We start from the raw sequence: 53,923 nt of genomic DNA, 5'->3' as shown, positions 1-53,923 counted from the left end.
GTCCGGAGCGCTCGCGGAGGACCGTCACGAAGGGTGCCTCACGCTGTGGCCGACACCTGCACACGTCGACCGCGCACGTACACCTCGGCGATAGCAGGCTCTCGCAGACCCATCAGCAGTGCGAACAGTGTCTGATCGCGTGCGGTGCGATCGTCGTCGGCTCGAATGCCTTGTGTCAGAATCGCTTCCAGTGGTGGCCAACGATCGGGTTCGATAACGAGGAAGTCGGCTTCCTTGCCGTCGTCGAAGTTCCCGAAGCGGTCCTCCATATCGAGCGCGCGGGCACCGGCGAGGGTGCCGGTGAACAACATCTCGGCCGGGTGGATCGCCACACCGGCATCGCCGGGCTCGCTCAGATGCACCTTGAAGGCGTCGGACAGCACCCGGGAGATCAACCATTCGTCGCCGGCGCCAACGTCGCTGCCGGCCGCGACCGTGATCCCGGCGGCGAGCGTACGCTGCCACGGCATGGTTCCGGATCCCAGGAACAGTTGGGACACCGGGCAATGCGCGATCGACGTCCCGGTTTCCGCCATGCGGGCGAGCTCGGTGTCGGTGCAGTGCACCGCGTGTGCCATGATCGTGCGCCGACCCAGCAGGCCCGCACCGCCGACGCGGCTGCCCGGAAGGAACCGGCCGTCGTAGGTGTCGAGGTAGGACTCGACCCCGAAGAGTTTCTTGACGCTGTCGATCTCGCCGTCACCGGGCCGGTTGTTCTCGTTGAGGTGGGTGTGCACGTAGACCCCGCGGTCGCGGACGTCGGCGTAGAGCTCGCCCAGGTTGGCCAGGGTCTCGGTGGTCACCGACAGGGCGAACCGGGGCACGATGGCTGAGTGCAGCAGGGCGGTGTCGGGAGCGCCGGTGTCCGCCGCGTGCCACCGCTCGATCTCGGCTGCGGTGAGCTCGATGGCGTCACGTTCGGAGGTGAGCAGCGGCTCGGCCGACGGGCCGCCCACCGTTTGGATACCCCGCCCGCTGACCAGTCGCAGCCCCGCACGTCGGGTCTCGGCGAACAGGGCGTCCTGAGCGTGCGGAAAGGCGGAGCCGAACACCGTCGCGGCAGTGGTCCCGGCGGCAACCCGACGGGCGCAGAAGTCGCGAGCGATCCGGGTGGCGAAGTCCGGTTCGGCCAGCCGGGCCTCGGCCGGGAAGATGCACGAGTCGAGCCACTCCAGCAGTTGTCCGCCACCGTAGGCGTCGACCGAATAGGTCTGCGGAAAGTGGATGTGGGTGTCGACGAAACCGGGGATGAGGTAGGCGTCGCCGTGGTCACGGATCGTCTCGGTGGCGTCGACCGGTCGGTTGTCGCGCGGCCCGCAATAGGTGATGGTTCCGTCATCGTCGATGACGAGTGCGCCGTCGGGCAGCCAGACCAGCGCGTCGTCGGCGGCGGATGCCCGGGGACGTCCGGCGATATGGAAGATCTGGCCGAGGTGGGTGGTGCTCACCCGGAAACGAAAACACAGGATCGGCTGTTCGGCCGGATGAGCGTGAGGGCTCGTGCAGGTAAGATTCGCTACACCGCGGCCAGACGGATCGCCGGTGACGCCACCTCAGGGGGTATTCATGAAGCGCAGGATGAGCACGGCCTTGGGGGTCACCGCGGCGGTGTTGGGCCTTGGTCTGCTGTGTGCTCCGGCAGCGAGCGCCGCCACCGTCGAGCCACACCAGGCTGCCAGTCCCTTCGGTTCGGCGAGTATCTGTGTCACCATTCCGATCGGGCCGGCGACAGTGAACATCTGCGTCTGACACCGGACGGAGAGCATCGGATGGGATCTGTGATCGGCGAGTTGGTGCCGCTCGCGGTCGGCGTGGCGATCTCTCCCATCCCGATCATCGGTGTCATCGCGATGATGCTCGGACAGCACGCGCGCACCACCAGTGTCGGCTTCGTGCTGGGTTGGCTGGTCGGGATCGTGGCGGCCACGACGATCTTCCTGGTCGTCGGTGGGGCGCTCGATGAAAGATCATCGTCGAGCGGATGGGTGAAACTCGTCCTCGGGGTCATCCTGCTGCTGTACGGGTTTCGGACCTGGCGCAGCCGCGACGCCGAGAGCGCGCAGCCGCGGTGGATGTCTGCGATCGACAAGATGCGCGCTCCGGCGGCCACCGGTCTCGGAGTGGCGCTGGCGGCGGTCAACCCGAAGAACCTGGTGCTGTGTGCATCGGCGGGTGTCACGATTGGCTCCGCGTCACTGGCGTGGGGAGCCGATGCGGCGCTCGTGGCGATCTTCACGGTGCTGGCCGCGACGACGGTGGTGGTTCCCGTCGTCGCGTACCAGTTCGCCGCTGATCACCTGCGCGACCCGATGGACCGGCTCAAGGTGTGGCTGGAGGCCAACAATGCGACGGTCATGGGCGTGCTGATCCTGGTGATGGGTGCAGTGCTGATCGGCAAGGGGATCTCGGGACTCGGCTGACATTTGTGGCCCTGCGGGTTCTCGGGTTCAGGACCGTAAGGACGGTGGTTGTCACTGCTCAGGCGGACGCAGGGAAGACGACGCGGATAGTTTCGCGCCGCCGATCACCTGGGGTAGGTGACGATGGTCTGTCCGGTGCGGGCGTTGCGCCAGGAGATGGTGCGGTCGGTGTGCATGGTCGGTATCCACGGCCCGTCATGTTTACGGTCGTGGTCGGGTCGGCACAGCGGTGCGAGGTTGAACCCCACCGTCCAGCCACCGGCCACCGGGTCGGCATGGCAGAACTTGAGCAGGTGGTCGAGTTCGCATTCCTCGGACGGTCGCCCGCAGTACGGGTAACGGCAGCGCCGGTCGAGTTGAATGATCTCCGCGCGTAGCGCAGCCGACGGTCTATAGGTCAGTGCCCCCGGTGGTGGGGTGGCGAACCCACCGTGCCCGGTGGGGTCGATGGGTGGGGCTGGTGTGCGGTTGCCGAAGATGATCAGTCCGCTGGCGGTACGGATTTCACTCGGTCGGGCGGTGATGGTGGTGGCGTGTGGTGCGATTCGTGCGGCGTGGGCCGGATCGATGGCGCCGTAGCCCATCAGGCGGGTGGGGTCGAGGCCTGTGGGGTCGTGGAGCAGGGTCAGGCCGGGGACGATGAGGTCGGAGTCGGTGTCGGAGTCGGAGTCGGAGTCGCTGTCGGTTTCGACGGAGTCGTCGGCCGGTTCCGCGTCGGCGACGTCGGCGTCGTGCTCGGCAGGTGGTGCGGTGATGAACTCTCGTCGCGGTTTCGGGGAGGGCGCGACATCCTGAGCGGTGTCAACGGCATTGGTTCCGGTGCCGGATTGGCTACTCTCGCCGTTGTTGTCGATGTTCGAGTCGCTATCGCTGTCGCTGTCGACGGCAGTGTCTTCGTCGATGTCGGCGAGGGTGATCGGCTGTTCTTCTGCCGCGTCCGGCCCACCCATGGCGGGTTCGTCGGCGGTCTGGTCGGCTGTGTTGGTGTCATCCGCCGTGGTGGTGTCGACCGACGAGTCGCGGACACTGCTGTCACCGGCACTCGGGGTGGGTGCTGTCGCCGGTGTTGGGTTGTTGGTGCGAGTCTGGCGGGCGGGGCAGGTGTCGTCGCCGCAATGGCAACGCAGCTTGGCGCCGGGGGCTTTGATGATTTCGGCGAACGCGGCCACGCGTTGGGCTTTGATGCTGCGTCCATCGCGGCGGCACACCCGTCGGCTGATCAAGGCGCTGATGCGGTCACGCAGGTGTACGCCGTGTTCGGCGGGGATGCAGGCATCGACGGTCATGTGCCCGAAGGCTTCGTTACCGATCGTCACATCGCCGAACAGATCGGTGATGTCATCGTGGGCCTCGGCGGCTCGGTCGGGGTCGAGGCTGATGATGATGGCGTCGAGATCATCTCGCAGGGCGGTGTCGGTGGTGGGGCGGCTGGCCAGATCGAGCACCACATCGTCGAAATCCCACGGCTCATCCTCGTCGGCATCGACGGCGGCGGGATCGTCGGTGGCGGCAGGGTCGGTGGCGGCAGGGTCGGTCTCGGACGCAGCATCATCGGAGCCGCCATCATCAGTGCCGTCGCCGTCGGAGCCGTCGCCGTCGGTGCGCTCACCATCGGTGCCGGCGTCGAGGTCGGCTGCGGGGTCGTCGAGGTCGAGGGTGAGTTCCTCCTCGACATCCTTGCTGGCGGGTTCGTCGGTGTGGGCGTTGTCGACGAGGTCTGCCAGTCGCTCCCGCAGGTCGCCGGTGGGGCCGGTGGCGGCGCCGCGGATGGCCACACCCAGCCGGTGGGGCCTCAGGTCGCCGGCGCGGAAGGCATCACGGATCTTGGGGTGCTCGTCGAGTAGTTCATCGAGACCGACCCATTCACCGGCTTGACGTCGGGAAATACCCAACTGCAGCGAGATTTCGCCTTTCGCGGCTTTGTCGGCGGCGTTGCGGATTCGGTTCGGAACGAAATCGTTGTATCCGGCCAGGCGCTCGTTGTAGGTGGATTGCCCGATCTGGCGGGCGATCTGCATCGCGATGGCCTGGGCTTGGTTACTCAGCCGTAACAGGTCGCGACCGTACTGCGCCAATTCGTCGAGACTGCTGCTGGCCAGCAGGGCGTCGTCGGCGGCACGGTCGGTGAAGGTGAACACGAAACGCTCCTTTCCGGCGAAGACGGTCTCTGAGGTCTGGATGGGTTGGTGGGGAATCGAACTGCTGTCAGACTATCGGGTGGGTCTGACAACTTCGGGGCGTTGCGGGTGGGTGTGGATGGATCTGGTCGTTGATGTGTTGCTTCAGGATAGCGGTGGGGTGTGACAACTTTTGGTGCGTGAGTGTGGTTGTGTGGGTTGACCCTTCGTGACGTGGCCTTGCAAGCTCGGTCGCTCCTCAGAGATCAGGGGGCGCGGCCTCGCGAGCTCGGTCGCTCCTCAGAGGGCGGGCGTGACGCGTCCTCGTAGGCCGGTCGCTTCTCAGGGGGCGCGGCCTCGCGAGTTCGATCGCTCCTCGGGTCAGGGCTGCGCTTGTTCCTCGGCCGGTCCTCGGTGTCAGGAATCAGGTGAACACGATCGATCTCGAATCCCGATCACGGGGTGACGATGGTGAAATCCGGGTCCGGCGCATCGAGGTAGCCGACCAGTTCCCGGAACCTGTCGATGTCACCCTCCACGGTGGCCGACCGGACCTTGACCGCGTCGTCGAGGTCGACTCCACCGAGCAGGATCCCCATCAGCGTCGACTTGCTCAACGTGAATGTCACATCCGTGGCGTCGGCGGAATCGAGGGGGACGTCGAAGTGCACGAGCAGACCGTTGCGCAGTTCGGTGCGATGGCGACGATCGAGGCCCGTCAGCACCCAGTCGACGACGATGTGGGCGTCCCAACACGCCGGGCCGTCAACGCGGAGACTCACCGCATCGAACAACTGGTCCACCGACATCGCGCCCGCGATGTCCGCCGACGCGGTGGTGGTGGGCGTGCCGACGGGGCTGTTGCGCAATTCGTGGGCACCCATGAGATAGAAATTGCGCCAGGTGCCGTTCTCCGCGCCGTAGCCGAGCTGCTCGAAGGTGTCGGCCTGCAGCTGTTTCGCTTCGTCGTTGGTCGGGTCAGCGAAGATGACATAATTCAACACGGTTGCCGTCCAACGGAAGTCGCCGTCGTCGAAGGTGGCGCGCGCCTTGGTGATGACCTTGTCCACTCCGCCCATGAACTCCACATGACGGCGAGCCGACTCCTCGGGCGGATGCTCCCAGAGGTGCGCTGGGTTGCCGTCGAACCAGCCCATGTAGCGCTGATAGATGGCCTTCACGTTGTGACTCACCGAACCGTAATACCCGTGGGTGTGCCAGGCGTTCTCGAGCGCGGGCGGTAGCACGATGTCCTCGGCGATCTCCAATCCGGTTCTGCCCTGGTTCAACTGTCGCAGTGTCTGATCGTGCAGATAGCCGTACAGGTCTCGTTGCAGCGACAGGAATTCGGTGAGTTGCTCGGTGCCCCAGGTCGGCCAATGATGGGAGGCGAACAGCACATCGGATCGGGCGGCGAACATGGTGATGGCCTCGGTCAGGTACTTCGACCAGACGTGCGGATCGCGTACGAGGGCGCCGCGCAGCGTCAGGAGGTTGTGCAGGGTGTGGGTGGCGTTCTCCGCCATGCACAGTGCCCGCATCTGCGGGAAGTAGAAATTCATCTCCGCGGGCGCCTCGGTGCCCGGTGTCATCTGGAACTCGATGGTCACACCGTCGACGGTCTCGGTCTGCCCGGTGGTGGTGATGTTGAGCGTCGGCAGGATCAGGGTTGCCGTTCCGGTGGACGTCGATTGTCCGAGGCCGGCACCCACGGCGCCCTGCGGCCCACGCGGCAATGCGGCTCCGTACATGTACGCGGCGCGGCGTCCCATTGCCGTTCCGGCATAGACGTTTTCTGCGACCGCGTGCTCGACCATGCCGACCGGCGCGATGATCGCGCACTCCCCGGCGTCGACGGCCTCCTGGCTGATCACACCCTTCACGCCGCCGAAATGGTCGATGTGCGAATGGGTGTAGATGACCGCCTTCACCGGACGTGCGCCCCGATGCTTCCGGTACAGTCGCAATCCCGCTGCGGCGGTCTCGGCCGAGATCAACGGATCGATGATGATCACGCCCTCATCGCCCTCGATCACCGTCATATTCGACAGGTCGAGACCACGCAGCTGATAGATCCGCTCTACAACCTCGAAGAGCCCTTGCTGTGCCACCAGACCCGACTGACGCCACAGACTGGGATTGGCCGTGGGCGGGCAGTCCTCGGTGAGGAAGCCGAATTCGTCGCAATCCCAGGCCGTCGCACCGTCGGCCCGCGAGATCACGGCAGGGTCGAGCTTCGCGATGAGTCCGCGGGCCGCATCGTCGACATCACGCGTGTCGTCGAAGGGCAACGTCTCGCGCGCGTTCGAATTCGCGGCCGCCACTGCTTGACTGGCCTCACGGGGGCTCCCCACGGAGATCACCTCTGTTCTGTGGTTGTCGTGGACACACGGGTTCACACGCACCACGTGTAGCTCGCATCTCTACCATCGCAGAGCAGACGCCGAGTCGTCGGCAAAGTGGCCGACAGGTAAACATCAGTCGGCCTGCGTCCGTCCCCCGACGGTGTGCACCACGACGACCTGCGGATCCCACGGCACCAGGTCGTCGACGGTGTGCTGCAGGTCGTCCACCGGTGGAAGCTGCTGTGGCGCCAGCACGCTGATCGTCACCGCATTTCCGCTCCACGACACATCGGTCACTTCCGCGGTGTCATATCCGGCGTCGGACAACCACTGGTCGGTCGCGGTGGCAATCTGGCGGGACCAGAGCGACGACAAGGAGTTGGCCACCATTGGGATCGCGACCACGATGAGCGCGACGGTCAGCACCACATACGCACGTACACGCGGCCGCTGCGGACCCGCGCCGGCCTGCACGGCGAGTTCGGCGGCCTCGCGACCGTATCGTCCGATGGTCAGGATGATCGTGGCAGTGATGATCATGGCGATCACATTCGACGCGAACAGCACGAACGCGCCCAGCGCCAACGACGGCGCTCCCGAACCGAGACAGACCCCGACCACCCCGAGCGGCGGCACCAACGAGATGGCGATGGCGACGCCGGGCAGGACGTCGCCGACGTCGCGCCGGGTGATTGCGATGGCGCCGACCAGGCCGGTCGCGATGGCCGCCAAGAGGTCCACCAGGGTGGGGGAGGTGCGCCCGAGGACCTGCGAATTGGCCAGCACGTTGGTCGGGTTGGGCAACAGCTGCGCCATGACCGCGCCCAATGCGGTCACCAGCACCACCCCGATGACGATGTAGCCGACACTCGACAAGATCAGTCGTCCACGCGCGGTCACGATCCCGAGCCCGACGCCCAGGATCGGGGTGGACAGCGGTGCGACGATCATCGCGCCGATGACGGTGGCGGTGCTGTCGGCGACCACGCCGGCAACCGCGATGATCCCCGAGAGCGTGAGCATGATCCAGAATGCGGACTGCTTCGAGAGTCGTTCGCCGACCGAAAAATCGAGCCGTTCGGCCAGCTCATCGAGGGTGCGGCGTTGGGAGTCGGGGATGAGTGTGAGCACCGTTGTGGCGCCTTTCTTCTCGACGACACCACCGGGCCTGGTGTGTCTTTCGTCGGTGATCTTAGGCCGCAATCGCCGACAGGCCCCATCAGGCGGCGGAATGTCGCCCGAACGTGACTCCGGCAGTTCGAATTCCCTGGCGTGCGCATCCTCGGCGCTCGGATCGTCGTACTCTTGACGCGTGACGGCGCCCGTATCGAAGCCCGACGACGACGGTGTCGCGCCCGCGCGCGCGGGCCGAGTCCTGACCGCGCTGATCCTCGTGGCGGGGGTCGCCAACATCAATCTCGCGGTCGCCAACGTCGCTTTGCCCGACATCGGCGAGGCACTCGACGCCAGCTCCACGCAACTGAACCTCATCGCGGTCGGCTATTCACTCGGGCTGGCCGCCTCGGTGCTCTACTTCGGTGCCCTCGGCGACAGGTACGGCCGCAAACGCATGCTCGTGTTCGGTATGTCGCTGTCGATCCCGGCCTCGCTGGTGGCCGGATTCGCGCCGTCGTTCGAGGTGTTGTTCGGGGCCCGGGTGGTGGGCGGTATCTCAGCGGGCCTGGCGTTTCCCACCACTCTGGCGGTGATCACCGCCCTGTGGTCGGGCGCTCGGCGCACCAAGGCGATCGCGGCCTGGTCGGCTCTGGGCGCGGCCATCTCGGCGTCCGGCCCGGTGCTGTCGGGGGGACTGCTCGAAGTGTTCAAGTGGAACGCGGTATTCCTCGTCACCCTTCCGTTGGCCGTGATCGCCCTGATCGGCGCCTGGTTCCTCGTTCCCTCCGACAGCGGAGACACCGCCGCCACCGTCGACAACCTCGGCGGTGTCCTGTCGATCGTGCTCGTGGGCGCGACGGTGCTCGCGCTCAACTTCGCCCCGTTGGGTGACAAGGGCACCGCGGTAGTGATCCTCACCGCCATCGCACTCGTCGCTGCGCTGGGCTTCGTGGTGCGCCAACTCCGAGTCCGGGTACCGCTGTTCGACCTGCGGATCGCGCGTCGCCGAACCTTCTGGGTGGCGGCCGTCGGCGGCATCATCATTTTCGGCACCTTGATGGGTGCGATGTTCATCGGGCAGCAGTTCCTGCAGAACGTGTTGGGCTACTCCACGCTGGAGGCGGGCGCGATGATCCTGCCCGCGGCTCTGGCGATGGTGGTGGTGGCCCCACAGTCGGCCAAGCTCGTCGAGGCCCTGGGCTCCCGGTTCACCCTCCTGCTCGGCTACGCGTTCATCGTCGCCGGGTTGGTGGTCGCCTACCTCACCTGGGACGAGGGTGCGTCGGTGTGGGTCGTCATTGCCGCCTACTTCTTGATCGGTGTCGGTGTGGGCTTCGCCGGCACGCCCGCATCGCACTCGTTGACCGGGTCGGTGCCCGTGCAGCGCGCCGGCATGGCATCGAGTATGTCCGACCTCCAGCGTGACCTCGGTGGCGCCATCATGCAGTCGCTGCTCGGGGCCATCCTCACCGCGGGCTACGCGAAGTCGCTGTCGGCCTCGATTGCCGCGTCGCCGCAAGCCGACGAGATCACCGCGCAGAGCGAGGCCGCGCTCACCAAATCCTTCTCCAGCGCCGAGGTATTGGCGTCACGCTACCCGCAATATGCCGACCAGATCATCGCCGCCGCGCGAAATGCCTTCGTGGACGGCGATACTCGTGCCTACGGGGCGGCGATTGCGGTGGTGGTGCTCGGTGCCCTGATCGTTCTGTTCGGCTACCCCGGGCACGCCCGCGAGCGCGAGGCGATGGCGCGCTACGCCGCACAGCAGCGCCTGACGGACTGACCGGCCGCACCGCTTCGGGACCTCCTCTGGGCAGTGTCCGAAATGTGACGATAAGCATTGTCGCGATCGCACAGATCCGCACTTTCTGGGTCACTTGTCCCATCACTACCTGCGGGGTCACACTCGCGCACAGTGAATTTCACTTCGTGAAACAGCTTGACACCGGTGTAAGGCAGACGCTACTTTCCGAGTGGCCCAGATCACATCAGGCGGATCGGGCCACCGAACCGCCGCCGGTGGTCCGGTGCTCAAATCTGGAACTCGAAGCCCTACCGGGTCGAACAGTCGTGCCCGGAACCGGCGGGAAAGGCATGTGAGTATGCGTAGGAGAACTGGCCGCGTCTTCGCGGCCGCCGTGGCAGCGGCGTGTGTATTCTCCGTTGTCTCGTGCAGCAGCGACGATGACAGCGGTTCCGGCAGCACCGGGGTGGCCGAGGGGAGCGGAACCGCGGCCGCCGGTGACCCGATCCGGGTCGGCCTGTTCAATCCCTCGCAGGGGCCCGGCACCCAACCGGGTGTGACCACCGGCAAGGACGCCGCCGTCGAGTACATCAACAACCAGATCGGTGGGATCAACGGTCGGCCCATCGAGGTCATCGACTGCGGGATCGACCAGACCGCGCCGGAGTCCACGATCTCGTGCGCGAACCAGTTCGTCCAAGCAGGTGTCGTCGCCGCGATCGACGGATACAACTCCGAATCCCAGGCAGCGATGCCGATTCTCACCTCGGCCGGCATCCCGATGGTCGGCCAGATCCCGTTCAACACGGCGACCGGCGCCGAGGCGGCCAACCGGGTGTATTTCGGCCCGCCCGCGGCCGCGTTCCTCGTCGGATTCATGCAGTCCCTGAAGGCGGCCGAGAAGGAGTCCCTGACCCTCGCGAATGCCGATCTGCCGCAGGCGCATCAGGTGTTCGACACCCTCATGGTGCCGCTTGGGCAGCAACTGCAGATCGACGTCAAGGGGGTGTACTACCCGCCGGCCGGACCCAACTACACCGCGCTGGCCACCACTCTCGCCGACGGTGACCCCGCGGCTGCCGGCCTGATGACGTCGGCGAACGAGAACAACTGCACCAAGCTGTCGCAGTCGCTGCGGTCGGTCGGCTACCAGGGCACTATGTTCATGGCTGCGTGCACCGAGTTCATCGACACCATGGGTGCCCAGGCCGTGGGCGCGCAAACGTACTCGCCGATCTGGCAGCCGCCGGCGCTCGACTCGGCGCCTGAAGAGGTCAAGGAGAACGTGCAGATCTCCGAGCAGTACGTCGACGAGGCCGGAGGCAGCGGCGGCTTCTACGCCTACGGGATGTTCGCAACGCTCGTCGACTTCGTGAACGGACTGAACACAGCCGGCGTCACCGACTTCACCGGGCCGAGCGTGCTGGCCGGGCTGAAGGGGCTCATCGACTTCCAGAGCTTCGCCGGTCCGACTCTCACCTGCGGCAAGGAGACGACCCCGAACTGCACCACCGAGATGCTGCTGTTCGAGGTCACCGGTGACAACAAGACCGAACCGGTCGGCGGTGGCTACATCACGCCGAACCCGGAGGTCCTCAAGATGATCCCGGGCGCCATCTGAGTCCTCTCACACCGGGTCGGGTGGATGCCCCGGCATCCACCCGACCCGTCTCTTTCCGTGTTCGCGCGCTTCGCCGGCGCACCGATCGATTGGTTCGGTAATGGGGCAATTCCTGCAGTTCGTCTTTCTCGGTCTCTCGACCGGTGCGGTGTACGCCGTTCTCGCATCGTCGCTGGTCGGCGTGTACGCCGCGACCGGTGTCATCAACTTCGCGCAGGGCACGCTCGGGCTGTGGGCGGTCTACACGGTCGCCGCACTGCGTAGCGACGGAGAGCTGGTTCTCCCCATCGGTCACATCCCGATCGGTAGCGCCGACGACCCGGTCTCGATGGGCCCGGCGATCATCATCGGCGTGCTCTCGGCCGTTCTCTGGGCCATCGTTGCGCACTATCTCGTCTTTCGGCCGCTGCGGCATGCGCCGGTGCTGGCGCAGGTGGTGGCGTCGGTCGGTCTGATGCTCTTCATCCAGGCGCTCGTACATCTCCGCTTCGACACCGAAGGTCTGCTGGCCCTGCGGATTCTGCCCGACGACACGATCGAGTTCGCCGGCGCAGTCGTCAACGTCTCCGACCTGATCCTGGCCGGCATCGCGATCGTGATCGCCGCACTGTTCTGGGCATACTTCAAGCTCACCCGGCTCGGTGTGGCGACCCGCGCCGGCGCCGAGGACGAACTCGCCGCGCGGCTCGTCGGATACTCACCTGATCGTCTCGCCGCTGTCGTCTGGGTGATCACCGGCGCCGCAACGGGTCTGATCGCGGTCCTGGCTGCCTTCACGATCGGACTCAGCGTCACCAGCTACACCTTCTACGTGATCCCGGCTCTCGCCGTCGCACTACTCGGTCGACTCACATCCTTCGGAATCGCCTGCGCAGGTGGACTTTTCCTCGGAGCTTTCCAGGCGGTCATCACGTGGTTGACCACCAAGGACTGGTGGCCCGAATGGGCGCAGGCGGGCTTGGGTGATGCCGTACCGTTCGTCCTCATCGTCATCGCGCTGTTCCTGATGGGTGGACGGATTCCCTCCCGCGGTTCACTGGGCGAGGTGAAGATGCCTGCGGTCCGCATCCCACACATCCGTCCCATTCCGACGATCACCGTGCTGGCCGCGGTGACGGCCGCCATCTTCTTCACGGAGGGGACGTGGCGCTTCGGTGTCGTCACCTCGGTGATCTTGTCGCTGATCGCGTTGTCGCTGGTGTTGCTCACCGGCTATCTGGGTCAGATCTCGCTGGCGTCCATGGCTTTTGCCGGCGCCGCCGGGTTCGCGTTGTCGAAGCTGACGGTGAACTGGAATGTGCCCTTCCCGTTCAGCATCCTGTTCGCCGCGCTGATCGCCACCGGCTTGGGCATCCTGGTCGGCGTACCCGCATTGCGTATCCGTGGCGCCCAACTCGCCGTGGTCACCCTGGCCGCGGCGATCGCGATCCAGGGTTTCGTGTTCAACAATCCGGGAATCACCGCCTACGAGGGCAATCTGATCACGGATCCGACGCTGTTCGGAATCGATCTCGGTGTGCGTGACGGCACCAACCTGGTGACCCTGCGGTTCTCGCTGATGGTTCTCGTGGTGGTCACCATCGCCACGCTGGCGGTGATGCGTCTGATGGCCGGGTCCACCGGGCGTGCCTTCCTGGCGGTGCGATCCAACGAGCGAGCCGCGGCCGCGGTCGGGATCAACGTGGCATCGACCAAGTTGCTCGGCTTCGCGCTCTCGGCCTTCCTCGCCGGCGTCGGCGGCTGCCTGATTGGCTACAGCCGAGGCCAGCTGTCGGCGGGATCGTTCACCGTGATGGTCGGTCTGATCCTGCTCGCCATGACCTATGTCGGCGGCATCACGTCGGTGTCCGGTGCATTCATCGCCGGCATCGTCGGACCGCTTGGTGTGGGCTACGTCTTCCTCAACCAGACGTTGGCCCTCGGTGAGTACTACGAGATCATCGCTGCGGCAGGCCTGTTGCTGGCGGCGATCCTCAATCCGGTCGGCATGGCCGGCGCGTTCACCGAGCTCGGCGACAAGTTGCGCCGGCGACATACGCACGCGGACACCCCGGCCGACGACAGCGGCGATGGTGCGGCCGCACCGCTCGTCACCCCTACGACCTCAAAGGCGGGCCTTCATGCCTGACAGCGCGACAACCGTAGCCGCCCCCGACGCCGAGCCGTTGCTGCGCACCCGCGGGCTCTCGGTGCACTACGGCGGTGTCACCGCCAATGCCGACATCGACCTCACCGTCGGAGCGGGGGAGATCGTCGGACTGATCGGCCCCAACGGTGCCGGCAAGACGACCTTCGTCGATGCGGTCACCGGCTTCGCGCGCTCCAGCGGTGAGGTGACCCTGTCCGGGCGGCGCATCGACCGTGCCGGGCCGCACCGTCGGCGCCGCGCGGGTATGGCGCGTACCTGGCAGGCCGGAGAGCTGTTCGCCGACTTGACCGTCGCCCAGAATCTGGCTGTCGCGGTGCAGCGGGTTGGACTACGCGCCATGGTCCTCGACGTGGTGAACGGTTCCCGACCGCCGGCCGGTGTCGTGGAGAAGGCGCTCGACGTCGTCGGCCTGACCGACGTCGCCGATCGCCGACCGGACGAACTGACGCTGGGGCAGCAGAAGCTGGTCGGTGTAGCCCGCGCGCTCGTCGGCGATACCGGGTTGGTCCTGCTCGACGAGCCGGCCGCCGGACTCGACACGCACGAGAGTCGTGAGTTCGGCGGCGAGTTGCGCCGGATCGCCGCGACGGGTGTGGGCATCCTGCTCATCGACCACGACATGTCGCTGGTTCTCGATGTCTGCGACCGGCTGTACGTCCTCGATTTCGGGCGCGTGATAGCGGCCGGGCCGCCGGCGGAGATCACGAACGACCCGGCCGTGGTTGCGGCCTACCTCGGTAGTGCTGAGGTACAGGCCGAGTCGGATTCGGGCGCCGACGATCCGGCACCCGACACATCGGCCGGCACCGTAATGACCCCGGTGGAATCGACCACTACGGACGAGACTACGACAGAATCGACCACTACGGAGGAGACACGATGACAACGCCGACAGTCGCCGACGGCGCGGTCACGGACTCCGCCGCAGCCGCTCCAGTTCTGTCCCTGGATCGAGTCACCGTCGGTCACTACGGCGTACCCGCGGTGCGTGAGCTGACCTTCGAGGTTCGGCCTGGTGAGATCCTTGCGTTGCTGGGGCCCAACGGCGCGGGAAAGACCACGACATTGCTGTCAGCGGTGGGCGCGCTCCCTCTGATGTCGGGTCAGATCACCGCATTGGGTGAACCGATCGATCATCGTGTCGAGCGCAATGCGCGCCGCGGGGTGACGCTGGTGCCCGACAACCGCGGCTTGTTCCACCGTCTGTCCGTCACCGACAATCTGCGGTTGGCGCGACGCAAGGGTGGGCCGCAGGTGGATGTGGTCTTTGAGTACTTTCCCAAGCTGAAGACGTTGCGCGGCCGACGGTGCGGCAACCTGTCCGGCGGTGAGCAGCAGATGCTGGCCCTGGCGAAGGCATTGTTGACGCGGCCGTCCGTGTTGCTCATCGATGAGCTGAGCCTCGGTCTGTCGCCGGTGGCCGTCCAGGATCTGTTGCCGCGGCTGCGCAGCATCGCCGACGAGCAGAGCATGGCAGTGGTGTTGGTCGAACAGCACATCGACCTGGCGCTGGGCATCGCCGACTCGGCCATCGTGATGCACCACGGGCGGGTTGCGTTGGGGGGCTCGGCCGATGACCTGCGGGCCAGTCGGGATAAGGTCGAGGCCGCCTATTTCGGTCGGTTGGGTGGCACGGACACCCCCGGCTGAGGGTGTCGGGGGCAATGGAGTCCACATCGGTCTGGCCACCCGGACCACGAGGTGATATCAGGAGCCCACAGTGAACAAGCCCGGGCGGACGGGCGCATCGCGTCGTCGTTCGCGACCGCGCAGCACCCGCAATCGACCCACCGATGACCAACTGTTGGACGCCGCCCGGGCGGTCATCTCCGAACACGGGGTCGAACGGTCGACGATGGACATGATCGCCGAACGCGGCGGCACCACCCGGGTGACGTTGTACGCACACTTCGGGTCGCGTGATGCACTGGTCGACCGGCTGATCGAACGGGAGTTGGGCAACTTCACCGACTGGATGGCGGCTGCCTACGACGAAAGCGAAGACTGGTCGTACGGCGCCCGGGCGCGACACTCGGTGGAGGCGACCTTCGACTTCGCGCGGAGCAATCCGGAGGGGTTGCGGCTCCTCCTCGGGCACCGGCAGGAGGCCGAGGATCCCGGCCGTCGGCTCTACACGACGCTCGAACCGCGGGTCGCCGCTCGTTTGCGTCAGAACTACGCCGAACGCGGCGCCGAGATCGCGGCGAGCGCCGATACCCTGGCGTCGCTGCTGATCGGGATCAGTCTCGATGTCGCATATCGTGCGTTGATCGTTGATCGCGCCGACATCGACGTCGCCTGCGAGATCGCGGTGTCGGCCACCCTCGGAGTGTTGCGCGCGGTCTCACCCGAGCAACTGCTCGCGTTGGACGCCTCGCTTGCCGAAGGCGTCGTAGACCCGGACTCGGCGACCGGGTCGTCGCGCATCCACATAGAGAACTGACAACCACGGGGGTTGCTACTCACGTGGATGTCAGCTCCCCATGTGGGTGTCGGCGGCCGATCGGATCGGATCAGCCAAACGCGGCGGCCACCTCGGCGGCACGTCGGAGCTGATCCGGATCAGAACTCGTCGGGATCAGCTGGACCTCGTCGGTGCCGATGGCAGCGAACCTCCGTAGTGTCTCGACCAGCTCGTCCTCAGTGCCGGCCCACCCCGTGGTGGGGGCCATGGCGTCGACGAACTCGGTCGGAATCCAGTTCATGTAGTGGCGGAGGTGTCGGTGGATCTGCTCTCGCGGACCGTCACCGGTGCCGAGTGCGAACCAGAACGAGGTCGCCAGATGTGGACGGCGCCGCCCGGCGTCGGCCCACGCGCGACGCGCGACGTCGAACAGTTCGGCCTGTCGATCCAGGTTCAGATCCAGGGTCACCCCGGCCACCCCATCGGCCCATCCGGCGGCGCTGCGAATGGTCTTGGGTCCGGTGGTGCCGACGTGCAGCTCGGGTCCGCCGGACTGCGGCGGCGTGGGACCGACGGGGAGCATCGAGTCGGTGATCTTCTCGCCCGCCCACACCCGGCGCATCGTGGTCACACGGTCGGTCAATCCGCGGATCGTCTGCGTGCCGGTGTCGGCGCCGACCGCGTGATAATCCTCATGCCGTCCGCCGATCCCGAGGCCGACGGTCAGCCGTCCGCCGCACAGCATGTCGCCGGTGGCCAAGGCCTTGGCCAACATCACCGGGTCATGGAGCTGCGGCACCACCACCGTCGTCACGAGCCGTACGCGCTCGGTCCAGGCGGCCAGCGCACCGAGCAGGGTCAGGGTGTCCGGGTTGTCGAAGGCGATGCGCTCTCCGAAGCACAACGATGAAAAGGACCCTCGGTCGATCTCGGTCGCCCACGTCCGCAGGACATCGGCGTCGAGCCCCGGTTCCATCACCGGCAAGGTCATTCCGATCTGCACGACACCGATTCTGACAAATCGTCGGGCTCAGTTGCCGGCGCTCGGGGCAAACGAATCCGGATCGGCGCGCGTCCAGTCGTCGATCCACGACTCGGGTGGGTCGTCGAGTAACTGACCGGGTGTCAACCACTCGTAGATCTCGGCGTAGGAACGTTGCTCGGTGGCCGAGACGCGTTTGCGGAGCAGATGCGGGCCGAGCTCGGCGGGGTCGCGCACCCCGAGAGAAGCCATCAACCGCATCGCTTCGTCGACGGTCGCCTGGTGATATCGAAACGCGCGGTCACTCTTGTCGTCGACGTCGAGCGCGCGGGCGCGACGCCGATCCTGGGTGGCCACGCCCACCGGGCAGTGGTTGGTGTGGCACCGCTGAGATTGGATGCAACCCACGGCCATCATCATCGGTCGTGCGGCATTGGTGTAGTCGGCTCCCTGGATGAGTCTTTTGACGATGTCGTTGCCGGTCGCGACCTTGCCGCTGGCACCGATCCGGATGATGTCGCGCAGCCCGGTCCCGACCAGCGCATTGTGTACCGTCATCAGTCCGTCGGTCAGCGGCAACCCGACGTGGTCCTCGTACTCCAGCGGTGCCGCGGCGGTACCACCTTCGGCGCCGTCGACCACGATGAAATCCGGCGCGATCGACTCCGCGCGCATCGCCTTGCAGATGGCCAGCACGTCGACTCGCGATCCCACGCACAGCTTGAAGCCGATCGGCTTTCCGCCGCTGAGCTCGCGCAGGCGGGCGATGAAGCCGACGAGTTCACGAGGTGTGGAGAACTCCGAGTGACCGGCCGGGCTGACACATTTCTGTCCCTCGGGCACGCCGCGGTAGCGGGCGATCTCTGCGCTGACCTTCGCCGCCGGCAGCACGCCACCGATGCCGGGTTTGGCGCCTTGGCTGAGCTTGATCGAGATGGCTTTGATCTGTTCGGTGGCCGCCTTGTCCGCGAACTGGTCGGGATCGAAGTGTCCCTCGTCGGTGCGGGTGCCGAAGTAGCCGGAGCCGATCTCCCAGATGACGTCGGCACCACCGAGGTGATACGGCGTGAGGCCACCCTCGCCGGTGTCATGGGCGAACTCGCCTCTGCGTGCGCCGTTGTTCAAGGCGCGCAAAGCGTTACCTGATAGTGCGCCAAAGCTCATCGACGAGATGTTGAGCAGCGACATGGCGTACGGTGCGGCGCAGTCCGGGCCGCCGACCGACACCCGGAATGGATGGGGCGGCGGCTCGACCGGCGCGGTGGAATGCACCAGGTATTCGTAACCGGCCCTGTCGATGTCGCGTTCGGTGCCGTAGGACAGCTCGGCCGCGGTGCCCTTGGCGCGCTCGTAGATCAACGAGCGGACATCCCGATCGAACGGCCGACCATCGACGTTGCGCTCGATGAAGTACTGCTGCAACTCGGGCCGCACCGATTCGAGCAGGAATCGCAGATGGCCGACGACGGGGTAGTTGCGCAACACCGAGTGGCGGCGCTGGACCAGATCGTAGACGCCGAGCGCGGCGAGCGCCCCCACGATCACCGTGGGAATGAGCCAGCCCCACCACACCGCCGACGCCGCGCCGCACCCGATGGCCGCCAGGACCAGACCCGCAACGCACAGGATTCGCATCGCTCGCACACCTCCTGCCCGAGCTTAGCCACGATGCTCCGGCCGCAAACCCGTTGCACGCACCAGCCGTGACGACCGTGTGAGCTCCTCGGTGCGCTCGTGCTGCCTAGGTCGAAGGTGCGCGAACACAACGCGAGAGACGTCGGCGTCGGATCGGATGGTGTCGACGAATACCACCCGGATTCGTTTTCTGCACAAATGGTTTCACCCAATGACAACCCGATACCGTGTGTGCTGTCAGAAGAAAACGGTCGGACGGGGATGGGCTCGCGAAACCCGGAGGTGGGAAGCCCTTTTGGCGCCATCGTCAGGATGGGCGGGATGAGGGCCGCCTGAGCGCCACCTGAGATCCGTGTTAGGTTCACTAGGCGTACGAAGCGATCAAATCGGAGAAGTTGGGCGTCGGTTCGGTGACCGGAGCGCGGGCTCTGGCCTGTACGGCGGGTGCGTCCCGGCTGTTACCGGAAGGCTGAGTTCATGGCATTGTCTGCAATGAAGAAGACCCTGCATCGTCGATCCGTCCGGACCATGGCGGCTGCAGTCCTGGTGGGCGCGAGTCTCGCGGCGTGTTCATCGACCGATTCCGGCGGCGATTCCAGCCTGTTGGAACAGTTGCAGGACGAAGGGGTCGTCACGGTCGGCTTCGCCGGTGAGGCGCCGTATTCGTTCGAGGAGAACGGGCAGCTGACCGGCGCGACCGTCGCCCTGCACCGCGAGATCTTCGGCAACCTCGGCATCGAGACCGTCGAAGGCGTCAACGCCGACTTCGGTGCGCTCATCCCGGGTCTACAGGCCAACCGGTTCGACGTGGTCAGCGCCGGTATGTCGATCCTGCCCGAGCGTTGCGAGCAGGCCTCGTTCAGCGATCCCGAATTCAACTACACGACCGCTCTGATGGTGCCCACCGGCAATCCGATGAACCTCACCGACATGCAGTCGGTGGCCGAGAGCGGCGCCCGCCTGGCCACCATGACCGGCGCGATCGAGTCCGACTATGCGTCGAGCCTCGGCATCGACAGCATGCAGGTGGCCACCCCGCAGGACGGGATGGACGCGGTCACCTCGGGACGCGCCGACGTCTTCGCACTCACCGGCATCTCGCTGAACTGGATGAAGAACAACAACCCGGACGCCCCGGTCGATGTGACGCCGTCCTTCGTCGCCGTCATCGACGGAGTCCCGCAGGTCGGCGCGGGCGGCACGGTCTTCCGCACCGATGATCAGGACCTGCTCGACGCCTACAACTCCGAACTCGAGAAGATCACCTCCGATCCGGAGAAGTACCTGTCCATCGTCGGTGAGTTCGGGTTCACCGAAGAGGAGCTGCCCGATCCAGAGCTGACCACCGAGGATCTGTGTGCCGGCAACATCTGAGGGGCGACGAGTAACGACTCGTGGGTGACAACTTCGACGCCTTCCTGGATGCGTGGCCGCGCATCTGGGAAGGCATACTCACCACTGTTTACCTGACCCTCGGTGGGGCTGCGCTGGCGTTTGTGCTGGCGCTCGTTCTGGGGGTGGCGGCGGGGGCGCGTCAGATCGCGATCCGCGGGACCGCTCGGGTGATCGTGGAGTTCTTCCGCGGCACATCGCTTTTGGTGCAGCTGTTTTGGCTGTTCTACGTGCTGCCGTTGTTCGGTTACGAACTCGACCCGATGTTCTGTGGCATCCTCGCGCTCGGTCTGAACTACGGCGCGTACGGCGCGGAAGTGGTGCGCGGGTCGCTGGCCGCGATTCCCGCTCCGCAGCGTGAAGCCGCTGTGGCGCTGAACTTCTCGGCCTGGCAGCGGTTGCATCGGGTCATCTTCCCGCAGGCGTGGGTGCAGATGATCCCGCCGATGAACAACCTGCTGATCCAATTACTCAAGGGCAGTGCCCTCGCGAGTTTCATTCTGCTGCAGGATCTGACGTATCAGATCGAACAGCTGCGCCGCGGCACCGGTGACACGCTGTTCTCCTTCGGTATCGGTCTGATCCTGTACTTCTGCATCGCCTACGTGCTGACGCTGTTCATGAATCTCCTCGAGATGCGTGCCAAGTCGCGCCTGGGCGTGGGCCCGACGCTGCGCGAGGTGCTCAGCCTGCGACCTGAACGGGTCGACGAGAACGTGGGGGTGGGCCGATGAACGTCGACTGGAGTTGGCAGCGCGCCTGGGACTGCCTGCCGATCTTGTTGGAAGGCTTCAAGATCACCTTGCTCGCCACGGTGCTGGGCTTTGTGATCGCGGCGGTACTGGGGTTGGCTATCGCGGTACTCCGTCGAACCGGGCCCGCTGCGATCAGCGTCCCGATCCGGGCGATCTGCGAGTTCATCAGGCTCACCCCGCTGGTGGTGCAGTTGCTGTTCGCCTATTACCTGCTGCCGCAGTTCAGTGCGCTGCAGATCGGCATCGTGGTGCTCGGCATCCACTATTCGACGTACATGGCCGAGGTGTATCGCGCCGGCATCGACTCGGTGCCGAAGGGACAGTGGGAGGCGGCGCACGCGCTGTCGTTGCCCACCGCGCGGACCTGGCGTGCGGTCGTGTTGCCGCAGGCCATCCGCAACACGACGCCCGCCCTGGGCAATTACGCGATCTCCATGTTCAAGGACACGCCGTTCCTGTTTGCGATCACCGTGGTCGAAATGGTCACTGCGGCGCAGCAGTACGGTGCCCGCACCTTCCAGTACCTCGAACCGATCACCATCGCCGGTGTCATCTTCCTGATCGCCAGCTATCCCACATCCATCCTGATCCGAAAGCTGGAGAAGTCCCTTGCCTACTGAGCAACTCCCCACCGAACCGTCGTCGGACGCGATGATCGTGTTCGACAAGGTCGTTAAACGCTTCGGCGACCACGTGGTGCTCGACCACCTCGACTTCCGGGTCGAGCGCGGGGAACGGGTGGCCCTGATCGGTCCCAGTGGCTCCGGCAAGACCACGATCCTGCGCCTGCTGATGACCCTCGAGAACGCAAACGGCGGAGTGATCTGGGTCGAGGGTGATCCACTGACCCATCAGTTCAAGGGCGACAAGTTGGTGAAGCCTTCACAGAAGCACCTGCGTGCTGTCCGCTCCAAGATCGGCATGGTGTTCCAGCAGTTCAATCTGTTCCCCAACATGACCGTGCTGGAGAACATCACCGAGGCGCCGATCCACGTGCTGGGCAAGAGCAAGGCCGAGGCGGCCGAACGTGCCCGGGAACTGCTCGCCACCGTCGGCCTCCAGGACAAAGAGGACGCGCACCCCACCAAACTGTCCGGCGGCCAGCAGCAGCGCGTGGCCATCGCCCGGGCGTTGGCGATGGACCCCGACATCCTCCTTCTCGACGAGGTCACCTCGGCGCTGGACCCGGAACTGGTGGCCGACGTGCTCGGCGTGCTGCGGCGCATCGCCGAGACCACCGACATCACCATGCTCATCGTCACCCATGAGATGGGCTTCGCACGCGACGTCGCCGACCGGGTGCTCGTCTTCGACCAGGGGCGCATCGTCGAGGAGGGCGATCCGAAACAGATCTTCACCGCCCCGCGTGAGGAGCGGACCCGGTCATTCCTGAAGGCCGTTGTGGATCACTGAGTGTCGCGGTGGTGTGCGGGTAGCAGCGCCCTCCGACCGGTTTGTGTCCGAGCAGACCCGTGATCTTGGTGAGTGCTACCAGATCATTGCCGAGATCTGGGACGTCCCCGCAGATCGTCTGGGCGACTGCGACCTCATGGTCTCACGAGGAGGCATTCGTCGGGGTGTGGTTCGCCGGTTCGGTGGTCCGCATCCGCTCAGGCCGGTGTAGTCGCGCATAGCTGCTGTGCCAGAGCCGTTCCAGGGGACCGCGATCGAATCGCCGGAGCCACAGCCGCGCGAGCACCATCAGCACTACGGTGATGCCGAGGAACAGCCCGATCGTCGCGGGCACGACCGTGGTCGGGTCGAGGCGTGCGGCCAGGCCGAGTCCCCACCCGTAGCAGATGGCGCCGGCCAGTGCGTTCTGGAAGACGTAGCAGCTCAACGCCGTCCGGCCGATCGGCGAGAGGGCGCGGCCGAGGATCCCGGGTGTCCGGCCGTCCGCGTAGAAAGCCGCGATCGCCGCGAGGATCCCGAGTGCGACGATCGGCGCGAGCAGGTAGCGGCCGACGATCAGGCCGGCGTCGCCGCCGGTGATGCCGACGACGAGGTCGAGCGGGAACGCGACGCCGAGTCCGACGATCATCAGCCGCCTCCGCAGCCGGCCGGCCGACGGTACGCGTGTCGTCGGCTCGAGGACGCCTGCCCGCAGGAGGGCGGCGCCGACGAGGAACAGCGCCACCGACATCGGCAGGATCAGGACGACCTCGGCACGGAACAGCGCGATGTGCGCGGCACGGAACACGACGAGATCGAGGAACGAGCCGTCGGCGTACGGATTGGGTGACAGCGGTTGTGCTCGGTCGGTCGGTGGGGCGGTCGCGAGCGCGGCGACGATCAGCGTCAGCAGCAGCACATGGATGACTGCGGCAGTGATCAGCGCGACGTGTTGTCGTCGGATGGTCGTCGACAGGATGAACGCCACGATCAGGCCGGTGACCGCGTAACCCATCAGGACGTCGAACTCGGTGAAGAGGAAGTAGTTGACCGTGCCGTCGACGAAGAGCAGTGCCGCGCGCCACGGATAGCCACCGGGCCATGATTCGCCACGACGTTCCGCGGAACGCTGTTGGATGGCGAGTCCGATGCCGAACATGATCGTGAGCAGGCCGAGGAACTTGCCCTGTGCGAGCTGTTGCAGGACGTCCTGGACCACGGACCACGCCCCGGTCGCCTCGTGGGTGCCGTTGAGATAGCCGACCAGACCGTCGACATTCGTGAAGATCCAGATGTTGGTGGCCAGCGTCCCGAGAATGGCGACGCCACGCAAGACGTCGAGGGCGGCGAAGCGTCGGGGCGCGGTGGGCAGGTCCGTCACAGTTCCTTCGTCGTCGTCGGGAGTCGTCCGGGCAAGGCGCAGACGATTGTGGTGGCACGACTGTGTTGGCAACGCGACCTAAGCTAGCACAGTTGGGCTACCATGCGGAAGTGCCCAAGCTGATCGACCACGACGCCCGACGAACTGAGATCGCGGAGGCGCTCTGGCGGGTGGTGCTCCGCGAAGGGGTGTCGGGGGTGTCGATCCGGGACGTCGCCGCCGAGGCGGGGATTTCCGCCGGGTCGTTGCGACATGTGTTCGCCGACAAGGAGGAGTTGCTCGCGTTCTCGATGCGGCTGATCTATCAGCGGGTCGGGGAGCGTGTCGTCGGGCACGGGTCTGTCCGCGATCCGCTGCGGCGCGCGGAGGCGATGCTGTCGGAGGTTCTACCGTTCGACGACGTCCGGCGGGTCGAGATGCACGTGAACCTGGCGCTGGTCACCGATGCGGTCGCACATCCGGGGCTGGCCGAGGCCGGACTCGAGGCGCACGACGGCCTGCGGGCGCTGTCTCGGCGGGTGCTGACCGATCTGGGCGACCACGGGCTCGTCGACGCGCGGCACGATCTGGAGGCCGAGGCGATGAGACTGCACGCGCTTGTCGACGGGCTGGCGGTGCATCTGCTGTTGGGGCACAACGACGCGCCCGCCCGGGTACGCCGGCTGGTCCGGGATCACCTGGGGTCGTTGCGCTGAGGCGCGCCCTTCCGGAATGTGCCCGCCGAAGAATCCGCCGCGCCGGAAGACCGCCCCAGAAAAGCGCCCTGCGTAGCGGGGCAGCCGACGCATTGTTGACGGGTTCGCTACGGAGGGTGCTGTGTCGGGGCGCTTTTCCGGGGACGTGCACGGGCGGCCCGGACGGGCCGGTCCGGTGCCGACGCGCGCCGGACGATCGCTACGACACGACCGGCTTGTGTCCGGCGCCGAGCGCGATGTCGGCGGTGTTGCGTTGTCCGGCGGACACACTGACCGCGAGGGCCGTCGGCTCGTACATGTTGGCAACCACCGTGAACGCCGAGTCGGTGAGGCCCTCGATGCGGTAGCGGCCGTCGGTGTCGGTGGTCACCGACGCGACGATCGTCTGATCGGGTCCGATTGCCGATACCGTGGCGCCGACGAGCGGTGTGCCGTCGGGGGTGCGGACCGTACCCTGCACGCCACCGGTGGCGATCAGGACGATGTCGACCACGCCGGGTGCCGAGGCGTCGACGGTCACGAGTTGACTTGTCGGCTGGTAGCCGGGCGCCGAGGCCGTGACGGCGACAGTGTCCCCGTTCGACAGGCCGCCGATGACGAAGTCGCCGTCGGCGTCGGCGTGCGCCCGGCTGATCACCGCGCCCGACCGGTCGGTGACCACCAGGGCCGCCGGTAGCGGACGGTCCCCGTCGCGGACCGTGCCGCGCAGAGTCGATCCCCCGGCGAGGACGAAGTCGCGACGGAAGGTCAGCTCACCGACGACGGACACCGTGAGCGCCCGAGGCGACCGGCCCGGTGCGGTCGCGATGACCGTATAGGTGCCGTCGGCGAGATCACCCACCGCGTAGGACCCGTCCGGCCCGACCGTGGCCGTACCGACCTGGTGGCCCCGGACATCGGTCACCGTCACGGCGGCTTCGGCGGGCGCGACGCCGTCGGACCCGGTGATGTGTCCGGTGATTCGGGGGTCGCCGCTCGCCGCGGAACCTGCCGTCGACGGCCCAGGCTTGCGGTGTCGTGCCCCGGTCATGTGCGCTTCGTCGATCAGCTCCGCGGGTGTGCCTACGCCGGCATCGGCGGCGACGGCAGCCAGTTCGACGCCCACCATCTCCGGTGTCGCCGACTTCGGCGATCCGGTGAACAGCGAGGCGATCGCACCGATCACACAGCAGATGAGAGCGAAGGTGAACGCGGCGGTGAGGCCATCGGAGAACGGATCACTGATCAGATGCGGGAAGAAGTCCAACCCGGTCAGGTGATCCACCGCCGACTGCGGCAGGCCCTGCAGCGCTTGACCGCCGACCTCACGGATGGGGTTGTAGCCGAGGAACGCCGCGAACAGGATGCCCACGGTGGGCAGATGCGCAATCCCGTCGGCGGGCGCGTCGGGCATGCCGTTGGCAGTGAGTCCGCTGAACATCGCGTCGGGCAGATGCGCGCTGAGTCCGGCGATCATCAGCGAGAAGAACAACCCGATCGACAGCACCATCGCGGCGTTCTGGAATGTGGTCATCATGCCGGCGCCCGACCCGCGGGAGGTGATGGGCAAGCTGTTCATCACCTCGGCACGGTTGGGGGAGGCGAACAGCCCCATGCCGATTCCGTTGATGAGCATCACCAGAGCGAAGACCCAGTACTGGAAGTCGACCGGCATCGCGATGAGTGCGGCGAAGGTACCGGCGGTGATGACCATGCCGGTGGTGGTGAACCATTTGGTACCCAGCCGATCGGACAGTGCACCCGATACCGGTGCGCTGAGCAGGAAGCCGATGGTCATCGGCACCATGTAGATACCTGCCCACAGCGGCGTGCGCGAGTAGTCGTATCCGTGCTGCGGCAGCCAGATGCCCTGCAGCCAGATGATGAGGATGAACTGAAGACCGCCGCGTCCGATGGAGGCCATCAGATTCGCTATGTTGCCGAAGGCGAAGGAGCGATTCTTGAACAGCGACAACTCGAACAGTGGGCTGGGCACCTTGGTCTCGATGAACACGAAGGCGGCCAGTACGATGACTCCACCGATCAGGCCGGTGAGCACCCACGGATTGCCCCAGCCCATGTTGGAGGTGCCGTAGGGCTGGATGCCGTAGGTGATCGCGATGAGGATGGCGATGAGCCCGACGGCGAAGGTGATGTTGCCCCACCAGTCCATCTTGGCCTTGCGGCGTTCGCCGGTGTCATGGAGTTTCAGGTACGCCCAGATGGTTCCGACCACGCCGAACGGCACCGAGACGAGGAAGATGTAGTGCCACTGGATCGGTGCCAGCACACCGCCGATCAGCAAGCCGAGGAACGACCCGGCGATGGCGGCAACGCCGTTGATGCCCATGGCTAGTCCGCGCTGATTGGCCGGGAAGGCGTCGGTGAGGATGGCCGACGAGTTCGCCATCAGGAAGGCGCCACCGACGCCTTGGACGATGCGCCAGAAGATCAGCCAGATGGCCGCCTCGCTACCGTCGAACCAGGTGATGGCCAAGAAGATCGACGAGACGGTGAAGATCGCGAACCCCATGTTGTACATCCGGGCGCGACCGAACATGTCGCCGAGACGACCGAAGCTGACCACCAGCACAGCGGTCACCACGAGGAAGCCCATCATCATCCACAGCAGATAGCTGGTGTTCTGCGGTTCCAACGGATTGAGGTGAATGCCCTTGAAGATGTCGGGTAGCGCGATCAGCACGATGGAGGAGTTGATGGTCGCGATCAGCATCCCCAACGTGGTGTTGGACAGGGCAATCCATTTGTAGTTGGGGCCGAGTTCGGCAAGGGAGCGCTGTCGGGAGCCGCGGGTGTCGGTGCCCGGGGCGACGGCGTTGCTGGTGTCGGACATGATGCCTTTCAGATCAATCAGGAAGAATGTGGTTGCTCAGGGGGTACGGATGGCCTGGATCTCCAGATCGACCGATGCGGTGCCGCCGATCTGCGCCACCCCACTGATCAGTTTGTCGTCGAAGCTGATGCCGAAATCGTTGCGCTGCAACGTCCCCGTCGCGCGGAATGCGGCCTGCCGACCGCCCCAGGGGTCGTCGACCTCGCCGAGGTAGGACAGGTTGAGGTCGACCGGAACCGAGGTCCCGCGCAGGGTCAGATGCCCGGCCAGGCGCCAGGTGTCGTCGCTGCCCGGGCACACCCGCGTCGCCCGGAACTCGGCGAGCGGATACTGCTCGACATCGAAGAACGCCGCGGAGCGCAGGTGTCCGTCGCGGGTCTGGTTGTCGGTGTCGATGCTGGCCGTGCTGATCTGGGCGCTCACCGACGACGCCTCGACGTCCTCGGGCACCTCGATGCGGCCTGAGAAGTCGGTGAATCGGCCTTTGATGGTGGCGATTCCGAAGTGCCGGACGCTGATCTCGACGGTGGAGTGGCCGGGATCGATCTCCCATGATCCGGCCGCCGGCACCGGCGCTCCGCCGGAGCGGGTCACCGCGATCGTGCCGAGGCTCACCTGTCCAGCGCCGTTGACCACCGCCGTGCGGGCGGTGGGCGCGAAGCCGTCGGCGGTGATGACCACCGTGTAGGTGCCTGCGTCGAGGGCGTCGGTGGTGATGGCGCCGCCGTCGTCGCCGCGCAGGACGGCCTGCTGCTCGCCGGTGGCGGACATGACGGTCATCACCGCGGCCGGCAGCGGATGGCCGCTCGACGTCGCCACGCGCGCGGTGATGGTGCCACTCATGCCTGCCCCCGTGCGCCCAGGACGAATTCGTGGGTGACCACGCGCCCGGGCTCGATGTCGATGGTGATGGCCTCCGGCGCATAGCCGTTGGCGATGACGGTGTAGTCGCCGGGTGCGAGGTTCGCGAAGAGATAGCGGCCGGCGGCGTCGGTCAACGTACTCGCCGCCATCTGCCCGGCATTGTCGAGTAGACCGACCTGGCTGTGCGGCACCGGTTGTCCTTCGGTCACGCCGTCTCCGTCGGTGATCACCCCGGCCAGCTCCGCTGCGGTCCGCAGCACGATGTCGGCCACGGCGACTCCGGTTCCGCCGACGGTGACCGTCTCGGCGACCGGGTCGCAGCCGGCCGCGGTCACGATGACGGTGTACGTGCCGACCGGCAGTCCGGAGACTTCCCACCCTCCGGTGGCATCGGTGACCGCGGTGGTGGTGACGTGACCTGCCCGGTCGGCCACGGCTACCGACGCGTGGGCCACCGGCTCCCCGGTCGCCGACGTCGTGACCGTTCCGCCGAGTGCGGCCATCGAGGCGAGCACCACCTCGACGTCGATGGGCGCGGCTCCCACCGTCACCGTCACCGCGGTGGGTTCATGGCCGGCCGCGGAAACAACGAGAACGTAGTGGCCACCAGCGGACACGTCGACGACGAAGGTCCCGTCGCTGCGGGCCATCGAGCGCGCGGCCTGACGGCCACCCGGATCGACGACGGTGATCGTGGCGTCGCCGACCGTCGTTCCCCCGGAACGGATCTCGCCACGTATCACGCCGCCTGATACTCGGGGCGGCGCTGTGCCATCGCCTTCGCGATGGCCGTTGGTGCTGGGCTGCATCAGGTTCCCTTCTGCTGAATGGGGGTCAGGGCGCACACGGTGTCGGCGAGCAGCCGCATCGACCGTTCGACACACCGGCGATCCGGATCGGTGAGTGCATCGAGCGCGGACTCGAACAGCGCCGAGTTCCGTGACGAGGCACCAGCGAGATGCGCACTGCCGGCGTCGCTCAGCGCGAGCAGACTCACCCGGCCGTCGTGGGCGTCGGTGGTGCGGACCACCATCCCGAGGTGCTCGAGCGAGGCCGCCACCCGCGACATGGTCGGTGCCGCGACTCGCTCGCGGTCGGCGAGTTCGGTCGCCCGGATGGGTGCATGCTGCGCAATCGTCCACAGCGCCGACATCTGGCTCGGCGACAACAGGTTGTCTCCGGTCGTCGACCGGACGGCACGCCCGATCCGGATCAGGTCGCGGTGGATGGCCGCGGCGCCGCGCAGCGCCATCGTGTCGGCGGGATCGTCGACGATGTGACTCATCCCTGCCCTCCAAAAAACTTAGTAACACTAAATTAATTACTTAGCCACCCTAAATGGATCTGGTGGGCACAGTCGACCCGGATGGGTGTGAGTTGGGCGACATCGGAGCTGAAAATTGGGACAAAGCACCATATTTCGGTCAACCCACGTTGGCGGAGGCGGTGTTTTCGTGGTCGTCGGCGTCGCCGGAGCGCACGGGATCCGTCGACGGGTGTATCGATGTTCGCGTTGCCGCGTCGGCGATGTCGTAGCATCTCGGACACGCCGAACACGGTGCGACACATGGTCTGGGGAGCGAAGGGAAGGGCGGCGCCATGGGGAAGAAGTCGAAGAAGAAGCGCGACGGGGGCCGCGCCGGGCACGACACCTCAACCGGTGGCTCGGGCCAGTCGGCGCCGATCGACAACAAGCCTGGCGAGACCAAACCGGTCGAGGGCAAACCGATGAAGAACAAGGAGTATCGGGAACAGCTCAAGCAGGTGCACGCGGAGCTCGTGGCGATGCAGGAGTGGGTGCGCTCGACCGGCGCCAAGATCTGCATCGTCTTCGAGGGCCGCGACACCGCCGGCAAGGGCGGCGTCATCAAGGCCCTGACCGAGCGGGTCAGTCCCCGGATCTTCCGGGTGGTCGCGTTGCCGACACCCACAGAACGCGAGAAGTCCCAGATGTTCCTTCAGCGGTACGTACCCCACCTTCCCGCGGCGGGCGAGGTCGTCATCTTCGACCGCAGTTGGTACAACCGTGCGGGCGTCGAGCGGGTGATGGGTTTCTGCACCGAAGAGCAGTCGAAACAGTTCTTGTCCGATGCTCCCGAGTTCGAGCGGGCCATGGTGCGGTCGGGAATCCTGCTGATCAAGTACTGGTTAGAGGTCAGCGACGACCAGCAGACCCTACGGCTGCAGAGCCGCATCGACGACCCCCGTAAGTATTGGAAACTCTCCCCGATGGATCTGAAGTCCTACACCCGATGGGACGAGTACACCCGTGCCCGCGACGACATGTTCCGCTACACCGACACTGGCTGGGCGCCCTGGTATGTGGCCAACACCGACGACAAGAAGCGCGGTCGGCTCAACATCCTCACCCATCTCCTCGGGCTGGTGCCCTACACTCCGCTCGAAGCGCCCGACGTGGAGCTTCCGAAACGAACAGTGGGTGCCTACGAGGGGCCGTCCCTCCCGGTGACCAGGGTGCCGTCGGCGTTCTGAGCGCCACCAGCCGGGGCCCGAACACGGGACGGCCGAAACGCGAGCACCATTCGAATGCAGATCGATGAACAGTCCATGAACAGTGTCCGGTTTGTCGGGCCGCGTCTGATGGTGACCCCTAGCCTTGTCCTGTGGAGGACGCAGACGAACGACGGCAGATCGGCGAAGTGCAGGAACGATTGATCGCCGCCTACTCGGATCGTCCGAGTCAAACGGTGGCGGCCGCGGTCGAGGCCGCGTATCGACATTTCGACGGCATCCGCGTGCGGGACTTCGTTCCGCTGCTCGTCGAGCGTAGGGCGAACGCGTCGCTCAACGGCAACGGCTCCGCCCCGATGGCGGACTCGCACCTCGCGCCGCCGCATCACGACGACTGAGAGTCACCGCCGCCGGATTCAGACCGAGACGAACGCAAGTTCAGCCGTGAGCGCCGTTCAACTGGAACCGCTGCTGTAGGCGCTGGATGTAGCCGCGTACCTCGAACAACTCGGCCCGTTTGGCCGCGGAGGCGGCACTGCTGGGTACGCTCTCCATCTCATCGACGAGAGCGTCGGCTGCGCGTTCCAGTTCGTTGACCAACTGGCGCGCCTGGGCACGTGCCGCAGGGTCGAGGTCGTCGAGCATGCGCACGAGCGTAAGTCACCTGAACGACCTGCGCCAACTCTGACTGGGTCGACGGTCCGGTTGTACTCCCACTCATCGCAGACGTCACGCGGCTCAGGGCGCAAGCGCAGGCCGCAGTTCCGCCCGCCCGGATATGCCGAGCTTGCGGTAGGTGTGGGTCAGGTGCAATTCCACCGTTCGGCGCGTGAGGAACAGTTGTTCGGCGATCTCCCGGTTCCCGATGTCGGTGGCGGCCAACTGGGCGACGCGGCGTTCCTGCGGTGTGAGCGCCTGCAGTCCGGTCACCTGAGGTCGACGCGGTCGCGCACCGGTGGCCCGCAGTGCGCTCATCGCCCGCGACACGAGTCGCCACGAACCGCATCGATGTGCCGCGTCCATTCCGGTACGCAACAGGTCGCGGCGCTCGGCGACGTCGCCGGATTCGGGCGCGGCGCCGAGCTCGACCAGCGACTCGGCGAAAACCAGCGCGGCCTGCGACGGACGAAGAATCTCGACAGCCTCCCGCAGGTCCGCCACCGCTGCTGCCCCCGATCGGAGCTGTGCTCGCGCGAGCAACGCCTGGCCGACGGCTCGGGGTGCGCCGTAACGCCGGGCCTCGGTCAACTCCGCCTCGAGCAGATCCCGGCAGCGTGTGTCGAATGTGCCCTGCAGCGACCGGACGGTCGCGGTCATCGAGCGCCACGGCGACGCGACCGGATTGAGATAGGCAGACCGATGGCCGCGCTCGCTCACCTCGGCGAGGTCTGCCAACGCACGCTCGTGGTTGCCGAGTGCGGCGAACAGCCGGGCCCTCGACAGCAGCAACGTGTCGATCGTGCCGATGTCCGGAAGCTCACCGTTCAGTCCGTAGTGCTCGAGCATCGACATGGCGCCGGCGCAGTGCTCCCGCTCCACCGCGACCTCGATCTGCCATCCCACCGTCATCGCGAAGCACATCGGATCGACATTGGCCAACTCGTCGAGGACTCGGTGTGCGTCGGTCTCGGCTTGATCTATCGCGCCGCGGTAGACGGAGTTGCCCGCGCGCAACGCCGTCGCGTAGGCGACGCCGACCAGCGACCCGCTGCCGACTGCGGCTGTGATCCCGGCGGTGGCGAACTCGTCGACCTCCTGGTACTCGCCGGTCCAGGCCAGGGCGCTGCCGGCGTAGATGAAGACCGGGGAGGCCGACCCGACCTCCGAGATCAGGGCTGTTCCACCGATCGCGCGCCGGGCGAGGTCGGCGACCTCCCGGTGACCGGCTGCCGCGCGCACCGCGGCATCCCACGCGACATGTGCCAGCACCGCACGCTGGGCAGGGGTGGTGGCACCGCACACCACGGGCCGCAGTTCTGCTGGGCGGCCGCGGTTGCGACGAGAGATCGCCTCGGCGTTGAGCGCTGCGGCCTCCAACCGCAACCATGATGTGTAGTCGCAGGTCTGGTCCACGGTGGCCAGCGCCGCGCGGCAGACCTCGCCGGCCTGCTCGAGTAACGCGGCATGAAAGAGTGCGGTGGCATACGCCTCGACGATCTCGATCGCGGGTGCGTCGGTGAGGTCTCGCGAGAGTTCCCACGCCCGGTGCAGGTGATCGAGCGCCTTCGGGTCCTTCGCCTCGTCGTACAGTCTGCCGAGCTGATGGCGGATCGTGATCTCGGCGCTTGTGTCCAACGATTCGCCAAGTGCGAGTTCGAGATAGGCGACCGCTCGCGTACTGCCGCCCTGCCCGCAGGTGACGGTGGCTGCAGCCGTCAAGGTGGGAACCACCCACGGGCGGTCGAACGGCGCGAGCTGTGCCGCCTGCAGCAGGTGTTCGGCCGAACGGACCGGGTGACGTGCCGAGTTCAGCTGTGCGGCACGAAGTGCGAGGTCGAGTCGATGACCGGAGGTACGGTCCCGGCCACCGCGTCGCGCAGCAACGGGTGACGAAAATGTCGCGGGTCGGTGGGGTCGAGCAGTTCGGACCCGATGAGTTCGTCAATGGCAGAGGTGGCTTCGGCCGTCGACACCCGCGCCAACTCGACGATGTCGCCGAGCGCGGCGGATTCACCCAATGTCGCCGCCGCGACCGCGATCGACCGCGCTGCGCGGCCCACGGTGGCGAGCCGGCGATCGGTCGATTCGACGATGGTCGCCGGCACCTCGTCGAGGCGAGCGCCCCGCGCCGCGAGATGGCGGGCGAACTCGCAGACGTAGAACGGGTTGCCGCCGGTGCGTTCGGTCAGCGCGGGTAGTACCACGTCGAGGGCGTGATCGTCGAGGCCGCTGAGGGTCGCGACGAGGTCACGGGTTGCGTCCGGACTGAGTGGTTGCGGTTCGAGGCGTCGGTGCGCCGCGCCCGTCAGCTCGTCGAGTTCGGGCGGGGCGGGGGTCGCGCTGCGCGCGGCCACGACCACGGCGATCGGATGGCCCGCGAGTCGGTCGGCCAGGTACCGGAGGAAACGCAATGACTGGGGATCGGCGAGCTGTGCGTCGTCGACGATGAGTAGCAGCGGTCGCTGTTCGCTGAGGCTGATGGTCAGCCAATGCAGGCCGTGGAGTAGTTGGAACTCGTGTAGATCGGTTCGCTCGCCCTCGAAGAAGAGGGGCAGACTCAGTGCGCTGGCACCCCGGAACACCGCGGGGTCGGTGTCGAAGACCGCTTGATCGAGCAAACCGACCATGGCGGCGAAGGGCTGGCCGGCCTCGCTGTCGCGACCCCGGTAGCGACACGTTCGGAACTGTTCGTTCCGCTGCGCCAACGCCTCGAGCAGGGAGGTCTTTCCGATGCCGGCAGGCCCACGGACCACGACTGCCTCGCCGTCGCCGTCTGCGGCTCGCGCGAGCACATCGGTCAGGATGCGCAACTCGTCGTCACGCTCCATCAGGACCGGACTGCCGACACCCGCGGACCGCATGACACCAGATCCTATGTCGGATATGTCCCGTTGGCCTACGGACCGGCCGCCGAAACCCTTCGGTGCCGAGACCACTCGACGGGTGCGCGTTCATGACAGCCTTGAGATCGCCCCTTCCACGACCCTGGCCCGCCCGCCGCGGCCGTCCTCGCGACAGGAGTAGCAGTGACCAGCAAACACCAATCCCTGAGCCGGTTTGCCATCCTTGCGGTGGCGATTGTTCTCGCCGGGTGCTCGGTGTCGGTCAGCACCGGTGACTCGCAAGGTCTCAGCGCCGATCAACTCGAGACCGAACTCGGTGACGAGGCCGCCGCCCAGACGGGCGACGCGCTCGACGCCATCGACTGCACCAATGGTCTCGACGCGGAGGTCGACGACGCCACCAACTGCTCGGTGACCGAGAAGGGGGTGGTCGCGATTTGGGATGTGAAGGTCACGAATGTGGACGACGACAACGACTCCATCGACTTCAGCTGGCAGGTACAGGACGGATCTCAGCGGCTGTTGGCGTCCTCGATCGTCGATTCGGTCGGCGCGGACTTCGGTCGGCAGACCGGCTACACGTTGACCGCCGTCCAGTGTCCTCAGCAGGAGATCTCCGCTCAACCGGGCACCACCGTGACCTGCGACGCCTCGACGGCGGAAGGGGAGACCGGCCCGCTACGCCTGACGATGGACGGGGCCGAGGGGATGGTCGTCAACTTCTCGTGGGATCTGCCGACCGGCGCGTCGTGAGCGGTTGGCGAGCGGGCCGGCTCCGGTGCATCAGAACGGGAGCCGACGCGATTGCGGCAATCGGGGCAAATGTAACGAAGCGATTGCATCGGTGGCCATCGTCGAATCGGGGGACGATGCTGGGGTTCTAGTCGACGGTTCACACGACATCCGACACGCGCGATCCCGACCCGACATCGAGCCGTCGAGGATGGAGACGGCGACCTGTGGACACACTCGCTCGAAAGCTCGGTCTCAAGACGAACCCGCAGATCTTCTTCTGGTCGGCAGGGCTCACCATCTCACTGCTGGTGCTGTTCCTGATCTTCCAGGATTGGGTGGGTGACGCATTCGGGTCCGGCCGTGAATGGATTGTCACCAACCTCGGTTGGTTCTTCATCCTCGGGGTGACGGTATGGCTGGTCTTCCTGATCTGGGTGGCCATCAGTCGCTATGGGCGGCTCCGCCTCGGCGACGACGATGACAAACCGGCGTATTCCAACCTGTCGTGGTTCGCCATGCTCTTCGCCGGTGGTATCGGCACGGTGTTGATGTTCTGGGGTGTGGCAGAACCGATCTCACATTTCTCCAATCCGCCGTTCGAGGGGGTGCAACCCTACAGCGCGGAGGCCGCCGAAGATGCCATGAGCATCTCGCTCTATCACCTGAGCCTGCACACGTGGGCCATCTTCACCCTGCCCGGCTTGGCATTTGGTTACTTCATCTATCGCTACAAGCTGCCGATGCGTGTCTCGTCGGTGTTCTATCCGGTCCTCAAGGAGCGCATTCACGGGCGTATCGGTAAGATCATCGACGTCGTCGCGGTGCTGGGAACAGTTTTCGGGCTTGCGGTTTCGTTGGGTCTGGGCACCTCGCAGATCAACGCCGGTCTCAGCGAACTCATCGGTCTGCCGGACTCGGTGTGGGCCAAGGTCATCATCATCACCACGCTGACGATCGTCGCGACCTCATCGATCGTGGTGGGCTTGGAGAAAGGCGTCAAACGGCTCTCCAACATCAACATCCTGGTGGCGGTCGGCCTGATGATCTTCGTGCTTATCTTCTCCGACACCGTGTTCCTGCTCCGGCAGCTGATCGAGAGCCTGGGCACATATGCTTCCGACGTCGTGCCCCTTGCCTTCTGGAACGACGCCATGGCCGAGTTCACCAAGGACGGCGGCTGGGGCTGGCAGGGCGGCTGGACGGTGTTCTACTGGGCATGGACGGTGACCTGGGCACCGTTCATGGGGGTGTTCTTGGCCCGCATCTCCCGCGGCCGCACCATCCGCCAGTTCGTGATCGGTGTGCTGGTCGCGCCGTCGCTGTTCACCCTGGTCTGGTTCGTGATCTTCGGCTGGTCGGCCATGGAGATCGACGGTATCGGCGGTGACGGCGGCCCGATCTCCGAGGCCGTCGCCGAGAGTGTGCCGTTGGCGATGTTCGAGTTCTTCGACAACTTCCCGCTGACCACGTTGATCTCGGGTATTGCCGTCGTGGTGGTGGCGTTGTTCTTTGCCACGTCGTCGGATTCGGCATCCCTGGTGGTGGACATGTTGTGTTCGGGCGATGCCGAAGCCGGCCCGATCCGTCAGCGCGCCTTCTGGGGACTCACCGAGGGCGCGGTGGCCGCAACGCTCATCGTCGTCGGCGGCGAGGCCGGACTCAGTGCGCTGCAGGAAGTGATCACGGTGGTCGGCCTACCCATCTTCATCCTGGTGACATTGATGATCCCGACGCTGTTTATCGGTCTGCGCCACGAGAAACACAAGGTCACGCCGATGACCCATCAGCACTTCGTGCAGATGTACTCCGATCAACTCAACGGCAACGGGAACGGGTCGGACACCGGCGAGGCATCCGGCGGGGGAGACGAGTCGGTGAGCGCGCCGAAGTCCGGTGCGGCGCCTAGCGCCTCGACAACGCCGCCATCGGAAACCGCGACACCCACCGCGAATCCGGAAACACGTTCTGACACCAGCTGATACGCACACTGCGGTGCCCCGCGCCGAGTGATCGATCGGAGGGGATCGATCACTCGGCGTGATCGGCTGCGGTGGCGCGTTGAATCAGCCCTGCCAATGCTTTCGGGTCGATGAAGGCCGACATGTGCGACCAGTCAGGATGCAGATCGAACTCGGCACCGTGGATGCGTCGGGCGAGATCGGCCATGACCTCGGGCGTGGACACGCCGTCCTTACCCGCGGCCACCACGGTGACCGGCATGGCCAGGGAGCTCGTCCGCGACCATCGGTCATAGGTGGCGATTGCGGCCAGAGCGGCAGCCCAATCCTCGGTGTCGGCCTGGGAGAGTTGTTCTCGGGCAGCACACACCGCATCAGAGTCGGCAATCAGTTCGGCGGCGGTGAACCAGCGTGCCAGCGACCCGACAACCGATGGTCCCGACCCCGCGCGGACCTGCGCGGCCACCGGTCCGAACGCCGGGAACGGGGTGTCGCGGGTGCACAGCACGGTCAGCGTCCGAACCCGATCGGGGTGCGCCAGCGCGAGGTCGATCGCGATCTGCCCACCGAACGAGTGCCCGACAAGATCGAGATCACCCTCGAGGTCGGCAGCCACCTGTTCGGCCAGGATCGATTGCGCATCCCGGGAGTTCGGCACATGCGTGCAATCCGGCGTGATCACTGTCCGCCCACTCAGATGTGTGACGGTGTCCGCCCAGATCTCCGGTGTCAGCGGCGCACCGTGCAACAGCACGAGAGTGCGATCGGAGTTCTGGACGTGGTGCGCCATTGCCGGAGACTACCGCGCCGCGGTCGCACACGTCACCGGTGTGCCACCGACGCGGAACACCAGGTCGGCAGTGTCATTTCGGTACTTGTCCGTCGATGGCATGTCCGCACTGCCGTCGGACACGATATTCGATTGCACGAGTACGACCAAAAGTATTGCCGCAGGCCATCTTCGCGCAGTCGCAACTCAACGGGCGTGGAGAATGAAAATGGCGAAAAAGGTGACGAGAATGGATTGTTGGAGGTCGTTCGGGCTGATACCTTCGGTCGCCATGGCAAAGAAAATTCTCTGTTCTGTAGTGGGTTTGTCGGCGGCCCTCGGAGTCGGTGTCGCTGCGGCGGGCAACGCGGCCGCTGCGCTTCCCGAATTCGGGGTGACGTCGGCGGGGGAGACCGCCAATTCGGTGACCGTGCAGGTCGCCCGAGGTGACGATGGCGCCGGCACATACCTGTGCCTCGCCGTGGCGCAGCCCGACGGACTCCCGGACGGTGTCAACGTGTCCATTCCGAGCAACCCGGTACCTGTTGCACCCAACCGAGCGACGGACCTGACGATCACCAACCTGCAGGCCGACACCGACTACACCGTCACCGTGACCTGCACCAGCGTCGCCGACCTGGACATCGGCAGTGCCTCGGTGCGCGTGCAGACCACCTCGGGTGCGGGAGGAGGAATCGGGAGCGGAAGCCTCGACTTCTGAGTTGCGCTCACCGCGCGGTGGTCGGGTACAGCGGCCGCGGGCGAGTTGCCGCGAGGTCGCGGAGCACCGGCACCGATGGGCCACCGGTCGGTGTATCTGTCTGAGGTGCCAGCGGTGGGCGGCGACGATAATTGACGCTGGTAGCTGCTGAGGCTGCAGACAGATACACCGGACGGGCGTCGCTCTCGGACAGACGGCGCAACGGCTCAGGCGGGTTCGACCGCACGCAGGCAGTATCCGATCGCCTCCGGCTCGGAAAACACCCACGCGGTCTGATCGGCTGCGCAGGTGATCGAGTCGTCCGAACGGGTGACGGCCTCGGCGATGATGGTGTCGGTGGCCGCGGGGGCCGCGCAGTCCGACTCCCGGTAATCGACGAGTTGTCCGCCCGGCAACGGGATCTGATAGCACCGGCTGTCGACGAAGTTGGGAGTCATGCAGAGCTTCTGTGGGTCTCCATCGAAGGACAGGCTTGCGCTGTTGTCCCCGGCGCAGTCGGCGTCGGCGGTGACCGTCTCGGCGGCGTAAAAGGTGAGGCCGTCGGAGTCGCAGGCGATGGTGGTGGCCCGGACGTTCCCCTGGTCATCGGCTTCGTCGTCGATCTGCAGGCACTCACCGATCGTGATGTCGGAGGTGGATTCCACCGCTGAGTCGTCGGTACCGATCGAGACGCTGCACGCCGTCACCGCGGCGAGCCCGACCGTGGCCAGCAGGAGCGTGCAGTGTCGAGCAAGTTGCCACCGCGCGCTGGGGTGTGGGGGTTCGTCGGTGATGTAGGTGATGGGCGTTTGCGGGGTGGACGCGTGGGTGGACATCGGAAAGCCTTTCGGTACCTGAGTTGCCGTCAGCTTGTCGATCGGCTCTTGCGGCGCGCTTGGAGTCGACTTGGTCGTGGACGCCGGGCTGGTCTGATTCCCGGCCGGGCTACCGCGGCACCACCGGTGGTGGCACGTATGTGTTGTTCGCCGCGGCTGATCCGGGCACGACGAGATAGAGGCGCAGCATCACGTTGAAGGGACGGAAGCCAACGGGCAACCAGTTGGCCTCCGGCACTCCGGGAGGCCGCACCCGTGCGATGTGGATGGAGATGGAACCGTCGCGGTTGCGTACCAGGCCCGGTGGATAGCCGGCGACGACGTACTTGTTGATCGGATTGAGGATCATCTCGACGGAGTTCGGCGTGTCGGCCGTCAACAACCATAAGCGGGAGGCCTCGGGGATCACCGATGCCGGAAAGGTGAGGACGTAGCCGCCGGGCCTGGCTGCCGTCGAGCAGTACGCCGGCTTGGTCGCGGAACGCGTGGTAATAGGCGGCGGTGGCGATTCCGTTGCCGAACTGGATGAGCTCGGTGAGCGACGCGCGGTCGAGGACATTGTCGCCCCAGTTGCCGAGGTTGGTGAAATGGATCCAATTGTTGCGGTACCGGTTTCCGAGGTAGTTGTTGATCAGCGCGGATGAGATCGGTGCCGACGGCGAAGATCCGATCGAAAGCGGTTGCCAGGGTGCGTTGTCGGGCGACAAAAGAAGGCACCCGCGCCGCATTGTCGGCCGCACGCTGGGTTTGACGCAAGAACTCGACTGGTGCGGTTTGGATCAGCGTGTCGGCGAGGGGCTTGACGGGAAGGGCGAACTCGGCCACCGGGCGGATGCGGTGGGGCGAGTCGTAGACGTTTCCGTAGGCATCGAGTAATAGGACCGAATAGCTGACCGGTGTGTTGGGTACGGTCACCATCACCGGCCCGACCGAGGTGTCGACAGGCGAACTGGCATACAGGGTGTCGTCATTGATGTCCACGACGCCCTGATAGAGCGGCGAGATGGTGTCGGTCCGATGAGTCCGTTGTGCGGGGCGACGTCGAACTGGGTTTGCGCGAACCACAACGGATAGAACGTCTCCACCTACCGCTACGTCAGCGCGGACACCGTGTCGGCATGAGCCGGCACAGAAATCAGCGCGGCGGCCGCGACACAGGCGACGGCGACCGCCATTGTCGCCCGAAACCATACTCGCGCAGCAGATCTCGTGAACCGAGCAGGACTGGTGAACCGGGCAGGGCTAGTGAACATGGCGGCGGCCTCCGCACCTCGCGTTCGACGAAGTGTCCGCACGGAAATCGCGGCCGGGCCCGAGCCGACCTGCGCGATTTTGCTGCGAGCCGGGTGTTGCCGGTACCGAAATGTCGGAATCGGTTCTCTGCGTGGATGGTGACGGGCGCGTGCTCGCCGCGCGGTCAGAGCCGCACGGCGGGCGTACTCAGCGGTGGGTCGGAGTGTCGTCGGGTCCGGGCTCCACGGGAACCTCGGGCGATGCTCCGTTGCGAGTGCCTCGGTCGTTCTTGACGTCGGGGTCGAGCTTGTCGGCGCGCGCGAACTCGCGCTCGACCTCGGTACGGGATTTAGCGGCGTGGCCCTGGTGGGTCTGGGCCTCTTCGTTGAGTTGTTTGGCCTCGGCGGCCTTCGCGTCGGCTTCGGCCTGGGCCTTGCGAGCGCGGGCGTCGGCTTCCTCGGCGATCGCCTCGCGGTGGCGGACCTCGGACACCTGCAAAGTGGCGTTCTCGCGGATCTCGTGTGCTTTGCTGCGGCGCCGCACGGTGCGCTGACGCAAGAGAAGGGCGATGACTGCAAGTACGACGATCACGATGACGACGGCCAGAATGATCCAGACTGCGGTGTCCATGATGTTTCTCCTCACTCGAGTGCACCGGGAGATACCCAGACGGGGTCGATCTCAATCGCGAACCGCGAGGTGGTTTGCGATTTTGTGCGCTCGAGATCGGTGAAATCCGGCATCGCGCCCGATCGTCCGGCATGATTGTCTGGTGTTTCGCCGAGAAGGCGGGGCGGTCCTCGCCTGGTCGTGAGGCCGCCCACGGGCTCTCTGAGAGGACCACTTCCATGGCTTCCACTGGTGTCGCAGCGCCTTTGACCGATGCCTACCTCCGCGACACGACCGGCGTGGCCGCCGCGCTCGACGTCGACGCCCGCGTCGGGCTGACGTCCGCGGAGGCCGCAGGTCGGTTGGCACGTTTCGGCCCCAACGAGGTGACTCCCGAGCCGCCGCCGACACTCTGGGCGGTCTCCCGTGGTCAGCTGGCGAATCCGATGAACATCATGCTGCTCATCGTTGCCGTCGCCAGCTTCGCGATCGGCCAGTTCGCCACGGGCATCGTGGTAGGGCTGCTGGTTGTGTTCAACGTGGTGATGGGCACCAAACAGGAGATGAAAGCCCAGGCCAGCGTCGACGCGCTCGCCCAGTTGCAGGTTCCGGTGGCGCGGGTGCGCCGTGACGGACAGGTGGCCGAGGTGCCGGCCGCCGAGCTGGTACCCGGCGACATCGTGCTGGTGGAGGCGGGCGACCTCGTTCCGGCGGACGGACGACTCCTCAACTCCGCGACTTTGGAGGTTCAGGAGGCCGCGCTGACCGGTGAAAGTGCGCCGGTGCCCAAGGACTCGGCGCCGATCGCGGGCACGGAGGTCGCGCTGGGTGACCGCACCAACATGGCATTCCAGAACACCCAGGTCACCCGTGGGTCGGCGCAGTTCGTGGTGACCGCGACCGGAGCCGGCACGCAGATGGGCCGCATCGCCGACATGGTCACCGCAACCAAACGGTCCAAGTCGCCCCTGCAGCGCGAACTCGACGGGATGACCAAGGTCTTCGGTTTCCTCGCCTGGGGTGCCGTCGCGATCATCGGCATCATCGGACTTCTGCGCGGACAGAACGGCGAAACCCTAGCGCTACTGTGTATCTCCACCGCGATCGCGTCCATCCCCACCGGTCTGCCGACCTTCGTGCAGACGATGTTGTCCTCGGGTGCACAACATCTCGCCGACGAGAAGGCGGTGGTCAAGTCGCTCGCCGACGTCGAGACCCTCGGCGGCACCACCGTCATCAACTCCGATAAGACCGGCACGCTGACGATGAACGCGATGACCGTCACGGCGCTGTATGCGGGGGACCAATGGTTCCGCGTGGAGGGTTCCGGCTACGCCAAGACCGGCGCAATCCTCGGCGCGGCAGGCGATCTGCCCGACTTCACGCCACTCGCGTTGGGGTTGTGTCTGTGTTCGGACGCCACAGTCGCCGACGACGAATCGATCATCGGCGATCCGACCGAGGCGGCGTTGGTCGTGTTGGCCGCGAAGATCGGGGTGGACGCCGAGGCCACACGCCGAGCCATCCCGCGCGTCACCGAGGTCCCGTTCGACTCGGACTACAAGTTCATGGCGACATTCCACGACCGCCCCGACACAGTCCACGGCACCGTGGTGGACCAGCCCCATCTCGTGGTGGTCAAGGGAGGGCCGGACGTCGTGCTCGATCGGTGCTCCCACGCGCTGCGGCACGGCGATATCGTGCCCGTCGACCAGATGCGCCAGAACATCCTCGACGCCAACCGGGAGCTGTCCGAGAAGGGATTGCGCGTGCTCGCGTTCGCCGCCAAAGGGCTCGACGACACTGCGATGGCAGCTGCCACTGCTGACCCGATGGCCGCCGTCGGTGATCTCGTGCTGATCGGGCTCGTCGGCATCATCGACCCGCTGCGCGCCGAGGCGACCGCGGCTGTGCACACCGCGCTCGGGGCGGGGATCGATGTCCGGATGATCACCGGCGACCACACCATCACCGCTCGGGCCATCGCCGACCAACTCGGTCTGGGACCTGGCGTCATCACCGGCACCGATCTGCAACATCTCGGCGACGACGAGGTCCGGGCGCAACTGCCCGACCTGCATGTGTTCGGCCGGGTCGCGCCCGAGGACAAACTGCGGTTGGCCCGGCTCATGCAGGAGGACGGTGACGTGGTCGCGATGACGGGCGATGCCGTCAACGATGCGGCGGCTCTCAAACAGTCCGACATCGGCGTGGCCATGGGCAGCGGCTCGGAGGTGACCAAACAGGCCGCCAAGATCGTGCTCACCGACGATAACTTCGCCACCCTGGTGCGCGCGGTCGAACTCGGCCGCGACATCTATCGACGCATCTCCTCCTACATCCGGTTGCAGCTCACCGTGTTGTCGGCGGTGCTGCAGATGATGGTGCTGGCGACGATCCTCAACATCAACGGCGGCGTTGCACTGTTGCCGATGCAGCTGTTGTTCTGCAAGTTCTTCGTCATCGTGACGGTGGTGGTCGGGTTCATCGTCGACGCCTCCGATCCCGGCGTCATGCAGCGGCCGCCACGCGCCCCGGGAACACGGATCGTCAACGGCCCACAGATCGCTCGCTGGGTGATCAGTGGCTTCCTGATCGCGGGTAGTGCGCTCGCAGTTCTGCAGTGGGGGCCGGACGAGCCGTCCGCCGATCGCGGTTCGGTGGCGATGACGATGGCGTTCGCCGTGGTTGCCTTCAGCGGCGTCAACCTCGGCGTGGTGATGCGCCGGGAACGTGAGGCGCCGTGGTCGTCGCCGGTGTTCCCGTACTTCGGGTGGCTGATCGGCGGCTGGTCGCTGGCGTGGGCCGCCGTGGAACTCGGTATGCTCCAACGTCTGCTGGACACCGTGTCGCTTTCGGGTGGACAGTGGCTCGTCGTCCTCGGTCTGTCGCTGGTCGCGCCGGCCTTTGTCGGGATCGACAAGGCCATCCAGTTGCGGCGCATGGCATCTGTCTCCGGTGGCTCCTGAGGCCCGTCACCACCTGTTCCCCCTGGAACGAGCTTCACCTCCGGATTCCTGGGGAGCGAGCTTGCGAGCGTCACCGTTTGTTCCCTGAGGAGCGAGCTTCACGAAGGGCACGGACAGCTTTAACCGTCGCCGGCCACCGTGACACACTGGTCGCAGGACGTGAGGGGTCCATCGATGACGACGGCGACGAACCAGGAACGGGCCGGGAGTGTCCGGTCCGCGCTGGACAAGGTGCGTCCCGGCGCGTCGCCTCCGGACCTACTCGGGATGACGGCAACCGAACGCGCCCGCTGGTGGGCTGGGCTCACACCCACCGAGCAGGTCTCAGTCGGGCTCGCTTTTCCCGAGATCATCGGTGTCGGACAGGGTTTGCCCGCATCGGTGCGCGACAGGGCCAACCGCCTGCTGCTCGACCGCGACCTCGCCCAGGCGCAGGCTGTGGTCACGCTCGGGGATCGCAGCGACGATGCCCGGAGAACACTGCGCAACGCACAATCGGTGCGCGCAGGCCTCGTGAAGGCGCAACAGACGGCACCTGGCGCCGCGGTCACGCTCTATGCCTATGACCCGCACGCTTTCGGCGAGGACGGCAAGGCCGTCGTCGCCGTCGGTGATCTGGACTCCGCGCGCAACGTCGCATGGTTGGTCCCGGGCGCCGGCACCGAGATCTCCACGACCCCGGGCAACGTGCAGAACGCGGCCGACCTGTACAAGCAGGCCGGCGGGGAGCTCGGTGATGTCGCCGTGGTGACCTGGATCGGCTACGACGCACCCAGCGGTGCCGATCTCGGTGCGATCGTGGGGACCGGTTCGGCCCGCGATGGCGGTCGGATGCTCGCCGATGACATCGGCGGGTTCATCGCCGCTCGAGAACAATTGGGGGTCGGCGATGACGACCACCTCAACCTCGGACTCATCGGTCACAGCTATGGATCGACGACGGTCGGCTGGGCCGGCGACAACGGGCGCCTGTCCGGTGCCCTCGACACGGTCACGATGCTGGGGTCGCCGGGTGCCGGTGGCGTCGCGACAGCCGATGAGTTCGGGATCGGGGCGCGCAACGTCTTCGTGGGTGCGGCATCCGACGACGCCATCGGACATCTGGGCGGGGCCACGTCGACCACCGGCATCGGCGGATTGGGTATCGATCCCGCCACAACCGCTTTCGGGGCGCAACGTTTCCGTGCCGAGGGCGGCGACCTCGCGCCGGTTGTCGGCAACCACAGCAGCTACTTCCAGATCGGTTCGGAATCGTTGGAGAACCTGGGACGGATCGTGTCGGGCCGAGGTGGTGACATCACGCGCGAGAACCGACGCAGCGTGGCAGATGTCGTGGCCGGTCAGCTGTCCGGCGGGCGTCGCGATCCGGCCGTCGACTCCCGAAAGGCAGGACGGTGAGAGCGAGTTCCTCAGCACCACTACCAGATCGGACATCAGCCGTCGACGATGAACGGCCACTGACCGCTGCGCAGAGCGCGGTGGTGCGCCGACGTGCCAGGGAGGTCACGCAGGCAATCATCGACCTGCTGGTCGACGCCGAACACGTCATCCTCGACGATCGGGCATCCACCGAGGAGTGGGCCGGCTGCTGCGCCGTCGCCGATTCGCTCACCTACGGCACGCATTACAACGGTGTGCTGTACTCCGCACACATCGTCTTTGCATCGGACGTCGGCATCGACGTCGGGCGCCTGCACGAGGTTCTCGCTCCGGTGGGTATCGGGTGGCATGACGATGACCCCGGCCTCGGCGCGGTGGGGATCTTCCGGGTCGCTGTCGACACCACGCGGCTGCACATCCGGCTGACCACTCCGTGCTACTTCATCCGGGAACTCGGCGTTGCCGACGGCGGCACCTTGCCCGCTGTCGAGATCACCACGGTCACCGGGTTTCTCACCCGCTCCTGGGTTCGCCGCTAGCGATCTGCGCCGATCCCCCGGGCGAGTAGTCGGCCGATGAATCACGGCCGCGGGTTTTGTCTGTTCTTGTGGCACGCGATCGAGATCGAAGAGAGGAGAACACATGCGCAAGCTCGTCGTGACTCAGAACATCACCCTCGACGGTTCCATCGAGATGCTGACCACCTGGTTCGACCCGACCGAGGACGCCCCTGACCTCATCGAGGAATCGCACCGACAAGACGCCGCGGCGGAGGCCCTTCTGGTGGGACGACAAACCTTCGAAGATTTCCGTGGATACTGGCCACACCAACACGACGATCCGACTGGCATCTCCGACTATCTGAATGCGGTGCACAAGTACGTCGTCTCGTCGACGATGACCGACCCCGCCTGGCAGAACTCGACTGTGCTGGCGGCCGAAGACGTGGCGCGGCAGGTGAACGACCTCAAGCACCGGGACGGCAAGGACATTGTGGTCACCGGCAGCATCTCACTGACACACGAGCTGATCTCGGCGCGGCTCGTCGACGAGTTCCGGCTCTTCGTTTATCCCACGGTGCAGGGACGCGGACGCCGCCTGTTCCCGCAAGGCGCTGAGCCGCCGCAGTGGTCTCGGTCAGCTGGATCCTGGCGGGTGCTGTGGCCATCCCGTGATCTGTCCGGCGTTGTGTCTCGACTTCACACCATCGGCGTCGTAGGCCGTTTCCTCGAGGCTGCGGCGGGGCATGCTCGTGACATGGCGATCAGCAAAGACGACAAGGTCGAATGGAACACGTCGCAGGGCACGACGGAAGGACACGCCCGCGAGAAGCGGGTCTCGGAGTTCACTTTCGAGGGGCAAAAGTTCAATGCCAGCAAGGAGGAGCCGTACTGGATCGTGGAGTCGTCGAAGACCGGCGCCAAGGCTGCACACAAGGAATCGTCCTTGACGAAGAAACAGTGATGCTCAGAAGCGGGTCACGGTGTCTCGGCCGATCATGAGTCCGTCCACACCGGATCACGCTTGCCGAGGAACGCAGACATCCCTTCCTGGGCGTCGCAGGTCAGTGCGTTCGTCGCCATCGTCTCCTGCATGAGCGCATACGCGTCTGCTTCGCTCTCATCGATCTGCTGGTAGAAGGCCTTCTTGCCGATAGCAACCGTCATCGCGCTCGACGCCGCCACCTTCTGCGCCAGGTCCATGACTGTCGAGCCCAGCGCGTCGTCGTCGACGACGTCGTTGACCAGGCCCCAGTCGGCGGCCGTGGTCGCGTCGATTGCGTCGCCGGTGAGCAGCATCTTCATGGCGCGTTTGCGCCCGACGGCCCGGCTGAGGGCGACCATCGGGGTGGAGCAGAACAGGCCGATCTTGACGCCCGGCGTGCTGAACATGGCCGAGCGTGCGGCGACGGCGAGATCACACGTCGCGACCAACTGACAACCGGCGGCGAAGGCAAAGCCGGCGACCTCGGCGATGACTGGTTGCCGAACGGCGTGCACCGCCGAGATCATCTCGGTGCACGCGGAGAACACCGCGCGTTCGTCGTCGAGAGTCCGGTCGACCAGTTCGGACAGGTCGTGGCCGGCGGAGAAGGCCGGACCGAGTGCCCGGATCACGATCACCCGGACCTCGGACGTGAGGCCGAACTCGTGCAGCGCGGCCGTAATCGCCGTCATCGTCTCGGTCGACTACGGATTGCGGCGACGTGCATCGGTGAGGGTGATCACCCCGATGCTGTCGTCGCGGGTGATGTCGATTCCGTGTGACATGACGGCCTCCTTGCCCGAGTCCCCCCGGACGGTTGTAGCACGCACGCCCCGCCCGGACAGGCCGACTGCCACACGTGTTCTTCCCCGGGTTTCGTTTCGCTCGCCGCCGAGTAACAGGCGGGAAGGAAACGATGCCCGGGGAAGAATGTCAGCTTTCGGCGATCGGGGTCACGGAAGCTTGGATAGCGCGTCTGTGATGCCCTTGATGGCTCCGTTGAACTGCTTGTTGGCGTCGTCGAGCGTCTTGTCAATCGTCGTGCGTACCGTCTGCTCGACGTCCCGCTGGGTCTTGTGCCACTGTGCCGTCGTCGGCATGCCGAGGTTGTTGTTCCCGAGGGTTTTTGCTCCGTCGCCCTTGCGCAGGCCGAGTTTTTCGTCGTGAATCATCATCGCAGTACCGACGCCGCCCAGTGCCGCACCGACACCCGCAGCCGTCCAACTGACCGCGAGGGTCGCCGCCGCTCCGGCCACGAATCCGACCGGAACTCCGATCACTCCGCCGATGACACCGCCGGGAATCGCGCCGATCCCGCCGGCCAGGCCGCCTATGCCGGCACCGATCGCGGCGCCGATCACGCCTCCCGCTGCCGCGCCGCCGATGAGCGCCACGGTCTCGAAGGCCAACAGGGGCACCAAGGTGACATAGCCCGCGACCTGCGCGCCGGTCTGCGCATCGCTGCCGATTCGCTGCCAGTCGGCGGGGGTGAAGGCCCACGGGTTGACGTTGGGTGCCCTGGTCGGAATCGCGGATGCCGGCAGCACGATCACCTCATCGGCGACATCGGTCGGAGTGGTTGCCGCCGGCTTCCCGGTGAGCCGATCCGACTGCGTCGACGGGATCACCTTCATCACCTGTTCGGACGCACCAGTCGTCAGCTGCGCCGGCGCAGTGGTCACCGGCTGCACCGCCGGCGCAGCTGCGGCGGCAGGCCCGGCGAGCTGGCCGAACTGGACTGCTGCGGACACGGTGACCGCACCGGCGATCATCTTGAGCGACGTCGTGCGCACACGCGACAATTGCATGAGAGTTCCCCTTTGATTCCCCGACGGCATGATCGGCACGATCAGCCGGACGGGCCGACCGTAGCGGATGTGGAGGTCGGACTCTGCCAAGGGGGTGGTCGGGAGTTGTCTCGATCAGGAGTGTCAGCGGCCATCCGGGTCGGACCGGAAGCAACGACATTGCGGCGCATAATCTATTGGGGGACAGATGGTTTCGAGGTGGCTTTTGGTGGGTGCAGCCGAATTGTGCCGATGTACCGTCCGTGGTGCGGCCCCGCGCAGCCGATCACGAAAGGTCGGAAGTTCATTCGCGTGAACGAACGAACCTCCGATCCCCCGCACGCCGGAGTCGGCGTGGGGGAGACGGCGGCACCTTCGAGACCGGACCGCCATTTTGGTCCGTTCCGGCGCTGCCGTACGGGAACCCGACGTTGCTTGGCCATGGTCGAAGTCATAGCCAAAACTTCCGCTCACCAGAACGCCGACGCCGTCAGGTTCACGAATCACGCCAGGCCCTTCGCGACGTGTCCAAGCCCGAAACGCGCCGCTTGTCCCGCCTCTTGCCGTGGACAGCGTCTGTGGTTGGCATCTGCGCTCACAGTGAGTATTGAGCACGATCTGACTCAAACGTGGAGCCGATGACGGGAATCGAACCCGCGTATTCAGCTTGGGAAGCTGATGTTCTGCCATTGAACTACATCGGCGTGCGAGCCGAGACTCGCGAACGACAGCCTAGCAAACGGTCGGACATGCGGTGATGCCGACGCCCCGGTGGATGGTGTGACGGGTCGTTCGGTGGCGGTGACTGCCGTTCGGCAGACGTGGGGTGCAGGTGGGTTCCATACTCGACGGACCGCACATGCCCGACGAAGGAGTCACGCGTGGACTACCGCGACAAGACCGTCCTGATCACCGGCGCCAGTGGAGGTATCGGCGCCGCTTTCGCGACGGGTCTCGCTGCCCGCGGAGCCAATGTCATCTTGGTCGCGCGCAATGAGGCCAAGCTCAAGGAACTCGCCACCGACCTGCACGACAGTCATGGCATACGTGCCGAGTACCTGGCGGCGGATCTGTCGGAGCCGTGCGCGTCCGACGACGTCGTCGAGGAACTCGATCGTAGGGGACTCGCCGTCGACATCCTGGTCAACAACGCTGGGTTCGGGATGCACGCCGATTTCGCGGAGTCCGATCCGGCGCGGATTCGTGACGCGGTCGCACTCAATGTCGGGGTGTTGACCGACCTCTGCGCCGTCTACATGTCACGGATGACACAACTGGGCGCAGGAGCGATCATCAACGTGGCGAGTGTCGCTGCTTTCCAACCGGTTCCGCACTTGGCCGTATACGCGGCCACCAAGGCCTACGTGCTGTCTCTCAGTGAGGCGCTGTGGTGGGAGGGGAAGCAGAACGGGGTCAAGGTGCTCGCCGTGTGTCCGGGGGCCACCGACACCGGGTTCTTCGAAGCTGCCGGCGCCAACGCCGATTCCGTCGGACCGCGACGGTCGACGAGCCAGGTCGTCAACACGGCGCTTCGGGCTCTCGATGCGGGCAAGCCCAGCGTCGTGGACGGGCTGTACAACCTGGTCGCCGTTGCAGTCAGCCAACTCGTCCCGCGGCGGCTTGCACCGGCCGTCGCCGAACTGGCCGTCCGGCCCAGCGCACAGGGCTGAGCAGGCGTCCGTCACTCCAGCACGGGCGAAGAACCTACCGGGAGGTTTGTAAAAACCAACCGACAGGTTTACTCTTGGCAGGTGTGAGCTCTCCACAACCTTCCACGGCCAAAGGCGCCGCAACGCGAGCCCGCCTGCTCGAGGTCGCGGCCATCGGATTCGCTGAAAAGGGCTATTCGGCAACTAAATTCAGTGAGCTCATCAAAACATCGGGACTCACCAAAGGTGCGTTCTACTTCTACTTCCCGTCCAAGGCGGCGTTGGCCTCGGCTGTCATCGCCGACCAAGAGCAACGATGGGTCGACCAGGTGGAGAAGCGGGTCCTGGCCCACCAGACACCGACCGAGCAGCTGGCCGACCTGCTCCCGGCGATGCTCGACCTGCTCAAGCACGAACCCGGTGCCTGGAGCGTCGTCCGGCTGGCCGGCGAACTCGGTGCCGACGGCGCGCTCGACGGGAACGTGGCCCAGCCGACCGATGCGTGGGTGGAGTTGCTCGCCGGCATCATCCGAGCCGGCCAGAAGACGCGAGAATTCCGTGCCGAACTCGACGCGGGCGGGGTGGCGACTGTCCTCGTGGGTGCCTTCCACGGCATCAAGAGTCTCGCCGACGCCGGCACACCCGCGGACCGCGGCCCCCAATTGGAGCGTCACGCCGAGATTCTCGCCGACCTCGCGTTCGCCGGGCTCGGCATCCTCAACCTTCCGACAGCCTGACCGACAGGAGCGAACCGTGGACCACCGCGACACAACCGCACTCATCACCGGCGCCAGCGGCGGCATTGGCGCCGAGTTCGCCCGCACGCTGGCGGCCAGGGGTTCTCATCTGATCCTCGTTGCCCGCACAGAGGCCAAGCTCGCCGCACTGGCCGATGAACTGGCCGGCCGGCACGGCATTCGCGCCGAGGTCATCGCCTGCGACCTGTCGGTACCGGGGGCTGCGCACACCCTGATCACCGAGATCGACAAGCGAAAACTGACCGTCGACATGGTGATCAACAACGCGGGTTTCGGCACCCACGGCGATCTCGTCGACGCCGACCCAGGGCGGATCAGTGGCGAGGTGTCCCTCAACGTCGCTACCCTGACCGATCTCACCACGGTCTTCTTTCAGCGGATGGCGCAGCGTGGCGCCGGAACCATCGTCAATGTGGCCAGTACCGCAGGGTTTCAACCGATCCCACACATGGCGGTCTACGGCGCCACGAAGGCGTATGTGTTGTCGCTGAGCGAGGCTCTCTGGTGGGAGGGTCGGCAGCACGGTGTGAAGGTTCTCGCTCTGTGTCCGGGCGCCACCGATACCGAGTTCTTCGACGTGGCTGGTTCCGACGACGCGGCTGTCGGTGCGCGGCGCTCGACACGCCAGGTCGTCGACACCGCCTTGCGTGCTTTGGACGCCGGTAAACCGAGCGTGGTCGATGGCATGCAGAACCGAATCATGGCCGTCTCGAACCGGTTTGCGCCTCGGCGCGTGGTGCTGGCGATCACCGAGCGGGCCGTGCGGCCTCGCCGCCGGGCCTGACGGCGTCCATTACCACCGCGCAGCCGACACCGACCCTCGCTTCGTTGTCGCTCCCGTTCCAGCCGGACGCTTGTCCTCGGCCAGGCACATCGACCGCAATACGTTGTGGTACACCACAAGTCCATACAGGTTGGGTGCGCCGACGAGGCCGGTGGACTTCGGGATCATGTCCGCAGTGATGCCGGCGTCGGGAAGCAGGTCGTTGAGCAGGGCGGCGGCCGGATCGACCCCGGCTTCCGACCAGGCCAACTCGACCATGTGTGCGGTCAATGCGTACGCGTAGTAAGCCGCGGTCAACGTCTTCGTCACCGAAAGATCGGCGATCGGGGCCGTCGCCGCGAAGTCGGCACCCTGATTGCGGTTGTGGCTCAACCCGATCACCACGTCGAGTGGTGCGCCACCGACGTACGGGATCAACACGCCGATCTGTGAGATCGCGTACTCGGCGGTGTTGTAGTCGGCGGGATCGGCCGGGATGAGATTCTGATGGACCCGGGTGTTCCGCATCCACTGCGCCACACCGTCACCCATCGCAGCGATCCGGCGATCGGTTGCCGAATCAGTGGTGATCGACTGGAGATAATTCGAGGTACGCTCGACGATCCGCGACAGCGGCAGCGTGCCGATCGACGGGCAGTTCTCCGGGTCGGCGAGGTCCACCTGACCGGCGATGTCGCGCAGCAGGCCGGGCACGGCCCGGGTGAAGCGTAGATCCTTCACCGACTTGCCGGCATTCTCCTTCTCCGAATGCGTCACCGACACGATGCACGCCTCGACCAGACGTGCACTCACGGCCTGGTACACCTGTGTCGCGGCAAACACCCCCAGCAGGATCGGCAACGTGATCAACGTGCCGACCGAGATCGGCCCGGCGATCGTCGCGATCGACGGTATGGTCCGGCGTGCAATGGTGAGCGGAACCATCACCGTGACGTACAGGTACAGCCACACCGTCTCGACCGCCTGCGCGACGGTCAGGTTCTCCGCCGGAACCGCCTCGGTGGCCTCGCCGTTGCGCACGTTGAGCAACTGCGTGACGATCCACTGCGAGATCGGGTCCCGGTAGGTCATGATCGGGTCCTCGTCGTCGGCGCCGAGGTCGTAGGGGTGATTGGAGACCGCGAGTTTCGAGATTCGCAGCCCCTGCATATCGCGATGGGCGCGCGCCTTGATCGACGGTGCACGCTGCTGGATATCGGCAGGCATCGTCGGTAGCAACGAATCGAAGATCGCGTCGTAGACGGCGCCGAAGGTCGCGAACCGTGACCCGACGCATTCCTCTGGGTCGGCCGTCGTCCTCGATGGGACTGCAGCCGACGGTACGGTCGGCGCCGCCGAGGCCAGTGCGCCGACGCCCCGCTCGGTGCCGAACGACATCGCCACCGCGGTCACCACTACTACGGCGATCCCCACCACCAGCGCCCGCCGTCCGGCGTGACCACTCACATCCGACAAAGCCGACCCCCACGCTTGCGCATGTGCCCCTTTTTCCCACACGCGACGCCGGGTTCGCCCCGGACCCACCTACGGTCGTTGTCTCGCGCATGTCACGCAGCGATCACGCGAGCATCACGCGGCTCACTGTAGAAGACGATTCGACCCGTTGACCATGCTTCGGAACGATTCGCATTCGGTTCGACAGCCGGCGGCCATCCGTCGTTCACCGGCCCGCGTCGGATAACCTCACAACGTGCTCCTCTCCGACCGCGACATCCGTGCCGAGATCGCCGACGGACGGTTGGCGCTCGAGCCGTTCGATCCCGCGCTGGTCCAACCGTCCAGCGTGGATGTGCGACTCGATCGGCTCTTCCGTGTCTTCAACAACACGAAGTACACCCACATCGACCCGGCGCAGCGGCAGGATGAACTGACGTCTCTCGTCGAACCCGCGGAGGGCGAACCGTTCGTCCTGCACCCGGGCGAGTTCGTGCTCGGTTCAACCCTCGAGGTCTGCACCTTGCCCGACGACCTCGCCGGACGTCTGGAAGGTAAGTCCTCACTGGGGCGCCTCGGATTACTGACGCATTCGACGGCCGGTTTCATCGACCCTGGGTTCTCCGGCCACATCACCCTGGAGTTGTCGAACGTCGCCAACCTCCCGATCACCTTGTGGCCGGGAATGAAGATCGGCCAGCTCTGCCTGATCCGGCTGTCGAGCCCGGCCGAACATCCCTACGGCAGCTCGTCGGTCGGTTCGAAGTATCAGGGCCAACGCGGCCCGACGCCGTCGCGTGCATATCTGAACTTCACCCAGCCCGCCGACTGAGGACACCGCGCCCGATTCGGGCCGCGTTCACCGTCGACGACCTGGTGTTCACCTGATCGATCGGGGCGGGTCACGTCACCGTAGCGTCGACGACGGATACCCCGCGTACCCACAGAACCATGAAGTTGACGGTGATCGGGTGTGGCTACCTCGGGGCCACCCACGCGGCCTGCATGGCCGAG

General features: G+C 66.0%; 48 protein-coding genes, 1 tRNA gene and 3 pseudogenes (1 of these 52 running past the window's edge). 28 read left to right on the top strand and 24 right to left on the bottom strand.

What is annotated here, in order from left to right:
- Positions 1-38 precede the first annotated feature (38 nt).
- The gene (locus OSB52_RS17280; protein WP_266062858.1) at positions 39-1,448 is read right to left on the bottom strand and encodes an amidohydrolase family protein; all 1,410 of its coding nucleotides are present in this window, start codon (positions 1,446-1,448) and stop codon (positions 39-41) included.
- Positions 1,449-1,553: 105 nt separating this feature from the next.
- Positions 1,554-1,739, bottom strand: a complete 186-nt coding sequence (locus tag OSB52_RS17275) for a hypothetical protein (protein ID WP_235721859.1) — start codon at positions 1,737-1,739, stop codon at positions 1,554-1,556.
- A 30-nt stretch (positions 1,740-1,769) separates the two neighbouring features.
- On the opposite strand from OSB52_RS17275, the gene OSB52_RS17270 reads away from it, so the two are divergent.
- Positions 1,770-2,420 carry a GAP family protein gene (locus OSB52_RS17270; RefSeq protein ID WP_266062857.1) on the top strand — a complete coding sequence of 217 codons (651 nt, stop codon included), beginning with the start codon at positions 1,770-1,772 and terminating at the stop codon, positions 2,418-2,420.
- Positions 2,421-2,524: 104 nt separating this feature from the next.
- Here OSB52_RS17270 and OSB52_RS17265 read toward each other — a convergent pair whose 3' ends face one another.
- The 3 genes from OSB52_RS17265 to OSB52_RS17255 form a co-directional block, all read right to left on the bottom strand.
- Positions 2,525-4,558, bottom strand: coding sequence for an HNH endonuclease signature motif containing protein (locus OSB52_RS17265; protein WP_266062856.1), 2,034 nt, complete (start codon positions 4,556-4,558; stop codon positions 2,525-2,527).
- Between the two features lie 434 nt (positions 4,559-4,992).
- Positions 4,993-6,891 (bottom strand): alkyl/aryl-sulfatase, encoded by a 1,899-nt coding sequence (locus OSB52_RS17260; RefSeq protein WP_266062855.1) that lies wholly within the window; start codon positions 6,889-6,891, stop codon positions 4,993-4,995.
- A 123-nt stretch (positions 6,892-7,014) separates the two neighbouring features.
- Positions 7,015-8,013, bottom strand: coding sequence for a DUF389 domain-containing protein (locus OSB52_RS17255; protein ID WP_266062854.1), 999 nt, complete (start codon positions 8,011-8,013; stop codon positions 7,015-7,017).
- A gap of 181 nt (positions 8,014-8,194) precedes the next feature.
- Between OSB52_RS17255 and OSB52_RS17250 the strand changes: the two genes are divergently transcribed.
- From OSB52_RS17250 to OSB52_RS17225, 6 genes are all read left to right on the top strand, one after another.
- Positions 8,195-9,784 (top strand): MFS transporter, encoded by a 1,590-nt coding sequence (locus OSB52_RS17250; RefSeq protein ID WP_235721864.1) that lies wholly within the window; start codon positions 8,195-8,197, stop codon positions 9,782-9,784.
- 319 nt (positions 9,785-10,103) lie between these two features.
- A complete protein-coding gene (locus OSB52_RS17245; RefSeq protein WP_266062853.1) occupies positions 10,104-11,366 on the top strand; it encodes an ABC transporter substrate-binding protein in 1,263 nt (420 codons plus the stop codon).
- Positions 11,367-11,466: 100 nt separating this feature from the next.
- Complete coding sequence (locus tag OSB52_RS17240) at positions 11,467-13,494, top strand: ABC transporter permease (protein ID WP_235721866.1); 2,028 nt, start codon at positions 11,467-11,469, stop codon at positions 13,492-13,494.
- On the top strand, positions 13,487-14,398 hold the full coding sequence (locus OSB52_RS17235) for an ABC transporter ATP-binding protein (protein ID WP_266062852.1): 912 nt from the start codon (positions 13,487-13,489) through the stop codon (positions 14,396-14,398). Before OSB52_RS17240 ends, OSB52_RS17235 begins: the two co-directional genes overlap by 8 nt.
- Entirely contained in the window at positions 14,395-15,165 is a 771-nt protein-coding gene (locus tag OSB52_RS17230; RefSeq protein WP_235721868.1) for an ABC transporter ATP-binding protein, read from the top strand. The genes OSB52_RS17235 and OSB52_RS17230 overlap by 4 nt, the downstream gene beginning before the upstream one ends.
- Positions 15,166-15,235: 70 nt before the next feature.
- Positions 15,236-15,958 (top strand): TetR/AcrR family transcriptional regulator, encoded by a 723-nt coding sequence (locus OSB52_RS17225; protein ID WP_235721869.1) that lies wholly within the window; start codon positions 15,236-15,238, stop codon positions 15,956-15,958.
- 70 nt (positions 15,959-16,028) lie between these two features.
- Here the strand turns inward: OSB52_RS17225 and OSB52_RS17220 are convergent, their stop codons facing one another.
- Together OSB52_RS17220 and OSB52_RS17215 are read right to left on the bottom strand one after the other, a co-directional pair.
- A complete protein-coding gene (locus OSB52_RS17220; protein ID WP_235722012.1) occupies positions 16,029-16,910 on the bottom strand; it encodes an LLM class flavin-dependent oxidoreductase in 882 nt (293 codons plus the stop codon).
- A 39-nt stretch (positions 16,911-16,949) separates the two neighbouring features.
- A complete protein-coding gene (locus OSB52_RS17215; RefSeq protein WP_266062851.1) occupies positions 16,950-18,536 on the bottom strand; it encodes an FMN-binding glutamate synthase family protein in 1,587 nt (528 codons plus the stop codon).
- Positions 18,537-19,064: 528 nt separating this feature from the next.
- Between OSB52_RS17215 and OSB52_RS17210 the strand changes: the two genes are divergently transcribed.
- From OSB52_RS17210 to ehuA, 4 genes are read left to right on the top strand one after another with little or no spacing between them, the layout of a single operon-like run.
- The gene (locus tag OSB52_RS17210) at positions 19,065-19,910 is read left to right on the top strand and encodes an ectoine/hydroxyectoine ABC transporter substrate-binding protein EhuB (RefSeq protein WP_235722014.1); all 846 of its coding nucleotides are present in this window, start codon (positions 19,065-19,067) and stop codon (positions 19,908-19,910) included.
- Between the two features lie 20 nt (positions 19,911-19,930).
- Positions 19,931-20,662 carry an ectoine/hydroxyectoine ABC transporter permease subunit EhuC gene (ehuC, locus tag OSB52_RS17205; RefSeq protein ID WP_235721870.1) on the top strand — a complete coding sequence of 244 codons (732 nt, stop codon included), beginning with the start codon at positions 19,931-19,933 and terminating at the stop codon, positions 20,660-20,662.
- Positions 20,659-21,303 carry an ectoine/hydroxyectoine ABC transporter permease subunit EhuD gene (gene ehuD / locus OSB52_RS17200; protein ID WP_266062850.1) on the top strand — a complete coding sequence of 215 codons (645 nt, stop codon included), beginning with the start codon at positions 20,659-20,661 and terminating at the stop codon, positions 21,301-21,303. The genes ehuC and ehuD overlap by 4 nt, the downstream gene beginning before the upstream one ends.
- A gap of 31 nt (positions 21,304-21,334) precedes the next feature.
- A complete protein-coding gene (ehuA, locus tag OSB52_RS17195; RefSeq protein WP_266062860.1) occupies positions 21,335-22,096 on the top strand; it encodes an ectoine/hydroxyectoine ABC transporter ATP-binding protein EhuA in 762 nt (253 codons plus the stop codon).
- Between the two features lie 142 nt (positions 22,097-22,238).
- On the opposite strand, the gene OSB52_RS17190 is transcribed toward ehuA, so the two are convergent.
- On the bottom strand, positions 22,239-23,456 hold the full coding sequence (locus tag OSB52_RS17190; RefSeq protein WP_266062849.1) for a DUF418 domain-containing protein: 1,218 nt from the start codon (positions 23,454-23,456) through the stop codon (positions 22,239-22,241).
- Between the two features lie 110 nt (positions 23,457-23,566).
- On the opposite strand from OSB52_RS17190, the gene OSB52_RS17185 reads away from it, so the two are divergent.
- Positions 23,567-24,151 carry a TetR/AcrR family transcriptional regulator gene (locus tag OSB52_RS17185; RefSeq protein WP_235721873.1) on the top strand — a complete coding sequence of 195 codons (585 nt, stop codon included), beginning with the start codon at positions 23,567-23,569 and terminating at the stop codon, positions 24,149-24,151.
- A gap of 199 nt (positions 24,152-24,350) precedes the next feature.
- On the opposite strand, the gene OSB52_RS17180 is transcribed toward OSB52_RS17185, so the two are convergent.
- From OSB52_RS17180 to OSB52_RS17165, 4 genes are read right to left on the bottom strand one after another with little or no spacing between them, the layout of a single operon-like run.
- Positions 24,351-26,984: an MFS transporter gene (locus OSB52_RS17180; protein ID WP_266062848.1), complete on the bottom strand. Its 2,634-nt coding sequence runs from the start codon at positions 26,982-26,984 to the stop codon at positions 24,351-24,353.
- Positions 26,985-27,020: 36 nt separating this feature from the next.
- Positions 27,021-27,827, bottom strand: coding sequence for a YceI family protein (locus tag OSB52_RS17175; RefSeq protein WP_266062846.1), 807 nt, complete (start codon positions 27,825-27,827; stop codon positions 27,021-27,023).
- Positions 27,824-28,657: an MSCRAMM family protein gene (locus tag OSB52_RS17170; protein WP_266062845.1), complete on the bottom strand. Its 834-nt coding sequence runs from the start codon at positions 28,655-28,657 to the stop codon at positions 27,824-27,826. The genes OSB52_RS17175 and OSB52_RS17170 overlap by 4 nt, the downstream gene beginning before the upstream one ends.
- Positions 28,657-29,133, bottom strand: coding sequence for a MarR family winged helix-turn-helix transcriptional regulator (locus OSB52_RS17165; RefSeq protein ID WP_266062844.1), 477 nt, complete (start codon positions 29,131-29,133; stop codon positions 28,657-28,659). The genes OSB52_RS17170 and OSB52_RS17165 overlap by 1 nt, the downstream gene beginning before the upstream one ends.
- Before the next feature lie 314 nt (positions 29,134-29,447).
- Here OSB52_RS17165 and ppk2 point away from each other — a divergent pair, with 314 nt between their 5' ends.
- Positions 29,448-30,341 carry a polyphosphate kinase 2 gene (ppk2, locus tag OSB52_RS17160; RefSeq protein ID WP_235721878.1) on the top strand — a complete coding sequence of 298 codons (894 nt, stop codon included), beginning with the start codon at positions 29,448-29,450 and terminating at the stop codon, positions 30,339-30,341.
- Positions 30,342-30,472: 131 nt separating this feature from the next.
- Positions 30,473-30,718 carry a three-helix bundle dimerization domain-containing protein gene (locus tag OSB52_RS17155; protein ID WP_266062843.1) on the top strand — a complete coding sequence of 82 codons (246 nt, stop codon included), beginning with the start codon at positions 30,473-30,475 and terminating at the stop codon, positions 30,716-30,718.
- Between the two features lie 40 nt (positions 30,719-30,758).
- On the opposite strand, the gene OSB52_RS17150 is transcribed toward OSB52_RS17155, so the two are convergent.
- The 3 genes from OSB52_RS17150 to OSB52_RS17140 all read right to left on the bottom strand — a co-directional run bounded on the left by OSB52_RS17150 (position 30,759) and on the right by OSB52_RS17140 (position 33,841).
- Positions 30,759-30,965 (bottom strand): hypothetical protein, encoded by a 207-nt coding sequence (locus OSB52_RS17150; RefSeq protein WP_266062842.1) that lies wholly within the window; start codon positions 30,963-30,965, stop codon positions 30,759-30,761.
- 93 nt (positions 30,966-31,058) lie between these two features.
- Entirely contained in the window at positions 31,059-32,699 is a 1,641-nt protein-coding gene (locus OSB52_RS17145; protein ID WP_266062841.1) for a helix-turn-helix transcriptional regulator, read from the bottom strand.
- Between the two features lie 89 nt (positions 32,700-32,788).
- Positions 32,789-33,841: an AAA family ATPase gene (locus OSB52_RS17140; protein ID WP_266062840.1), complete on the bottom strand. Its 1,053-nt coding sequence runs from the start codon at positions 33,839-33,841 to the stop codon at positions 32,789-32,791.
- A 165-nt stretch (positions 33,842-34,006) separates the two neighbouring features.
- Between OSB52_RS17140 and OSB52_RS17135 the strand changes: the two genes are divergently transcribed.
- Entirely contained in the window at positions 34,007-34,576 is a 570-nt protein-coding gene (locus OSB52_RS17135) for a DUF4333 domain-containing protein (protein ID WP_266062839.1), read from the top strand.
- 206 nt (positions 34,577-34,782) lie between these two features.
- Positions 34,783-36,537 carry a BCCT family transporter gene (locus OSB52_RS17130; protein ID WP_266062838.1) on the top strand — a complete coding sequence of 585 codons (1,755 nt, stop codon included), beginning with the start codon at positions 34,783-34,785 and terminating at the stop codon, positions 36,535-36,537.
- A gap of 49 nt (positions 36,538-36,586) precedes the next feature.
- Here the strand turns inward: OSB52_RS17130 and OSB52_RS17125 are convergent, their stop codons facing one another.
- Positions 36,587-37,306, bottom strand: a complete 720-nt coding sequence (locus tag OSB52_RS17125; RefSeq protein WP_235721884.1) for an alpha/beta fold hydrolase — start codon at positions 37,304-37,306, stop codon at positions 36,587-36,589.
- 271 nt (positions 37,307-37,577) lie between these two features.
- Here OSB52_RS17125 and OSB52_RS17120 point away from each other — a divergent pair, with 271 nt between their 5' ends.
- Positions 37,578-38,006 carry a hypothetical protein gene (locus OSB52_RS17120; RefSeq protein ID WP_266062837.1) on the top strand — a complete coding sequence of 143 codons (429 nt, stop codon included), beginning with the start codon at positions 37,578-37,580 and terminating at the stop codon, positions 38,004-38,006.
- A gap of 206 nt (positions 38,007-38,212) precedes the next feature.
- On the opposite strand, the gene OSB52_RS17115 is transcribed toward OSB52_RS17120, so the two are convergent.
- Both OSB52_RS17115 and OSB52_RS17110 read right to left on the bottom strand, forming a co-directional pair.
- Positions 38,213-38,821 (bottom strand): pyridine nucleotide-disulfide oxidoreductase, encoded by a 609-nt coding sequence (locus OSB52_RS17115; protein WP_266062835.1) that lies wholly within the window; start codon positions 38,819-38,821, stop codon positions 38,213-38,215.
- Positions 38,822-38,930: 109 nt separating this feature from the next.
- Positions 38,931-39,380 carry a DUF1214 domain-containing protein gene (locus tag OSB52_RS17110; RefSeq protein WP_266062834.1) on the bottom strand — a complete coding sequence of 150 codons (450 nt, stop codon included), beginning with the start codon at positions 39,378-39,380 and terminating at the stop codon, positions 38,931-38,933.
- Positions 39,381-39,448: 68 nt separating this feature from the next.
- Here OSB52_RS17110 and OSB52_RS17105 point away from each other — a divergent pair, with 68 nt between their 5' ends.
- Positions 39,449-39,697, top strand: coding sequence for a hypothetical protein (locus OSB52_RS17105; RefSeq protein WP_266062833.1), 249 nt, complete (start codon positions 39,449-39,451; stop codon positions 39,695-39,697).
- A 21-nt stretch (positions 39,698-39,718) separates the two neighbouring features.
- Here the strand turns inward: OSB52_RS17105 and OSB52_RS25180 are convergent.
- Both OSB52_RS25180 and OSB52_RS17100 read right to left on the bottom strand, forming a co-directional pair.
- Positions 39,719-40,012 (bottom strand): annotated as a pseudogene (locus OSB52_RS25180) (DUF1254 domain-containing protein); the annotation flags it as partial.
- A 249-nt stretch (positions 40,013-40,261) separates the two neighbouring features.
- Complete coding sequence (locus OSB52_RS17100) at positions 40,262-40,684, bottom strand: hypothetical protein (RefSeq protein ID WP_266062832.1); 423 nt, start codon at positions 40,682-40,684, stop codon at positions 40,262-40,264.
- Between the two features lie 218 nt (positions 40,685-40,902).
- Here OSB52_RS17100 and OSB52_RS17095 point away from each other — a divergent pair, with 218 nt between their 5' ends.
- The 5 genes and pseudogenes from OSB52_RS17095 to OSB52_RS17075 all read left to right on the top strand — a co-directional run bounded on the left by OSB52_RS17095 (position 40,903) and on the right by OSB52_RS17075 (position 46,476).
- The gene (locus OSB52_RS17095; protein ID WP_266062831.1) at positions 40,903-43,632 is read left to right on the top strand and encodes a cation-translocating P-type ATPase; all 2,730 of its coding nucleotides are present in this window, start codon (positions 40,903-40,905) and stop codon (positions 43,630-43,632) included.
- A gap of 174 nt (positions 43,633-43,806) precedes the next feature.
- Positions 43,807-45,030 carry an alpha/beta hydrolase gene (locus OSB52_RS17090; RefSeq protein WP_266062830.1) on the top strand — a complete coding sequence of 408 codons (1,224 nt, stop codon included), beginning with the start codon at positions 43,807-43,809 and terminating at the stop codon, positions 45,028-45,030.
- Positions 45,027-45,551: a hypothetical protein gene (locus tag OSB52_RS17085; protein WP_266062829.1), complete on the top strand. Its 525-nt coding sequence runs from the start codon at positions 45,027-45,029 to the stop codon at positions 45,549-45,551. Before OSB52_RS17090 ends, OSB52_RS17085 begins: the two co-directional genes overlap by 4 nt.
- A gap of 103 nt (positions 45,552-45,654) precedes the next feature.
- A pseudogene (locus tag OSB52_RS17080) lies at positions 45,655-46,140 on the top strand (dihydrofolate reductase family protein); the annotation flags it as partial.
- A gap of 129 nt (positions 46,141-46,269) precedes the next feature.
- Entirely contained in the window at positions 46,270-46,476 is a 207-nt protein-coding gene (locus OSB52_RS17075) for a hypervirulence associated TUDOR domain-containing protein (RefSeq protein WP_235722016.1), read from the top strand.
- A 32-nt stretch (positions 46,477-46,508) separates the two neighbouring features.
- On the opposite strand, the pseudogene OSB52_RS17070 reads toward OSB52_RS17075, so the two are convergent.
- The 3 genes and pseudogenes from OSB52_RS17070 to OSB52_RS17060 form a co-directional block, all read right to left on the bottom strand.
- Positions 46,509-47,282, bottom strand: a pseudogene (locus OSB52_RS17070) (enoyl-CoA hydratase-related protein).
- Between the two features lie 168 nt (positions 47,283-47,450).
- A complete protein-coding gene (locus OSB52_RS17065; RefSeq protein WP_266062828.1) occupies positions 47,451-48,305 on the bottom strand; it encodes a hypothetical protein in 855 nt (284 codons plus the stop codon).
- 609 nt (positions 48,306-48,914) lie between these two features.
- A tRNA-Gly gene (locus tag OSB52_RS17060) sits at positions 48,915-48,988 on the bottom strand.
- Between the two features lie 177 nt (positions 48,989-49,165).
- On the opposite strand from OSB52_RS17060, the gene OSB52_RS17055 reads away from it, so the two are divergent.
- The 3 genes from OSB52_RS17055 (at position 49,166) to OSB52_RS17045 (ending at position 51,475) form a co-directional block, all read left to right on the top strand.
- Positions 49,166-49,954 carry an SDR family NAD(P)-dependent oxidoreductase gene (locus tag OSB52_RS17055; protein ID WP_266062827.1) on the top strand — a complete coding sequence of 263 codons (789 nt, stop codon included), beginning with the start codon at positions 49,166-49,168 and terminating at the stop codon, positions 49,952-49,954.
- A gap of 83 nt (positions 49,955-50,037) precedes the next feature.
- Entirely contained in the window at positions 50,038-50,670 is a 633-nt protein-coding gene (locus OSB52_RS17050; RefSeq protein ID WP_266062826.1) for a TetR family transcriptional regulator, read from the top strand.
- 16 nt (positions 50,671-50,686) lie between these two features.
- Positions 50,687-51,475: an SDR family NAD(P)-dependent oxidoreductase gene (locus OSB52_RS17045; RefSeq protein WP_266062825.1), complete on the top strand. Its 789-nt coding sequence runs from the start codon at positions 50,687-50,689 to the stop codon at positions 51,473-51,475.
- A gap of 9 nt (positions 51,476-51,484) precedes the next feature.
- Here the strand turns inward: OSB52_RS17045 and OSB52_RS17040 are convergent, their stop codons facing one another.
- Positions 51,485-52,921, bottom strand: a complete 1,437-nt coding sequence (locus tag OSB52_RS17040) for a hypothetical protein (protein ID WP_266062824.1) — start codon at positions 52,919-52,921, stop codon at positions 51,485-51,487.
- A 244-nt stretch (positions 52,922-53,165) separates the two neighbouring features.
- Between OSB52_RS17040 and dcd the strand changes: the two genes are divergently transcribed.
- Together dcd and OSB52_RS17030 are read left to right on the top strand one after the other, a co-directional pair.
- The gene (gene dcd, locus OSB52_RS17035; protein WP_235721898.1) at positions 53,166-53,741 is read left to right on the top strand and encodes a dCTP deaminase; all 576 of its coding nucleotides are present in this window, start codon (positions 53,166-53,168) and stop codon (positions 53,739-53,741) included.
- A gap of 119 nt (positions 53,742-53,860) precedes the next feature.
- A protein-coding gene (locus OSB52_RS17030) for a UDP-glucose dehydrogenase family protein (protein WP_266062823.1) crosses the window boundary here: on the top strand, positions 53,861-53,923 show its 5' portion. Its footprint extends 1,347 nt past the window's final position; only the first 63 of its 1,410 coding nucleotides appear in the window; its start codon is at positions 53,861-53,863; its stop codon lies beyond the right edge, outside the window.

Origin of the sequence: Gordonia aquimaris (assembly GCF_026262595.1) — a bacterium.
Lineage (GTDB): Bacteria > Actinomycetota > Actinomycetes > Mycobacteriales > Mycobacteriaceae > Gordonia > Gordonia tangerina.
The sequence above is the reverse complement of the archived record's forward strand: the minus strand, read 5'-3'. Positions and strand labels throughout refer to the sequence as shown.

What these genes read in the sequence shown, in the direction of transcription:
- OSB52_RS17275 (WP_235721859.1), bottom strand. Translation starts at nt 1,739, where the DNA reads ATGTTCACTGTCGCCGGCCCGATCGGAATGGTGACACAGATACTCGCC.
- OSB52_RS17270 (WP_266062857.1), top strand. Translation starts at nt 1,770, where the DNA reads ATGGGATCTGTGATCGGCGAGTTGGTGCCGCTCGCGGTCGGCGTGGCG.
- OSB52_RS17245 (WP_266062853.1), top strand. Translation starts at nt 10,104, where the DNA reads ATGCGTAGGAGAACTGGCCGCGTCTTCGCGGCCGCCGTGGCAGCGGCG.
- OSB52_RS17240 (WP_235721866.1), top strand. Translation starts at nt 11,467, where the DNA reads ATGGGGCAATTCCTGCAGTTCGTCTTTCTCGGTCTCTCGACCGGTGCG.
- OSB52_RS17235 (WP_266062852.1), top strand. Translation starts at nt 13,487, where the DNA reads ATGCCTGACAGCGCGACAACCGTAGCCGCCCCCGACGCCGAGCCGTTG.
- OSB52_RS17230 (WP_235721868.1), top strand. Translation starts at nt 14,395, where the DNA reads ATGACAACGCCGACAGTCGCCGACGGCGCGGTCACGGACTCCGCCGCA.
- OSB52_RS17220 (WP_235722012.1), bottom strand. Translation starts at nt 16,910, where the DNA reads ATGACCTTGCCGGTGATGGAACCGGGGCTCGACGCCGATGTCCTGCGG.
- OSB52_RS17215 (WP_266062851.1), bottom strand. Translation starts at nt 18,536, where the DNA reads ATGCGAATCCTGTGCGTTGCGGGTCTGGTCCTGGCGGCCATCGGGTGC.
- OSB52_RS17210 (WP_235722014.1), top strand. Translation starts at nt 19,065, where the DNA reads ATGGCGGCTGCAGTCCTGGTGGGCGCGAGTCTCGCGGCGTGTTCATCG.
- ehuD (WP_266062850.1), top strand. Translation starts at nt 20,659, where the DNA reads ATGAACGTCGACTGGAGTTGGCAGCGCGCCTGGGACTGCCTGCCGATC.
- ehuA (WP_266062860.1), top strand. Translation starts at nt 21,335, where the DNA reads ATGATCGTGTTCGACAAGGTCGTTAAACGCTTCGGCGACCACGTGGTG.
- OSB52_RS17180 (WP_266062848.1), bottom strand. Translation starts at nt 26,984, where the DNA reads ATGTCCGACACCAGCAACGCCGTCGCCCCGGGCACCGACACCCGCGGC.
- OSB52_RS17175 (WP_266062846.1), bottom strand. Translation starts at nt 27,827, where the DNA reads ATGAGTGGCACCATCACCGCGCGCGTGGCGACGTCGAGCGGCCATCCG.
- OSB52_RS17170 (WP_266062845.1), bottom strand. Translation starts at nt 28,657, where the DNA reads ATGCAGCCCAGCACCAACGGCCATCGCGAAGGCGATGGCACAGCGCCG.
- OSB52_RS17165 (WP_266062844.1), bottom strand. Translation starts at nt 29,133, where the DNA reads ATGAGTCACATCGTCGACGATCCCGCCGACACGATGGCGCTGCGCGGC.
- ppk2 (WP_235721878.1), top strand. Translation starts at nt 29,448, where the DNA reads ATGGGGAAGAAGTCGAAGAAGAAGCGCGACGGGGGCCGCGCCGGGCAC.
- OSB52_RS17150 (WP_266062842.1), bottom strand. Translation starts at nt 30,965, where the DNA reads ATGCTCGACGACCTCGACCCTGCGGCACGTGCCCAGGCGCGCCAGTTG.
- OSB52_RS17140 (WP_266062840.1), bottom strand. Translation starts at nt 33,841, where the DNA reads ATGCGGTCCGCGGGTGTCGGCAGTCCGGTCCTGATGGAGCGTGACGAC.
- OSB52_RS17125 (WP_235721884.1), bottom strand. Translation starts at nt 37,306, where the DNA reads ATGGCGCACCACGTCCAGAACTCCGATCGCACTCTCGTGCTGTTGCAC.
- OSB52_RS17120 (WP_266062837.1), top strand. Translation starts at nt 37,578, where the DNA reads ATGGCAAAGAAAATTCTCTGTTCTGTAGTGGGTTTGTCGGCGGCCCTC.
- OSB52_RS17115 (WP_266062835.1), bottom strand. Translation starts at nt 38,821, where the DNA reads ATGTCCACCCACGCGTCCACCCCGCAAACGCCCATCACCTACATCACC.
- OSB52_RS17110 (WP_266062834.1), bottom strand. Translation starts at nt 39,380, where the DNA reads ATGTCCTCGACCGCGCGTCGCTCACCGAGCTCATCCAGTTCGGCAACG.
- OSB52_RS17100 (WP_266062832.1), bottom strand. Translation starts at nt 40,684, where the DNA reads ATGGACACCGCAGTCTGGATCATTCTGGCCGTCGTCATCGTGATCGTC.
- OSB52_RS17095 (WP_266062831.1), top strand. Translation starts at nt 40,903, where the DNA reads ATGGCTTCCACTGGTGTCGCAGCGCCTTTGACCGATGCCTACCTCCGC.
- OSB52_RS17090 (WP_266062830.1), top strand. Translation starts at nt 43,807, where the DNA reads ATGACGACGGCGACGAACCAGGAACGGGCCGGGAGTGTCCGGTCCGCG.
- OSB52_RS17075 (WP_235722016.1), top strand. Translation starts at nt 46,270, where the DNA reads ATGGCGATCAGCAAAGACGACAAGGTCGAATGGAACACGTCGCAGGGC.
- OSB52_RS17065 (WP_266062828.1), bottom strand. Translation starts at nt 48,305, where the DNA reads ATGCAATTGTCGCGTGTGCGCACGACGTCGCTCAAGATGATCGCCGGT.